This is a genomic window from Deinococcus carri, assembly GCF_039545055.1.
GTDB classification, from domain to species: Bacteria; Deinococcota; Deinococci; order Deinococcales; family Deinococcaceae; genus Deinococcus; species Deinococcus carri.
The window spans coordinates 1-55,412 of the sequence record NZ_BAABRP010000005.1; the positions used below are offsets into that span (position 1 = coordinate 1).

55 protein-coding genes (1 of these 55 running past the window's edge) are annotated in these 55,412 nt (G+C 69.7%); 42 read left to right on the top strand and 13 right to left on the bottom strand.

Translation table 11 applies throughout. From position 1 onward, the window contains the following. Positions 1 to 195 precede the first annotated feature (195 nt). Complete coding sequence (locus tag ABEA67_RS08405) at positions 196 to 1,575, top strand: MDR family MFS transporter (protein ID WP_345463750.1); 1,380 nt, start codon at positions 196 to 198, stop codon at positions 1,573 to 1,575. Positions 1,576 to 1,890: 315 nt separating this feature from the next. Here ABEA67_RS08405 and recQ read toward each other — a convergent pair whose 3' ends face one another. From recQ to ABEA67_RS08425, 4 genes are all read right to left on the bottom strand, one after another. After that, positions 1,891 to 4,164, bottom strand: coding sequence for a DNA helicase RecQ (gene recQ, locus ABEA67_RS08410; protein ID WP_345463753.1), 2,274 nt, complete (start codon positions 4,162 to 4,164; stop codon positions 1,891 to 1,893). Positions 4,165 to 4,250: 86 nt separating this feature from the next. Then, entirely contained in the window at positions 4,251 to 4,943 is a 693-nt protein-coding gene (locus ABEA67_RS08415) for a hypothetical protein (RefSeq protein ID WP_345463756.1), read from the bottom strand. 60 nt (positions 4,944 to 5,003) lie between these two features. Next, positions 5,004 to 6,017, bottom strand: coding sequence for an MDR family oxidoreductase (locus tag ABEA67_RS08420; protein ID WP_345463759.1), 1,014 nt, complete (start codon positions 6,015 to 6,017; stop codon positions 5,004 to 5,006). 121 nt (positions 6,018 to 6,138) lie between these two features. Continuing rightward, complete coding sequence (locus ABEA67_RS08425) at positions 6,139 to 6,585, bottom strand: hypothetical protein (RefSeq protein ID WP_345463762.1); 447 nt, start codon at positions 6,583 to 6,585, stop codon at positions 6,139 to 6,141. Between the two features lie 75 nt (positions 6,586 to 6,660). Here ABEA67_RS08425 and ABEA67_RS08430 point away from each other — a divergent pair, with 75 nt between their 5' ends. The 6 genes from ABEA67_RS08430 to infB all read left to right on the top strand — a co-directional run bounded on the left by ABEA67_RS08430 (position 6,661) and on the right by infB (position 13,104). Beyond that, complete coding sequence (locus tag ABEA67_RS08430; RefSeq protein WP_345463765.1) at positions 6,661 to 7,812, top strand: acyl-CoA dehydrogenase family protein; 1,152 nt, start codon at positions 6,661 to 6,663, stop codon at positions 7,810 to 7,812. A 43-nt stretch (positions 7,813 to 7,855) separates the two neighbouring features. Next, positions 7,856 to 8,995: an LCP family protein gene (locus tag ABEA67_RS08435; protein ID WP_345463768.1), complete on the top strand. Its 1,140-nt coding sequence runs from the start codon at positions 7,856 to 7,858 to the stop codon at positions 8,993 to 8,995. Between the two features lie 154 nt (positions 8,996 to 9,149). Then, complete coding sequence (gene rimP, locus ABEA67_RS08440; protein ID WP_345463771.1) at positions 9,150 to 9,635, top strand: ribosome maturation factor RimP; 486 nt, start codon at positions 9,150 to 9,152, stop codon at positions 9,633 to 9,635. 60 nt (positions 9,636 to 9,695) lie between these two features. Next, positions 9,696 to 10,883: a transcription termination factor NusA gene (gene nusA / locus ABEA67_RS08445; RefSeq protein ID WP_345463774.1), complete on the top strand. Its 1,188-nt coding sequence runs from the start codon at positions 9,696 to 9,698 to the stop codon at positions 10,881 to 10,883. 10 nt (positions 10,884 to 10,893) lie between these two features. Continuing rightward, positions 10,894 to 11,184 (top strand): YlxR family protein, encoded by a 291-nt coding sequence (locus ABEA67_RS08450; RefSeq protein ID WP_345463777.1) that lies wholly within the window; start codon positions 10,894 to 10,896, stop codon positions 11,182 to 11,184. 54 nt (positions 11,185 to 11,238) lie between these two features. Further along, positions 11,239 to 13,104 carry a translation initiation factor IF-2 gene (gene infB / locus ABEA67_RS08455; RefSeq protein ID WP_345463780.1) on the top strand — a complete coding sequence of 622 codons (1,866 nt, stop codon included), beginning with the start codon at positions 11,239 to 11,241 and terminating at the stop codon, positions 13,102 to 13,104. Between the two features lie 162 nt (positions 13,105 to 13,266). Here infB and ABEA67_RS08460 read toward each other — a convergent pair whose 3' ends face one another. Both ABEA67_RS08460 and ABEA67_RS08465 read right to left on the bottom strand, forming a co-directional pair. Continuing rightward, complete coding sequence (locus ABEA67_RS08460) at positions 13,267 to 14,520, bottom strand: hypothetical protein (RefSeq protein ID WP_345463783.1); 1,254 nt, start codon at positions 14,518 to 14,520, stop codon at positions 13,267 to 13,269. A 66-nt stretch (positions 14,521 to 14,586) separates the two neighbouring features. Further along, on the bottom strand, positions 14,587 to 15,102 hold the full coding sequence (locus ABEA67_RS08465) for a hypothetical protein (RefSeq protein WP_345463786.1): 516 nt from the start codon (positions 15,100 to 15,102) through the stop codon (positions 14,587 to 14,589). A 153-nt stretch (positions 15,103 to 15,255) separates the two neighbouring features. Between ABEA67_RS08465 and ABEA67_RS08470 the strand changes: the two genes are divergently transcribed. Both ABEA67_RS08470 and secD read left to right on the top strand, forming a co-directional pair. Next, a complete protein-coding gene (locus tag ABEA67_RS08470) occupies positions 15,256 to 15,618 on the top strand; it encodes a hypothetical protein (protein ID WP_345463789.1) in 363 nt (120 codons plus the stop codon). Between the two features lie 154 nt (positions 15,619 to 15,772). Continuing rightward, positions 15,773 to 18,058: a protein translocase subunit SecD gene (gene secD, locus ABEA67_RS08475; RefSeq protein ID WP_345463792.1), complete on the top strand. Its 2,286-nt coding sequence runs from the start codon at positions 15,773 to 15,775 to the stop codon at positions 18,056 to 18,058. Between the two features lie 75 nt (positions 18,059 to 18,133). On the opposite strand, the gene ABEA67_RS08480 is transcribed toward secD, so the two are convergent. Next, a complete protein-coding gene (locus ABEA67_RS08480) occupies positions 18,134 to 18,709 on the bottom strand; it encodes a hypothetical protein (RefSeq protein WP_345463795.1) in 576 nt (191 codons plus the stop codon). A gap of 266 nt (positions 18,710 to 18,975) precedes the next feature. Between ABEA67_RS08480 and ilvD the strand changes: the two genes are divergently transcribed. The 5 genes from ilvD to ABEA67_RS08505 all read left to right on the top strand — a co-directional run bounded on the left by ilvD (position 18,976) and on the right by ABEA67_RS08505 (position 23,884). Beyond that, on the top strand, positions 18,976 to 20,670 hold the full coding sequence (gene ilvD / locus ABEA67_RS08485; RefSeq protein ID WP_345463798.1) for a dihydroxy-acid dehydratase: 1,695 nt from the start codon (positions 18,976 to 18,978) through the stop codon (positions 20,668 to 20,670). Positions 20,671 to 20,737: 67 nt separating this feature from the next. Further along, positions 20,738 to 21,658 (top strand): restriction endonuclease, encoded by a 921-nt coding sequence (locus ABEA67_RS08490; RefSeq protein WP_345463801.1) that lies wholly within the window; start codon positions 20,738 to 20,740, stop codon positions 21,656 to 21,658. A gap of 45 nt (positions 21,659 to 21,703) precedes the next feature. Beyond that, a complete protein-coding gene (locus ABEA67_RS08495; protein ID WP_345463804.1) occupies positions 21,704 to 22,387 on the top strand; it encodes a cytochrome c biogenesis CcdA family protein in 684 nt (227 codons plus the stop codon). Further along, on the top strand, positions 22,372 to 23,091 hold the full coding sequence (locus ABEA67_RS08500; RefSeq protein ID WP_425557168.1) for an ABC transporter ATP-binding protein: 720 nt from the start codon (positions 22,372 to 22,374) through the stop codon (positions 23,089 to 23,091). Before ABEA67_RS08495 ends, ABEA67_RS08500 begins: the two co-directional genes overlap by 16 nt. 100 nt (positions 23,092 to 23,191) lie before the next feature. Continuing rightward, entirely contained in the window at positions 23,192 to 23,884 is a 693-nt protein-coding gene (locus ABEA67_RS08505) for a heme exporter protein CcmB (protein ID WP_345463807.1), read from the top strand. 76 nt (positions 23,885 to 23,960) lie between these two features. Here ABEA67_RS08505 and ABEA67_RS08510 read toward each other — a convergent pair whose 3' ends face one another. Next, positions 23,961 to 24,686: a hypothetical protein gene (locus ABEA67_RS08510; RefSeq protein ID WP_345463810.1), complete on the bottom strand. Its 726-nt coding sequence runs from the start codon at positions 24,684 to 24,686 to the stop codon at positions 23,961 to 23,963. A gap of 225 nt (positions 24,687 to 24,911) precedes the next feature. On the opposite strand from ABEA67_RS08510, the gene ccsA reads away from it, so the two are divergent. The 9 genes from ccsA (at position 24,912) to ABEA67_RS08555 (ending at position 31,562) form a co-directional block, all read left to right on the top strand. After that, positions 24,912 to 25,622: a cytochrome c biogenesis protein CcsA gene (gene ccsA, locus ABEA67_RS08515; RefSeq protein ID WP_345463813.1), complete on the top strand. Its 711-nt coding sequence runs from the start codon at positions 24,912 to 24,914 to the stop codon at positions 25,620 to 25,622. After that, complete coding sequence (ccmD, locus tag ABEA67_RS08520) at positions 25,615 to 25,734, top strand: heme exporter protein CcmD (RefSeq protein WP_345463816.1); 120 nt, start codon at positions 25,615 to 25,617, stop codon at positions 25,732 to 25,734. The genes ccsA and ccmD overlap by 8 nt, the downstream gene beginning before the upstream one ends. Next, the gene (ccmE, locus tag ABEA67_RS08525; protein ID WP_345463819.1) at positions 25,731 to 26,189 is read left to right on the top strand and encodes a cytochrome c maturation protein CcmE; all 459 of its coding nucleotides are present in this window, start codon (positions 25,731 to 25,733) and stop codon (positions 26,187 to 26,189) included. Before ccmD ends, ccmE begins: the two co-directional genes overlap by 4 nt. Before the next feature lie 126 nt (positions 26,190 to 26,315). Next, positions 26,316 to 28,307, top strand: coding sequence for a heme lyase CcmF/NrfE family subunit (locus ABEA67_RS08530; RefSeq protein ID WP_345463822.1), 1,992 nt, complete (start codon positions 26,316 to 26,318; stop codon positions 28,305 to 28,307). 20 nt (positions 28,308 to 28,327) lie between these two features. Further along, positions 28,328 to 28,903, top strand: a complete 576-nt coding sequence (locus tag ABEA67_RS08535; protein WP_345463825.1) for a TlpA family protein disulfide reductase — start codon at positions 28,328 to 28,330, stop codon at positions 28,901 to 28,903. Between the two features lie 11 nt (positions 28,904 to 28,914). After that, a complete protein-coding gene (locus tag ABEA67_RS08540; RefSeq protein WP_345463827.1) occupies positions 28,915 to 29,430 on the top strand; it encodes a cytochrome c-type biogenesis protein in 516 nt (171 codons plus the stop codon). Then, the gene (locus ABEA67_RS08545) at positions 29,427 to 30,467 is read left to right on the top strand and encodes a c-type cytochrome (RefSeq protein ID WP_345463830.1); all 1,041 of its coding nucleotides are present in this window, start codon (positions 29,427 to 29,429) and stop codon (positions 30,465 to 30,467) included. The genes ABEA67_RS08540 and ABEA67_RS08545 overlap by 4 nt, the downstream gene beginning before the upstream one ends. Then, positions 30,464 to 31,063 carry a Rieske 2Fe-2S domain-containing protein gene (locus ABEA67_RS08550; RefSeq protein WP_345463833.1) on the top strand — a complete coding sequence of 200 codons (600 nt, stop codon included), beginning with the start codon at positions 30,464 to 30,466 and terminating at the stop codon, positions 31,061 to 31,063. Before ABEA67_RS08545 ends, ABEA67_RS08550 begins: the two co-directional genes overlap by 4 nt. A 1-nt stretch (position 31,064) precedes the next feature. Then, the gene (locus tag ABEA67_RS08555; RefSeq protein WP_345463836.1) at positions 31,065 to 31,562 is read left to right on the top strand and encodes a GNAT family N-acetyltransferase; all 498 of its coding nucleotides are present in this window, start codon (positions 31,065 to 31,067) and stop codon (positions 31,560 to 31,562) included. Here ABEA67_RS08555 and ABEA67_RS08560 read toward each other — a convergent pair. Beyond that, entirely contained in the window at positions 31,529 to 32,650 is a 1,122-nt protein-coding gene (locus ABEA67_RS08560) for an LLM class flavin-dependent oxidoreductase (RefSeq protein ID WP_345463839.1), read from the bottom strand. The genes ABEA67_RS08555 and ABEA67_RS08560 overlap by 34 nt on opposite strands. A gap of 173 nt (positions 32,651 to 32,823) precedes the next feature. Here ABEA67_RS08560 and ABEA67_RS08565 point away from each other — a divergent pair, with 173 nt between their 5' ends. Together ABEA67_RS08565 and ABEA67_RS08570 are read left to right on the top strand one after the other, a co-directional pair. Then, the gene (locus ABEA67_RS08565) at positions 32,824 to 33,690 is read left to right on the top strand and encodes an HpcH/HpaI aldolase/citrate lyase family protein (RefSeq protein WP_345463842.1); all 867 of its coding nucleotides are present in this window, start codon (positions 32,824 to 32,826) and stop codon (positions 33,688 to 33,690) included. A gap of 113 nt (positions 33,691 to 33,803) precedes the next feature. Continuing rightward, complete coding sequence (locus tag ABEA67_RS08570; protein ID WP_345463845.1) at positions 33,804 to 34,289, top strand: MaoC family dehydratase; 486 nt, start codon at positions 33,804 to 33,806, stop codon at positions 34,287 to 34,289. A gap of 78 nt (positions 34,290 to 34,367) precedes the next feature. Here the strand turns inward: ABEA67_RS08570 and ABEA67_RS08575 are convergent, their stop codons facing one another. Both ABEA67_RS08575 and ABEA67_RS08580 read right to left on the bottom strand, forming a co-directional pair. Next, positions 34,368 to 35,339 (bottom strand): aldo/keto reductase, encoded by a 972-nt coding sequence (locus ABEA67_RS08575; RefSeq protein ID WP_345464281.1) that lies wholly within the window; start codon positions 35,337 to 35,339, stop codon positions 34,368 to 34,370. A gap of 54 nt (positions 35,340 to 35,393) precedes the next feature. After that, positions 35,394 to 35,987 carry a hypothetical protein gene (locus ABEA67_RS08580; protein ID WP_345463848.1) on the bottom strand — a complete coding sequence of 198 codons (594 nt, stop codon included), beginning with the start codon at positions 35,985 to 35,987 and terminating at the stop codon, positions 35,394 to 35,396. A 117-nt stretch (positions 35,988 to 36,104) separates the two neighbouring features. Here ABEA67_RS08580 and lysS point away from each other — a divergent pair, with 117 nt between their 5' ends. The 8 genes from lysS to ABEA67_RS08620 all read left to right on the top strand — a co-directional run bounded on the left by lysS (position 36,105) and on the right by ABEA67_RS08620 (position 43,547). Further along, positions 36,105 to 37,274 (top strand): homocitrate synthase, encoded by a 1,170-nt coding sequence (gene lysS / locus ABEA67_RS08585; protein WP_345463851.1) that lies wholly within the window; start codon positions 36,105 to 36,107, stop codon positions 37,272 to 37,274. A gap of 34 nt (positions 37,275 to 37,308) precedes the next feature. After that, entirely contained in the window at positions 37,309 to 37,686 is a 378-nt protein-coding gene (locus ABEA67_RS08590; protein WP_345463853.1) for a four helix bundle protein, read from the top strand. Continuing rightward, on the top strand, positions 37,683 to 38,501 hold the full coding sequence (locus ABEA67_RS08595; RefSeq protein WP_345463856.1) for a PhzF family phenazine biosynthesis protein: 819 nt from the start codon (positions 37,683 to 37,685) through the stop codon (positions 38,499 to 38,501). Before ABEA67_RS08590 ends, ABEA67_RS08595 begins: the two co-directional genes overlap by 4 nt. Further along, a complete protein-coding gene (locus ABEA67_RS08600) occupies positions 38,498 to 39,682 on the top strand; it encodes a benzoate/H(+) symporter BenE family transporter (protein WP_345463861.1) in 1,185 nt (394 codons plus the stop codon). Before ABEA67_RS08595 ends, ABEA67_RS08600 begins: the two co-directional genes overlap by 4 nt. A 67-nt stretch (positions 39,683 to 39,749) precedes the next feature. Then, positions 39,750 to 40,103, top strand: coding sequence for a hypothetical protein (locus ABEA67_RS08605; protein WP_345463864.1), 354 nt, complete (start codon positions 39,750 to 39,752; stop codon positions 40,101 to 40,103). Between the two features lie 210 nt (positions 40,104 to 40,313). Next, positions 40,314 to 41,498: a cysteine desulfurase-like protein gene (locus tag ABEA67_RS08610; protein WP_345463867.1), complete on the top strand. Its 1,185-nt coding sequence runs from the start codon at positions 40,314 to 40,316 to the stop codon at positions 41,496 to 41,498. A gap of 753 nt (positions 41,499 to 42,251) precedes the next feature. After that, the gene (locus ABEA67_RS08615) at positions 42,252 to 43,133 is read left to right on the top strand and encodes an alpha/beta hydrolase (protein ID WP_345463870.1); all 882 of its coding nucleotides are present in this window, start codon (positions 42,252 to 42,254) and stop codon (positions 43,131 to 43,133) included. Positions 43,134 to 43,148: 15 nt separating this feature from the next. Then, complete coding sequence (locus tag ABEA67_RS08620) at positions 43,149 to 43,547, top strand: hypothetical protein (protein ID WP_345463873.1); 399 nt, start codon at positions 43,149 to 43,151, stop codon at positions 43,545 to 43,547. Here ABEA67_RS08620 and recO read toward each other — a convergent pair. Beyond that, complete coding sequence (gene recO, locus ABEA67_RS08625; RefSeq protein ID WP_345463877.1) at positions 43,531 to 44,283, bottom strand: DNA repair protein RecO; 753 nt, start codon at positions 44,281 to 44,283, stop codon at positions 43,531 to 43,533. The two genes, ABEA67_RS08620 and recO, sit on opposite strands and share 17 nt — an antisense overlap. A gap of 323 nt (positions 44,284 to 44,606) precedes the next feature. On the opposite strand from recO, the gene ABEA67_RS08630 reads away from it, so the two are divergent. The 9 genes from ABEA67_RS08630 to ABEA67_RS08670 all read left to right on the top strand — a co-directional run bounded on the left by ABEA67_RS08630 (position 44,607) and on the right by ABEA67_RS08670 (position 54,095). Next, positions 44,607 to 45,011 (top strand): hypothetical protein, encoded by a 405-nt coding sequence (locus ABEA67_RS08630; protein ID WP_345463880.1) that lies wholly within the window; start codon positions 44,607 to 44,609, stop codon positions 45,009 to 45,011. Between the two features lie 170 nt (positions 45,012 to 45,181). Continuing rightward, a complete protein-coding gene (locus tag ABEA67_RS08635) occupies positions 45,182 to 46,672 on the top strand; it encodes a S41 family peptidase (RefSeq protein ID WP_345463883.1) in 1,491 nt (496 codons plus the stop codon). Between the two features lie 137 nt (positions 46,673 to 46,809). Then, positions 46,810 to 46,989: a hypothetical protein gene (locus tag ABEA67_RS08640; RefSeq protein ID WP_345463886.1), complete on the top strand. Its 180-nt coding sequence runs from the start codon at positions 46,810 to 46,812 to the stop codon at positions 46,987 to 46,989. A gap of 143 nt (positions 46,990 to 47,132) precedes the next feature. After that, positions 47,133 to 47,627: an MgtC/SapB family protein gene (locus tag ABEA67_RS08645; protein ID WP_345463889.1), complete on the top strand. Its 495-nt coding sequence runs from the start codon at positions 47,133 to 47,135 to the stop codon at positions 47,625 to 47,627. Between the two features lie 302 nt (positions 47,628 to 47,929). Further along, positions 47,930 to 48,583 carry a GntR family transcriptional regulator gene (locus tag ABEA67_RS08650; RefSeq protein ID WP_345463892.1) on the top strand — a complete coding sequence of 218 codons (654 nt, stop codon included), beginning with the start codon at positions 47,930 to 47,932 and terminating at the stop codon, positions 48,581 to 48,583. After that, the gene (locus ABEA67_RS08655) at positions 48,580 to 49,512 is read left to right on the top strand and encodes a proline dehydrogenase family protein (RefSeq protein ID WP_345463895.1); all 933 of its coding nucleotides are present in this window, start codon (positions 48,580 to 48,582) and stop codon (positions 49,510 to 49,512) included. The genes ABEA67_RS08650 and ABEA67_RS08655 overlap by 4 nt, the downstream gene beginning before the upstream one ends. A 4-nt stretch (positions 49,513 to 49,516) precedes the next feature. Continuing rightward, positions 49,517 to 50,392: an SDR family oxidoreductase gene (locus tag ABEA67_RS08660; protein ID WP_345463898.1), complete on the top strand. Its 876-nt coding sequence runs from the start codon at positions 49,517 to 49,519 to the stop codon at positions 50,390 to 50,392. Further along, entirely contained in the window at positions 50,385 to 51,956 is a 1,572-nt protein-coding gene (gene pruA, locus ABEA67_RS08665) for an L-glutamate gamma-semialdehyde dehydrogenase (RefSeq protein WP_345463900.1), read from the top strand. Before ABEA67_RS08660 ends, pruA begins: the two co-directional genes overlap by 8 nt. A gap of 390 nt (positions 51,957 to 52,346) precedes the next feature. Then, the gene (locus tag ABEA67_RS08670; protein WP_345463903.1) at positions 52,347 to 54,095 is read left to right on the top strand and encodes a S8 family serine peptidase; all 1,749 of its coding nucleotides are present in this window, start codon (positions 52,347 to 52,349) and stop codon (positions 54,093 to 54,095) included. 101 nt (positions 54,096 to 54,196) lie between these two features. On the opposite strand, the gene ABEA67_RS08675 is transcribed toward ABEA67_RS08670, so the two are convergent. After that, on the bottom strand, positions 54,197 to 55,412 hold the 3' portion of the coding sequence (locus ABEA67_RS08675) for a phytoene desaturase family protein (protein WP_345464284.1). Its footprint extends 176 nt past the window's final position; 1,216 of the gene's 1,392 nt are visible here — the last part of the coding sequence; the start codon falls outside the window, past its right edge; the stop codon is at positions 54,197 to 54,199.

The window sequence follows — 55,412 nt, forward strand, 5'->3', positions numbered from 1 at the left end:
TGCCGCCCGCAACACGGGGCTGGGCTGGCTGCTCACCGCGGGTCTGACCCTGCTGCTCACCGTGATGGGTGCCCGCAGTGCCGCCACCCACCGCGCTATCCCCGAAATTCCCGTCGAACGCCGATAACCCTTTCCCTTCAAGCGCCGCTTCCCTCACCGGGGGCGGCGCTTTTCTGTCTGCGGTAGCCTGCCCCCATGACCGAGCCGCCCACCCTCTCCCCCGCCGCGCAGCGTGCCCGGCAACTCGCCACCACCGGCCTGATTCTGGGCGTGTTTCTGGCCGCCCTCGAATCGAGCGTGGTGGCGACCGCCATGCCCAGCGTGATCGCGGACCTGGGAGGCCAGCGGCTGTACGCGCTGCCCTTTGCCGTGTACCTGCTCACCAGCACTGTCAGCAGCCCGCTGTGGGGCCGGGCCTCGGACGTGGTGGGACGGCGGCGGCTGTATCTGGTGGGCGTGGTGCTGTTTCTGGTGGGCAGTGCCCTGTGCGGCCTCGCGCAGAGCATGGGCTGGCTGGTGGCGGCGCGTGCCCTCCAGGGCCTGGGCGCGGGGGCGGTCCTGCCCCTCACGATGACCATCGTGGGCGAAACCTACCGGCTCAGCGAGCGCGGGCGGGTGCAAGCTTTTATCAGCGCCGTGTGGGGGCTGTCGGGGTTGCTGGGGCCGCTGCTGGGGGGCTGGCTGACCGACACGCTGTCGTGGCGCTGGACCTTCTATGCCAGCCTGCCGTTTGGTCTGGCGGCGCTGGCGATCGCGCTGCGGCACCTGCCCGAGACAGGCACGCCCCGCCCGGCGCGGCTCGATTGGGCGGGGGCGGCCCTCTTTACCGTGGGGAGCGGGCTGACAGTGTGGGGGCTGGAGGGTCGGGCGTGGGGACTGGTCGCGCTGGGCCTGCTGACGCTGCTTGCCGCCGTCGGGGTCGAGCGGCGGCACCCCGAACCGCTGCTGCCCATGGGGGCGCTGCGGCAGCGGACCACCGCCATCGCCTTCGCGGGCAACCTGCTGGGGGGCGCGGCCTATTTCGGGGTCATCGCGTACCTGCCCCTCTACGCGCAGGGGGTCGGCGGGCGCGGTGCGACGGGCGCGGGGGCGATCCTCACGCCGATGCTGGTGGGCTGGACGCTGGCGAGCATGCTGAGCGCCCCACTGCTGACCCGGGTGCCGCTGGCGCGGCTGGCACAACTGGGCTTCCTGGTGCTGACAGCAACGTTCGCGCTGCTGACCTTCACGGTCCACGCGCCACTGTGGGTCACGTCCGCGCTGGGCTTCGTGGTGGGGATGGGCATGGGCTTTGCGATGCTGAGCCTGCTGCTCTCGGCCCAGGAACAGGCCGCCCGCCCGGAACTGGGGGCCGTGACCAGCGGCGTGCTGTTCGCCCGGCAGATGGGCGGGGCGCTGGGGGTCGCGCTGATGGCCCTGCTGATCGGCGCGGGGGCCATCGCCTCGGGCGGCCCGGCCCTGGCGGAGGGGTTGCGCCGCGCCTACCTGCTGGCCGTCGGGCTGGTCGCGGCGGGCTTCGTGCTGAGCCTGACCTTGCGGCTGGGACAGCCCGCAGCAGCGCAGGCGGGGGATTGAGGGGGGCGCTCAGGAGTCGACTGTCTAACGGTCAGACCGTCGAACAGCCGGGCTGCCTGTTGCTCCCGGACTCTTTCGAAGGTCAGACCTCTTGACCGTTCGACCCAAGGAAGGTGCCCCTGCTGGAGCGGGCGCGGATGCCCTGCACGTCGAGGCCAGCGGGAACAGCCTTCAGCGGCTCCGGAACGCCGTGTGGCTTGCCAGAGCGTGCCCCAACACCCAGTTTTCCCGCCGCGGTGGTACGCCGCGTCCTCGGTGACGCCTGCCGCGTGACGCGTGATGAGGTCGAGGTTGCGGAGGGAGGTGCGGCCCAGTCTACCCGTCCAGCACCGTCAGCACGGCGTCGATGATTCGTTCGCCATACGCCTCGATGCGCTTCTCGCCCATCCCCGGCAGGCCGCGCAGGTCGTCCAGGGTGCGGGGCTGCCGGGCGGCCAGGGCTTCGAGGGTCGCGTTCGGGAAGATGACGAAGGCGCTGTGCCCCGTCTCGCGGCTGAGTTCCTTGCGAAGTTCGCGCAGGGCCTCTGCGACCTCGGGATTGGGTTGTGGGTTGTGGGGTGTGGGCTGTGGGGAGGACGGGAAGAGGGCGGCGGGTGGCGTTTCCGGCTGACGGCTGCTCGCTGAAGGCTGATGGCTGGCCTCTGGCAGCTGGACGCTCCCCCGCAGTAATCCCAGCACCGTCGCGTTCCCCGCTGCCCCCCGCGCGGCCTCCGTCTGCTGTTGGCTGACCGCTGAGGGCTGACGGCTGACCGCTTCCCGCACCACCTCCAGCACCTCCTGGCCGTACTGCTCCAGCTTGCGCCCGCCCACGCCGCTCACGCTGCCCAGGGTGGCGAGGCTGCCGGGGCGCAATTCCGCGATGGTTTTCAGAGTCGCGTCGTTGAAGATGACGTAGGGGGGCACGGCCTGCTCGCGGGCCTTCGCCAGCCGCCACTGACGCAGCGCCTCAAACAGTGGCTGGTCCTGGGCGTCCACCGGGGCGCGGCCCTGGCGGGGAGCGCGCTCCCGGTCGCGTCTGGAGGGCTTCAGCACCAGCGTTTCCTCACGCAGCTTCAGCGTTTCCTCGCCCTTCAGCAAGGGGCGGGCCTTGCCAGTGGCGCTGAGGCCGTGGTGGTCGCCCGCCGCGAGGTACCCCAGGCTGACCAGCTGGCGCAGCAGCCCCCGCCACGTCTTCTCGTCGTGCCCCTGCCCGACGCCGAAGGTGGGCAGCAGGTGGTGGCCCATCGCCCGCACCTTCTCGGTGTCGCGGCCCAGCAACACGTCGGTGAGGTGCGCCGCGCCGAAGCGGTTGCCGGTGCGGATGGCGGCGGAAAGGGCCATCTGCGCCTCGCGGGTAGCGTCGCGGACACGCGGCGGATTCAGGCACACGTCGCAGTTGCCGCACGGCTCCGGCAGCCTCTCGCCGAAGTAGCCCAGCAGGACCTGGCGGCGGCAGGTACTCGCCTCACAGTAGGTGAGCAGGGCATCGAGTTTGGCGGCCTCGACGCGCTTCACTTCCTCGGGGGCCAGGCTCTGCGCCAGCATCCGTTTCACGTTCACCACGTCGGCCAGGCCGTAGACCATCCAGGCGGTGCCCGGCAGCCCGTCGCGCCCGGCCCGGCCCGTCTCCTGGTAGTACCCCTCCATGCTCTTGGGCAGGTCGAGGTGCGCCACGAAGCGCACGTTGGGCTTGTCGATGCCCATCCCGAAGGCCACCGTCGCCACCACGACCAGCCCCTCCTCGTTCAGGAAGCGGTCCTGCGCCAGATTCCGCTCGCGCGGCGAGAGGCCCGCGTGGTAGGGCAGCGCGTCCACCCCCTGCGCCTGGAGCCACTTCGCCGTCTCCTCCACCGACTTGCGCGAGAGGCAGTACACGATGCCCGCGTCGCCCGCGTGCTCCGAGCGGATGAAGTCGAGAAGCTGGCTCTTGGGGCCTTCCTTTTGCGCCACGCGGTACTGAATGTTGGGGCGGTCGAAGGAGGAGATGAACCGCGGGGCGCCTTGCAGCCCCAGCACTCGCAAGATGTCGGCCCGCGTGCGGTCGTCGGCGGTGGCGGTCAGCGCGACGCGCGGCAGATGCGGGAAGCGTTCGGGCAGGACGTGCAGTTGCCCGTACTCGGGCCGGAAATCGTGCCCCCACTGCGAGACGCAGTGGGCCTCGTCGATGGCGAAGAGGGCGACCGGGGCGCGGTCCAGCAGGTCGAGGGTGCGGGGCAGCAGCAGCCGTTCGGGCGCGACGTACAGCAGGTCAAGGTCCCCGGCCAGCAGCGCGTCTTCCACCTCGCGCACCCCTTCCGGGCTGAGGGTAGAGTTCAGGAAGGCGGCCCGGACGCCCACCTGCCGCAGTGCATCCACCTGGTCCTTCATCAGCGCGATCAGGGGCGAGACCACGATGCCCACGCCGGGCCGCAGGAGCGAGGGCACCTGATAGCACAGGCTTTTGCCGCCGCCCGTCGGCATCAGCACCAGCGCATTGCCCCCCTCGGCCACCGTGCGGACGATGTCGGCCTGCACGCCGCGAAAGGCGTCGTAACCCCACACGGCCTTCAGGACTTCGCGGGCGCGCTGGTCGGTGGGGACGGGGGCAGAGGAGGGTGGGGCGGCGGTCATCCCCGGCAGGATAGCGCGTTACGCTAAGGGCGTAAAAGCCGGACATCCCAGTTCGCGGGTGTCCGGCTTCCCAAAAGGGAAAGGGGTCAGAAGCCGATCTGCGACTGAAGCTCCGCGGTGGTCCGCCATTCGGTCGTGCCCGTGCCCGCCGCCGAGTTGACGGCGGTGCCCTCGGCGCTGAGCTGCCCGAAAACACTCGCGCTGGCGGTGATGTTCAGGTCCACCACATTCCAGCCGCGCTGGGTGTTGACCGACACGGTGACGGGCAGGTTGCTGATGGCGGAGATGCCCAGCAGCGCCGCGCAGTTGACTGTGCCGCGCAGCTGGGTCGCGCCGTCGGCGTACAGCCACGCGCGGGCGTGCAGGCCCCGGCTCAGCGGGCCGGTTTTGCGGCCCTCGACCGCGCTCACCTGCCGCGTGCCGTTCATGTCCTGAACATTGAGAACCGCCACCACGTAACCGCGCGTACTCGGCGTGCTGCTGGTGACCGTGCCGGTGCAGCGCAGCCCGCTCATCACGTCGGCGGCGGTCATGGTCTTGCCACTCAGGGCCGCCTCGCCAGGCAGGGTCAGGGCAAACGTGCCGTCCGCGTTCACGGGGGCGCTGACATCCGCCAGGTCGGGCACGCTGACCGTCCCGCTGCCGCTCCAGGTCGTCACCTTGCCGTTGATGACGGCGACGGTCGGTTGATCGGAAGCCTGGGGCGGCGTGTTGTTGCCGCAGGCGGTCAGGGCGAGGGCGGCACCGGCAAACAGCACGAAACGGGGCAGGTTGTTCATGACGCGCTCAGTCTACTGTCATCCCCAGTCCGGAGGCCGCGAAATCCCACACATCCCCGCTCAGCCCCCCACCTCGATCACGGTCCGGCCCCGCACACGCCCCGCCAGAATCTCCCCGGCCAGGGCGGGCACGTCACTCAGCGGCCGCACCTGGGTCACGTCCGCGAGCCTGTCCGCGGGGAGGTCACGGGCCAGGCGTGCCCAGGCAGCGCGGCGGCGCTCGGCGGGGCAATTGACCGAATCGATGCCCAGCAGGTTCACCCCGCGCAGGATGAAGGGAAAGACGGTGGTGTCCAGGGCATTCCCGCCCGCCAGACCGCAGGCCGCGACCGCGCCGTGGGTGCGCGTGCTGGCGAGTGCCCCCGCCAGCGTGTCGGCCCCCACGCTGTCCACCACGCCCGCCCAGCGTTCCTTTTCCAGGGGGCGCTTCAGGGCGGGCAGTTCCTCACGGCCTATCACACTGGAAGCCCCCAGGGAGCGGAGGTAGGCTTCCTCCTCCTGCCGCCCGGTGCTGGCCGTGACCGCAAAGCCCGCCGCCGCGAGCAGAGCGACCGCCGTGCTGCCCACACCCCCCGCCGCGCCCGTCACCAGCACCTCGCCGCTGCCGGGAGTGACGCCGTGTTCCTCCAGCGCCATCACGGCGAGCATGGCGGTGAAGCCCGCCGTGCCCACGCTCATGGCCCACCGCGCGTCCGTGCCCTCCGGCAGCGGCACCAGCCACTCGGGGCGGACCCGCGCGTATTCGGCATAGCCCCCGTCCTGGCGCTCACCGATGCCCCAGCCGGTCAGCAGGACGGGCGTGCCGGGCGCGTAGGTGCCGCTGCGGTCCTCAACCACTGTTCCGGCCAGGTCGATGCCGGGGGTCATCGGGTACGACTTCAGCACGCCGGGGCGGCCCGCGACGGCCAGCCCATCCTTGTAGTTCAGGCTGGAGTGCGTGACCCGCACCAGCGCGTCGCCGGCGGGCAGGTCGGCCAGGGTCAGGGTCTGGAACTCGGACCGCGCGCCCGACTCGTCCTTGACGGCGCGCAGGGCACGAAACTCTTCGGGCAGGCGGGGGCCAGGCTGGGTCATGGGAAATCAGCGTACCGCAGTGCGCAGCGGTGAGCGATGAGCTTTGAGCTATGAACCACCACTCGGAAGCTTCCGCTTCTGGCGTCAGCCATCTTTTTCATAGCTCACGGCTCATCGCCTCTCAGCGCACGTCCTCGAACTCCGTCACCGCGTGGGCCAGGGCGTCCGTGGTGGTGGCCTGATAGCCCGCCCACACCAGCCAGAGGGCGTGCAGGGCACGTTGCGCGGCGAGCAGCGCGGCTTCCACCCCCGGTGTCTGCTCGTCTCCGGCGGCGGCCAGCGTGACCGTGAGGTGCAGCTTGGCATTCAGGTAGCGCGCCTGCTCGCCGCGGGTGCCGTCGTACACGTAGACGACCTCCTCCCAGTCGGGGCGAAGGTGCTCCCAGACCAGGCGCGTGACCGCGGCGTGGCTTCCCAGGCAGAGGGTCTGGGCGGGCGTGCCGTCCGGGGTGGACAGGCCCCGTTCCTGGCAGAGCTGGGCCGCCAGACCGCTCACATCGCGGTCCACACTCTCGCGGAAGCGGGCCTGAATCACGGCGCGGGCCGAATCTCTGGAAGCTCTGGACATAGTGAATAGATTATATTCTGTTTTGAGCGAATCCGAAACTGCCGCAGGACTGGGCGGCGCGCTAGCCTGCCGGACATGACGCCCGACCTCTCCCCCACCCTGCCTCCGGAGATGCAGGCCGTGACGGAACGCGCCGCCCAGTCCATCCGCGCCCACGCCGAGGCCTGCGAGGTCGCCGAGGACGTGACGCCGGAGGCGGCGGAGGCGCTGCGGGCGAGCGGCTACACCCGGCTGACGCTGCCGCGCGAGGCGGGCGGCCTGGGCGCGACGCTGGAGCAGTACGCGGCGGCGCAAACCACGCTGGGCGAGGCGAACGCCGGGCTGGCGCTGGTGCTGGCGATGCACACCCATGTGGTCGGGGCGGCCTTTCAGGGGCGGACGGTGCCGGAGGCGCTGCTGGCGGTGCTGGCGCGGGCCAGCGTGGAGGGCCAGCTGGTGAACTCGCTGGCGAGCGAGCCGGAACTGGGCAGCCCCTCGCGCGGGGGCCTGCCGCGCACAGCCGCCGTGCCGGGCGGGAATGGCTGGCGGGTCACCGGCCGCAAGACCTGGGCGACGGGTGCCCGCGCGCTGAGCCTGGCCCTGGTCACGGCGGCCACCCCGGACGGCGAGGTCCTGCGCCTGCTGGTGCCCATGCAGGCCCCCGGCGTGCAGGTCGAGCCGACCTGGACGGACGCCCTCGCGCTCAGAAGCAGCGGCAGCCACGACGTGACCTTCCGGGACGTTCACGTGCCCGCAGACCACACCGCCCCGCCCGCTCCCGGACACCCCGCGAGCAGCGCGTGGTTCTGGACCGCCATCGCCGCAACGTACCTGGGGGTCGGCTTCGCGGCCCTGCATGCCCTGGTCGGCTACGCGCGGGAGCGGGTGCCCACCGCCCTGGGCCGGCCGATTGCCACTCTGCCCCGCGTGCAGGAGAACGTGGGGCGCATCGCCGCCGAGCTGCACGCCGCCCGCGCCCTGTTGCTGGAGGCGGCCCGCGCCTGGGACACGGCCCCCACCGCGGCCTCCGTGCCCCTCCTCGCGGCGGCCAAGGCCCACGCCACCAACGCCGCCGTGAGTGCCACCGACCTGGCGGGGCGGACGGCGGGGGGGGCGGCCCTCACGCCCGCGCTGCCGCTGGCCCGGCTGCTGCGCGATGCCCGCGCGGGCCTGACGCACCCGCCCGCCGACGAGGTGAGCTACGGGAGCCTGGGGGCGGCGCTGCTGGGCGTGGAGGCGGGCCGCTGAGCGCGTGATTGTGCCTCATCCTGGGGCCAGCTACACTCGCTGGGTGCGCCGTGCCGTCCTTCTGATTCTGGTTGTTCTCGCGGGCCTGGTGGCCCTGCTGGCCCCCGCCTTTCCCGCTCTGACCCGCTACGGCGCACTGCCCCACAAGGCCGACGGCCCGGTGACGGTGCTGCTGGCCGGCGTGGACGTGGATTACGACGACAAGTCGGGCATGTGGCCGTGGCCAGCCAAACCTGAGCAGTACGACCAGCGCACCGACACCATCGTGCTGGCGCAGGTGCGGCCCGACGGCACGGCGAACCTGCTGAGCATTCCGCGCGACACCTGGGTGAACCTCCCCGGCTGGGGCTGGAGCAAGATCAACGCGGCCAACCCCCACGGCGGGCCGGAGCTGCTGGTGCGGTCGGTGGAGGACCTCACCGGGATTCGGGTGGACGCCTACAGCCTGCTCTCCCTGAACGCCCTGCGCGCGCTGACGGAAGCGGCGGGCGGCGTGACGCTGGACGTGCCGCAGCGCATGAAGTACGACGACAACGCCGGGAAGCTGCATATCGACCTCCAGCCGGGCCGCCAACACCTCAGCGGGCAGCAGGCGGAAGGCTTCCTGCGCTTTCGCCACGACGGTATGGGCGACATCGGGCGGGTGGCGCGGCAGCAGACCTACCTGACGGCGCTGGTGGGGCAGATAAAAAGCCCGCTGAACTGGTGGCGGCTGCCCGCGATGGTCGGCGCACTCGACCAGAATACCAAGTCCAACCTGACCCGGCAGGAGGTGGGGGCGCTGCTGGGCGCGGCGCTGGGGGGCGTGAAGGTCAACATGCACACCGTTCCCGGCAGCTTCGGCGGGGGCGGCACCTGGCTGCCCGACCGCGCGGCCCTGCGCGCGCTGGTGGCCGAAAACTTCCGCGACCCCAACGACCCGCGCGCCCTGACCGTCGCGGTGGTCAACCTCGCCGCGCCGGACGGCAGCGCCCGCCGCCTCAGGACCAGGCTGGAGGAATTGGGCTATCAGGACGTGCGAATCGCGGAAGAACCCCGCACGGATGGCGTGCCCACCACTGTCAGCGGTGCGGCGGCGGCCAGCGTGCTGCGCGACGTGGGTCACGGCGAGGTCACGCGGCAGGGCGGCGTGCCGGGGGCCGACGTGACCGTGCGCCTGGGCAGCGACACCCCGGCGAACTGAGCGGGGCGGCGCGCGGCTTTTGTAATGCCTGGCCCCGCCCACCGGCGCACTTGAGCTATACTGCTGGGGTAAATCCTCGAAGCGAGGTGGGTGCTCTGCCCCACCTTTTTTCGTGGAGGGGGTGGTTTGCAGGCCCGCGAAGGCGGCCCACAATATGAATAACAACGCAGCTCAAAACTTGACAGCTCAACCCTCGAACAGTCTCCAGCACCTCGCAGACAACGTGCTGCGGCCGCTGGGATTCGAGGTGCTGGACGTGCAGGTGCAGAACCCCGGACGGCGGCCCATCGTCGTGATTCGCATGGACCGCCTGGACGAACAACCCGTGACCGTCGAGGACCTGGAACAGGCCAGCCGCGTGGTCGGCGCGGAGTTCGACCGCGTGGACCCCATCGCGGGCGAGTACCGCCTGGAGCTGGAATCGCCCGGGGCCAAGCGCCCGCTGACCCGGGCGCGACACTTCGAGCGGATGCTGGGCCTCAAGGCGCGCGTGCGCGGCGAGGGACACGCCTTTACCGCGCCGATCAAGACGGTCGAGGGCGAGCAGGTGACGTTCGATGTCGAGGGCCAGGGCGACGTGACCCTCACCATCGGGACCTTCCAGGGCAACCTGGCCGAGTTCCCCGACCGGCACCGCTGAACACGGGCCAGGCCAACAGGGCCAGCACAACAGGCCAGCAAAACAGGAAGGAAGAGTGGGATGACCCAGGGTGAATTCAATTTCGCGGACGCGCTGCGTGAAGTGGCGCAGCAACGCAACATCAACGAGATGCAGCTGATCGAGGCTTTCGAGCAGTCGCTGGCGCAGGCCTACACCCGCAACGTGGAACCCGACCGGCGCGTCGAGGTCCACCTTGACCCCGTCAGCGGCGAACTTGAAGTGCTGATCGTGCGCGAGGTGGTCGAGAAGGCCGAGGACGAGAACCTCCAGATCTCGCTGGCCGACGCGCTCGAACTCGACCCCGGCGTCGAGATCGGCATGGAGATGGAGTTCCCGGTAGACCGCGAGAAGTTCTCGCGCATCGCGCTTCAGGCCGCCAAGCAGACGCTGACGCAGAAGATGCGCGAAACCGAGCGCAACGTGGTCTACAACGAGTACAAGGACCGCGAGGGCCAGGTGCTGACCGCCCAGGTCGTCCGCAGCGACAACAAGGGCAACTGGTTCGTGGAGCTGGGCGCGGGCGAGGCGATTTTGCCCCCCCGCGAGCAGATTCCCGGCGAGAAGCTGGTGCCCGGCAACCGCGTCAAGATCTACCTCAAGGAAGTCCGCAAGACGCCCAAGGGGCCGACCATCCTGGCGAGCCGCGCCGACGAGCGGCTGCTGGACTACCTGCTGCGGCAGGAAATCCCGGAAGTCGCCAACGGCATCGTGGAGATCAAGGCGATTGCCCGCGAGGCGGGGCAGCGCTCCAAGGTGGCCGTCTACAGCCACAACCCCAACGTGGACCCCATCGGGGCCTGCATCGGGCACCGCGGCAACCGCATCCAGGCCGTGACCGGCGAGCTGGGGCGCGAGCGCGTAGACGTGATCCTGTGGGACGCCAACACCCGCGACTTCATCCGCAACGCGCTCTCGCCCGCCAAGGTGGGCCTGATCGAGGTGCAGCCTGACAGCCGCGAGGCGACCGTGACGGTCACGCCCGACCAGCTTTCCCTCGCCATCGGCAAGGGTGGGCAGAACGTGCGGCTGGCCGCCAAGCTGACCGGCTTCAAGATCGACCTGCGCGAAACGGCGGCCGTCAGCGACCTCGACGCCGCCATGCAGCAGGCGATGCAGGAGGGGCAGCCGGGCGCGGGGCCGAGCAGCGCCGCCGCCTCAGCCTTCGACGCGCTGTTCAAGGACAGCCGCTCGGTGGCGACCGCCAGCCCGGACGACGAGCAGGAGTAACGCCGCGCCTATGCCGCTGTCCGCCCCCAGGCCCCGCCACGTTCCGGAACGCACCTGCGTCGCCTGCCGCCGCAAACGGCCCCAGGATGAACTGGTGCGCGTGACGCGGACTCCGGCAGGCTGGCGGGTGCTGCCGGGCCAGCGGACCGGGCGGGGGGCCTACCTGTGCGCCGACTTGCCCGAATGCTGGCAGGAAAAGCGGCTGCGGCGGGCCTTCCGGGGCGACGCTCCGGCGATCAGCGCCGAGCTGCGCACCCTGAACCTCTCTAACCCATCTATGGATCAGCCCATGACAACCTGATCTTTGCCGCCCCCACCCCCCAAGGTGGAGCGGCGGGCCTCACCGGAGGTGAGCATGTCGAAAGTTCGCATCTATACCCTCGCCAAGGACCTTGGCGTGGACAACGCAAAAATGCTGGAAATCCTCGACAGCCTGGGCGTGTCCTACAAGAGCGTGAGCAGCACCATCGAGGAAGACACGGTCGGCCTGATCAAGGAGATGCTGGCCGAGGAAGCCGCGTCCGGCACCGGCGCTGCCACCAGCACCGACACCACCGAGGCGGACGCCGCGCAGACCCCTACCCCTCAGAACATCTCCTCCCAGAACACCCCCACCCAGGCGGCCCCCGCGCCGGCCACGGCCCAGAGCGTGCCGCAGCCCGCCGTGACCGCTACCGCCGAACGTGAGCCGGAGGCCCCCGTGAACACACAACCGGAACTGCCGCACCGCGCCCCCGTCGTCACCATCATGGGCCACGTGGACCACGGCAAGACCAGCCTGCTGGACTACATCCGCAAGACGAAGGTCGCGGCCAAGGAGGCGGGCGGCATCACCCAGCACGTCGGGGCCTTTGAGGCGCGGACGAGCAAGGGCAAGATCGTCTTTATCGACACGCCCGGCCACGAGGCGTTCACGACCATCCGCGCGCGCGGCGCGAACGTGGCGGACATCGCCATCATCGTGATTGCCGCCGACGACTCGCTGATGCCCCAGACGCGCGAGGCCATCGCGCACGCGCAGGCGGCCAAGGTGCCCATGCTGGTGGCGGTCAACAAGATCGACCTGCCGCAGGCCGACCCCGAGCGCGTCAAGACCGACCTCACCACCCTGAACCTCGTGCCCGAGGAGTACGGCGGCGACACCATCGTGGTGCCCGTCAGCGCCCGCACGGGCGAGGGCGTGGAGGACCTGCTGGAGTACATCAGCCTGACCGCCGAACTCGAAGACCTGCGCGCCGACCCCAAGGGCAGCTTCAGCGGCGTGGTCATCGAGAGCCGCGTGGACCGTCAGGCGGGCGTGCTGGCGACCGTGATGGTGCAGGAAGGCACGCTGCACGTCGGGGACTTCCTGGTCGTGGGCGAGGGCTACGGCAAGATCAAGGCGATGACCGACTCCAATGGCGGGCGCATCAAGGAGGCCGGACCCAGCACGCCCGTGCAGGTTCTGGGCTTTTCCGAGGCCCCGGCCAGCGGTGAGAAGGTCGTCAGCGCCAAGAACGAACACGCGGCCCGCGAGGTGATCGCGCAGCGTGCCAGCGACCGCCGCGACGCCGAGAACGCCCGCACCCAGCGCAAGAAGACGCTGGAAGAGATGATGGGGCCGCTCGGGGAAACCCGCACGGTGAACCTGATCCTGCGTGCGGACACCCAGGGCAGCCTGGAAGCCATCCAGGGCATCCTCGCCAAGAAGGAAACCGAGGACGTCAAGCTGAACGTGCTGCTGGCGGGCATCGGGTCGCCCACCGAGGGCGACGTGCTGCTGGCCTCCACCGCCGAGGCGACCATCCTGTGCTTCAACGTGACGGCCTCGGGCGGCGTGAAAAAGGTGGCGGACACCAAGGGCATCGAACTGGGCACCTTCCGCATCATCTACGAGCTGATCGACGAGGTGGACCGCCTGATCAAGGGCAACCTCGAACCCGTCTTCGAGGAGCGTTACCTGGGCCGCGCCGAGGTCCGCATGGTGATTCGCCACCCCAAGAGCGGCAACATCGCCGGGTCCTACGTGACCGACGGCATGCTGCGCCGCAACGCGAAGGCCAAGGTCACGCGCGGCAAGCAGGTCGTGTACGAGGGCACCATCGTGGGCCTCAAGCGCTTCAAGGACGATGTCCGCGAGGTGCAGACCGGCTACGAGTGCGGTATCAACCTCGACTGGAACGACGTGCAGGAAGGCGACATCATCGAGGCCAGCGAGATGGTGGAAGTCGAGCAGGCGTAAGGAAGCGGGCAGCTTCCAGCAACCAGCAGCCAGCAAAAGAGAGGGGCGGTTCCCGTGTGGGGCCGCCCCTTTTTTGTTTTCCCTGCTCCACTGGGAGAGGGGAGCAGGGAAAACGACGAGCGGGCCGGGACCTTGCTGGCGGCTGGGCGCTAGCCGCGCGCCTCAGCGGTTGAAGGGCGTCTCGTTGACCCAGTGGAAGCCTCGGGTGGTCAGCCGCTGGGCGTCGGGGTCGGGGGCCAGTTCGAGGGTGAAGGGCGTGCCGCCTTCCTCGCCGCGCAGCAGGAGGTGGCCGGCGGGGGTGCGGGTAGAGCGGAAGGTGGTGGAACTGCCTCTCAGCGTCACGGTCAGCTCGGCGGCGGTGGGGTCGGCTTCATAAGTGCCCCGGAGGTCGTCGCCACTCACGCGGCGGACGCGCACGCCGGAGTAGGTCTGGCCCGACTGGGAATAAACCCGGTCACTCAGGGCCACCTTCTGCCAGCGGGTGTCGTCTTCCAGGCGGGCGGCGGCGGGGCGCGAATCGTTCAGCACGGTGTAGATGCCCGCCAGGTCCGAGGCGGCAGGCCAGGCAGCATACTGCCGCTGCATCTGGCTGACCGCGAAGGGCGGGTAGGCCAGGGCCGCCAGGGCGAGCAGGGCCGCGCCGCCCGCCCCCAGCCAGCGCCACAGGGGGCGGGCATGCGGCACGGGAAAGCGCACCGGGGCCGCCGGGCGGTTGAGCAGCAGCGCCCACAGCCGCGGCAGAAAGGGAATCAGCAGCAGCAGGCAGAACAGCAGCAGATGGGCCGAGAACAGCTTGACCGGCACGTCGTAGCTGAGGTTCAGCAGGAACACGTAGGCCATCACGCCCGCGCCCAGCAGCGCGCCCGGCAGGCTGGTCCGGCGAAACAGCAGCAGCGCCCCCGCGACCGCCTCGGCCAGCCCGCCCGCCACCTCGTACAGCGGGAAGGCCCCGACGGAGCGCCACAGCAGGCCCATCGGACTCATCTCGCCCAGAGGGGTCAGCAGGTCGGTCAAGTCGGGGGCGGGCATCTGGCTCAGCAGCACCTTGCTCCAGCCGTAGAACAGCAGAAAGAAGCCCGCATAGAAGCGCAGCGCCGTATGGGCGGACCAGAAGAGGCGCTCGGTGAGGTGCCCCCGCCGCTCCAGCAGGCTCCAGACCAGCGTGACCAGCAGCGCCGTCAGCAGGAAGAGGGCCGCCAGCACGTAATTTTCCAGCGTGTCGCCGCTGCCGTTCTGGGGCAGGCGCGGCGGCAGGGGCTGATGCACCACGGTCTGGGCGAACCACGCCGAGGCCGCTTGCCAGGGCAGGAACAGCCCGTTGGTGACCGTCAGCAGACCGTAGACCAGCGCAAAACGGAAACCCACCCGTTGCCGCAGGGGCGGACGGGCGGGCGCGGGTGAGGCGGGGAGGGCCATGCTTCCCGTTCTACCCCGCGAGAGGTGGCTGCTCATCCACAGTTGGGATGAAGGCCGCGGGAAGGGTCAGGTGCCGGAGGTGTCGCTGCCGAAAGTGCCGGTGCCCGCCCCGTTGCCGCTGCTGTCGCCGGGGCGGTCAAAGCCACGGGGGCCGTCCTGCCCGCCGCGGTGGTGCCCACGCGGGCCGTGCCCTCCGCGACCGCCGAAGCCGAGGGGATTCTGCTGGAGTCGCCCCTTCATCCCGGCGGCGCGGTCACTGGGGATGTCGCCGGCCCGCACCTCCTGGTCGATGGTGGCGCTGCCCGCGGCGACGGCCGCCGCCCGCAGGCGCTCCACGCTGATGCCGAGCTGCGCGGCGAGTTTCTGGAGAAAGACGCCTTCGTAATTGGTGCCGCTCTGGGAACGCTGCGGGGCAGTCTGTCCTGCTGGACCACCCGCGGTGCCCGGAGCCTGCTGCCCCGGCTGGGCGGGCTGCACCCGCTGGGGGGTGGCCGAGGTGCCCGCCGCGAACACCAGACCCGCCGTGAGGGGCAGGGCGGCGGCGAGGGCAATCAGGGGGGCGCGTTTGCTGTTGCGCTTCATGGGTCACGCTCCTGTGGGGAATGTCCGGCCCGACGGGGGCCGGCAGGAGCAGAGTGGCGGGAGGCGGTTAAGCGGGGGCTAAAACGCCTGTCCCGTCGCCCTCCGGTCAGGAAGGGCCTGCTATGCTGGGCTGCCTTTCCTTCCGGCCCCCCTATGTCTCAGCCCCAGCCCGCCCCTCCCCACCCCGACGCGACGCCGCTGTGGCGCGCGCACCTGCTGGCGTGGCCGGGCATGCTGACGCTGCTGTCGGTGCTGGCGGTGCTGCTGGGGCATCAGCCGCCGGTGACGGATCAGGGGGCGCGCCTGACCGCGGGCAATGTCGCCCCGGCGCTGCCGGAAGCGCGGCCCGCACCGCCGCCGTCCCCCGGCCCCGCGCTGCTCGCGGCCGCTCCCCCAGAAGCGGTCTGGCTGACGCCTCTGTCCGCCGAAGTGCCCGCCCCCGTTCCCCTGTGGACCGCGCCCACGTTGCCACGCACCCTCGCGCTGCTGGGGCGGCGGCAGACGGACGGCGGCTGAGGGAAGCTTTCAGCCGTCAGCGTTCAGCTCTGAATGAGCCGCAATCAGACCTTTTGTCAAAAAGACCCCCCTTGCGAGGAAGGGCTGGGAAGAGGGTGGCGAGCGCCAGCCTGCCCGCACGACACACCCCCACCCCAACTCCCGGAGTTCACCTGTGACCTACAACAATCCGAACCGCAACCGCCGTCCGCCGCCCAGGCGTGCGGCCCCGACCGCCAGCAAGCCGAACCTCTGGACCGGGCTGCTGCTGCTGCTGACGCTGCTCGCCAGCCTGCTGTACATCTGGCGGCCCTGGGAACACACCAAGACGCCCCTCTCGCTCTGGAACGACCAGTACCAGTTCATGACGCTGGGCCTGGACCTCAAGGGCGGCCTGCGCATCGAACTCGCGCCTGAGAGCGGCAACGCCACCCGCGACGAACTCGACCGGGTCAAGACCGTTATCGAGAACCGCATCAACGCCCTGGGCGTGGCCGAGCCGACCGTGACCGTGGCGGGCGGCAAGCGCGTGGTCGTGGAGATTCCCGGCGCGACCCCGCAGGTGCAGCAGCGAGCGCGCGAGATCATCCAGCGCACTGCCCGGCTGGAGTTCCGCGTCGTGAACCAGGGGGCGCGGCCCGATCCCACGCTGGCCCAGCAGAACCCACGCACCGGCGGCTACAAGCTCTCGGACCTGGGGCCGGTGCAGGCGACGGGTGAAGTGATCGCCAACGCGGCCGCCGCCACCGACCCGACGCGCGGCGGCTGGGTGGTCACCTTCCAGACCACGCCGAAGGGCGCGCAGACCTTCGGTGACTTTACCGGCCGGAACGTGGGGCGGCTGATGGCGGTCGTGCTCGACGATCAGATTCAGTCGGTGGCGACCATCCAGCAGCGCCTCTTCCGTGACGTGCAGATCAGCGGCAACTTCGACGCCGAGGAGGCCAGCCAGCTCGCGCTGGTGCTCAAGTCCGGCGCGCTGCCGATCAAGATCAAGACCGAAGCCGAGCGGGCCATCGGGCCGACGCTGGGGGCCGACGCCATCCGCAGCGGCGCGATTGCCGCGCTGGTGGGCATCGGGCTGGTGTTCGCCATGCTGTTTTTCTACTACGGCTTCTGGTTCGGGCTGGTGGCCGCGCTGGGCCTGCTGTTTTCCAGCATCCTGATCCTGGGGCTGCTGGGCGGCTTCGGGGCCACCCTCACGCTGCCGGGCATCGCGGGCTTGGTGCTCACCATCGGCGCGGCCGTGGACGGCAACGTGATCTCCTTCGAACGCATCAAGGAGGAGATGCACAAGGGCAAGGGCCTGAAGAACGCCATCGGCGCGGGCTACCAGCACTCGACCGCCGCGATTCTGGACGTGAACGCCTCGCACCTGCTCTCGGCACTGGCGCTGTACAACTACTCGACCGGCCCGGTCAAGGGCTTTGCCGTCACCCTGATCATCGGCGTGATCGCCTCCACCTTCTCGAACCTGGTGTTCGCCAAGTGGGGCCTTCAGGTGCTCGCGCAGCGCCATCCCAACGCCAGCGCGCCCACCCGCATCGGCAAGACGAACATCAACTTCATGCGGGCCGCGCCCATCGTGACCTCCGCCAGCGTGCTGCTGGCGCTGGCGGGGAGCCTGATCGTGGGCACCCGCGGCCTGAACTACGGGGTGGACTTCAGCCCCGGCACCACCCTCACGGTGCGGGCGAGCGGGCAGACGACCACCGAGCAGATGCGCGCCGCCGTGACGGGCGCGGGCGTCGCCAAGGTCACGCCGCAGAGCGCCACCATTCAGCGCAACGAGACGCCGGGCCTCAGCGGCGCGCAGTACACGGTCAAGGTGCCCGAACTCACCGCGCCCGAGGTGCAGACGCTCAGCGCCGCGATCAATAAGCTTCCGCAGGGTGAGGTGCAGGCCAGCGAGACGGTCGGTCCCGCCGTCGGCAAGGAACTCACCCAGAAGACCCTGTACGCCGTGCTGCTGGGCCTGGCCCTGATTCTGGTGTACGTGGCCTTCCGCTTCGACTTCATCCTGGGTCTGGGCAGCATCGTGGCGGCCCTCCACGACGTGGCGATTGCGATGGGCCTCTTCAGCCTGCTGGGCCTGGAATTCACGATTGCCAGCGTCGCGGCACTGCTGACCCTGATCGGCTACTCGCTGAACGACTCGATCATCGTCTCCGACCGTATCCGCGAGAACCTGCGCGAGATGCGCGGGCGGCCCTACCGCGAGATCGTGAACACCTCCATCAACCAGACGCTCTCGCGCACGGTCATGACCTCGGTCAGCACCATGCTGCCCCTGGTCAGCCTGCTGATCTTCGGCGGCCCGGTCCTGCGCGACTTCAGCCTGATCCTGCTGATCGGCATCCTGGTCGGTACCTACTCCTCGATCTACATCGTCGCGCCGATGGTGGTCTACCTGGAGGAGTGGAAGGACAAGCGGAAGGGGGCCGCGCCCGTCAAGGCGTGAGGTGAGGGGTTAGGGTTTAGGAATGAGGACGAGAGGGGGCAGCTTCCGGGTGGGGGCTGCCTCCTCCCTTTGGGGTCAGGGCTGGCGGAGGTCGCCGTTTGCGTTGAGGGTGGCAAGGACGGAAGAAGGTTCAGGGAGGCCGGGGGGCGGTCCGCCTTCCCCGTCCGCTGTGGTGAAGGCGATGGCAGCCACGCCCCAGCGGGAGCGGTCGGGCGTCTCCAGCAATTCGCCTGGGCCTGCCTGACCAAACGGCCTGACGAGAAACAGGGGGGTCCAGCGGTTGAGGGCTACTTCGCCTCCCCCCAGCGTCCGCATGGAGTAACCGCCCTGCGGAACGGGCAGGCATGTGCCCAGCGTCCCCACCCACACCTGCACCTCCCCTGCCTCGCAGCCGTTCGCAGCGGTGCCGACCGTCACGCGCAGCCTGCCCCGGCGGCGGGCTTCCTCGGGCAGGGGCGAGACGGAATAGCCACCGTCAGACAGGCCGTAAGCCACGCCCTGCGCGCCTGTAGGTACGGGCACGCTGAAGGCGGCCACACGGCCCAGCTGTTTTTCCTCGGCGGTCAGCGGGACGGCCCGCAGCGCCGCCGGGTCACGGGGGGCACAGGCCGCGAGCAGCAGCACAAGCGCAACGCCGAGGAACCATCTCATACGGGATTGCTCTGATTCCCGGACATCTGGAAAAGCGCCAGATGTTCCTGCCCGCCCTGAAAGCGTGTCCAGAGGCGGCTCTGGACACTGGGCGGTTCCATTGCCGCAACCACGTCCTTTTTGCCACTCGCTCTCCTGCGGAGCTGTGCCAGTCCGCTCGGATGATTCAAAGGAATCATCGCAATTTGGTATCACCCGCTTATCCTCGCACGGACCTGTCTGAGCCGCCCCACCCCCTCCCCGCTGGCTTTCCCCTACCTTGAGGCATGACCGACACCCGCACCAAGCGCAAGCTGAACTGGAACAGCCACCACGTCACGCAGGGCGACGAGCGTGCGCCGAACCGGGCCATGCTGCGGGCGGTGGGCTTTCAGGACGGCGACTTCGACAAGGCGATCATCGGCGTGGCACACGCGCAGAGCAACATCACGCCCTGCAACAACGGGCTGGGTGAACTGGCGGACCACATCACTGGCGCAATTCACGAGGGCGGCGCGATGCCCCAGATTTACGGCACCATCACGGTGTCCGACGGCATCAGCATGGGCACCGAGGGCATGAAGTGTTCGCTGGTCAGCCGCGAGGTGATCGCGGACTCCATCGAAACCGTCTCGCGCGGGCAGTCTCACGACGGCGTGATCGTGGTGGGCGGCTGTGACAAGAACATGCCCGGAGCGATGATCGGGATTGCCCGGTTGAACATCCCCGCCGTCTTCGTGTATGGCGGCACGATCAAGCCGGGGCACTACGAGGGCAAGGACCTCACCATCGTGTCCGTGTTCGAGGCGGTCGGGGCCTACGGCGCGGGCAAGATGAGCCGCGAGGACTTCGAGCAGATCGAGAAGCGCGCCTGTCCCGGCAACGGCTCCTGCGGGGGCATGTACACCGCCAACACCATGAGCAGCGCCTTCGAGGCGATGGGCATGAGCCTGCCGCACTCCTCCACCATGAGCGCCGTGGACGCCGAAAAGGCCGTCTCCGCCGCCGACAGCGCCCGCGCCCTCCTGCACCTCATCGAGCAGGACATCCGCCCACTGGACATCCTGACGAAGGAAGCCTTCGAGAACGCCATCACGGTCGTCATGGCGGTCGGCGGCTCGACCAACGCGGTGCTGCACCTGATGGCGATTGCCCACGCCTGCGACATTGACCTGACCCTGGAGGACTTCGAGCGCATCCGCGAGCGCACGCCCATCTTCTGTGACCTCAAGCCCAGCGGGAAGTACGTCGCCACCGACCTGCACGAGGTGGGCGGCATTCCCCGCGTTATGAAGATGCTGCTCTCGGCGGGCCTGCTGCACGGCGGCTGCCTCACGGTGACCGGGAAGACCGTGGCGGAGAATCTGGCGGACGAGCCGGACCAGCCCGACCCCGGCCAGGACGTGATCCTGCCCTTCGACCAGCCCCTTTACGAACAGGGGCACCTCGCCATCCTGCGCGGGAACCTTGCCCCGGAAGGCAGCGTCGCCAAGATCAGCGGCCTGAAGCAGATCAAGATCACCGGCCCCGCCCGCGTCTTCGACTCGGAAGAGGAATGCATGGCCGCCATCATGGGCGACCGGATTCGCGCCGGGGACGTGCTGGTCATCCGCTACGAGGGACCCCGGGGCGGCCCCGGCATGCGCGAGATGCTCTCGCCCACCAGCGCCATCATCGGCAAGGGCCTGGGCGACAGCGTGGGCCTGATCACCGACGGGCGCTTCTCGGGCGGCACCTACGGCCTGGTCGTGGGCCACGTCGCTCCCGAGGCGTACGTGGGTGGCCCCATCGCGCTGGTGCAGGAGGGCGACACCATCGAACTGAACGCCGAGACCTGCGAGCTGACCCTGCATGTGGACGAAGCGGAAATCGCCCGCCGCCGCGCCGCGTGGGTCGCGCCGGAACCGCGCTACAAGCGGGGCGTGCTGGCGAAATACGCGCGGGTGGTGAGCAGCGCGGCGCGGGGGGCGGTGACGGATTGAGGGGATGAGGGTTGAGGGGCCGCTGATCTGAGAGGGGGCGGCCCCTGCATCTGGAATAGGGTGAGACATGGCGGTGCCGGATTACCAGACGTTCATGCGACCCCTGTTGAAGCTGCTGGCGGACGGTACTACGCAGCGGATGCGTGACATCTATGCGGCCCTGGCGACTGAGTTTCAGTTGACGGAAAGTGAGATGGCGGAACTGCTCCCCAGCGGCAGGCAACCCACCTACATGAACCGGATCGGCTGGGCGAAGACCTATCTGCTGAAGGCAGGCGCATTGGAGAGTTCACAACGCGGCTGGGTTCAGGTGACGGAGCGTGGCCGGGAGCTGTTGCGAACGCAACCGGAAATCAACGCCCGGACCCTGACGGCATTCGCGGAGTTCCAAGAGTTTCAGGGGACAGGGGCCGTCCAAGCCCCCACCCAGGCCGCACCACTTCCAGATGCTGCCGCCTCCCCAAACACGCTCCTGTCGCCCGAAGAGCAACTCGCAGCCCTGTATGCGGAATTGAACAAGGCTCTGGCTGCCGAGTTGCTCTCACAGGTGCAGGAGCTGACGCCCGCGCAATTCGAGCGGCTGGTGGTCGAGGTTCTCCTGGCGATGGGCTATGGCGGCAGCATGCGGGATGCCGGACAGGCCCTCGGGCGCAGTGGCGACAACGGGATAGATGGCCTCATCAAGCAGGACCCGCTCGGCCTGGATCGCATCTACCTTCAGGCCAAGAAGTGGCAGAACCCTGTTCACAGTCCCGAAATCCGCACCTTCGCCGGAAGCCTGACTTATCACAAGGCATCAAAAGGTGTTTTCCTGACGACCTCAACGTTCAGTGACGGAGCCAGAACGACCGCCCAGCAAATCGGAAACATCATTTTGATTGACGGCCCGCAACTCGCCCAGTTGATGATCGAGTATGGCGTCGGCGTCGACATTCACTCCACCTACCATGTCAAGCGCGTGAACAGCGGGTTCTTCGAGGAACTCTGACCCCAGGGGACGCCCGCCCCCTCCCCCCTCCGCTAGACTCCCCGCATGTTCGCCCCCTCCGGTGCCCCGTCCGTCACGGTGGCTTTTCTCGCGGGCCTGATTTCCTTTCTCAGCCCGTGCGTGCTGCCGCTGGTGCCCAGTTACCTGGGTGTCATCGGCGGAGCGCGGGCACCGCTGCTGCGGGCGCTGGGCTTCATCCTGGGCTTTGGGCTGGTGTTTATCGCGCTGGGGGCGACGGCGAGCAGCCTGGGTGCCCTGCTCGCGCCGCACAAGATTCTGCTGGGGAGCTTGGCGGGGGTGCTCATCATCTTCTTCGGACTGGTGATGCTGGGCGTGGTGCGCCTGCCCTGGCTGATGCGCGACACGCGGGCGCTGGCGGATGCGGGCGGGTACGGTCCGGTCGCCCTCGGCGCGGCCTTCGCCTTCGGCTGGAGTCCCTGCCTCGGCCCGGCGCTGGGGAGCATCCTGGGGCTGGCGGCCAGCAGCGCAAGCCTGGGCACCGGCGTGGGCCTGCTCGCCGCCTACACGCTGGGGCTGGCCGTGCCATTCCTGCTGGCGGCCCTGCTGTGGCATCGCCTGAACCTGCGCCGCCTGAACCGCTACGCGGGCATTTTTGAAAAGGTCGGTGGTGCGGTGCTGGTGCTGGTCGGGCTGCTGATGGTGACCGGACAATTCACGCGGCTGGCGACATTTTTCTATGAGGTGATGCCCGCGTGGCTGAAGGTGTGAGTGCGCGGGACGCGGGACGCGGGACGCAGGAACAGACGGACCTCACCGCGCACCGCGTACCGCGTCCTGCGCCCCCCCACGCCCTCCAGCTCCGCGACCTCTGGCTCCGCCTGGGCCGTGAAGTCATCCTGCGCGGCGTGACGCTGGACGTGCCTGCCGGCGAGGGCATCACGCTGCTGGGCGAGAACGGGGCGGGCAAGACGACACTGCTGCGGCTGCTGGCGTCGGGGTTGCGGCCCACGCGGGGCGAGGGGCGGGTGCTGGGCTTCGACCTGCGGGACGGGCGGGCGGTACGCGACCTCATCCACCTGATGCCGGTGGACGCGGGGCTGTACCCCGACCTGACGGGCACGGAAAACCTCGACTTTGCACTGGGGATGCACGGGCAGCGGGGGGACGCGGCGGGGGCGCTGCGGCGGGTGGGGCTGGAACGGGCCGCCGCCCGCCGCACGCGGTTTCTCTCGGCGGGAATGCGAAAGCGCCTGGCCCTGGCGCGGGCGCACCTGCTCGCCCGGCCCGTCACGCTGGTGGACGAACCCTTCGCCAATCTGGACGACGCGGGGCGGCAACTCACGCTGGAGCTGCTGGGCGACCTTGCCGGGCAGGGCGTGACCCTGGTGGTCGCCGCCCACGAACCCGACCTCGCGCGGCAGGTGGCCCCACGGGCGCTGCGGCTGGCGGGCGGGAAGCTGGAGGAGGCGTGAGGGAGGCGGTACGCGGTACGCGGTACGCGGGAGCGGCTTGCCTCCCATCTTTTCACCGCGCACCGCGCACTGCGCCCCGCGTCCTGCCCGGAGGGCACCTATGAACGCCGCCCTCACCCTCGCCCTCAAGGACCTGCGCGTGGCCGGGCGGACCCGCGACACGCTGCTCGCCACCGCCTTCTTCGCGGGGCTGGTGCTGTTGGTGCTGGGTCTGGCTCTGGGGGGGGACACGTCTGCCCGCACGTCCGCGCAGACGGCAGGCGTGGCGGCGGGGGCCGTGTGGACGGCGCTCGCGCTCGCGGCGGCGGTGGGAGCGCAGCGGGCCTTCGCGCAGGAGCAGGAGGCGGGGGCGCTGGAGCAACTGCTGCTGTATCCGGGGGCGCATGGGGCGCTGTACGTAGGCAAGCTGCTGGGCGTGCTGGGGCCGCTGCTGCTGGTCGCGGCCTTCACGCTTCCGGCGGGCCTGGTCCTGTTTGGCGCGGCGGGCGCGGGGCGGGCGGTGCCCTGGGCGGCGCTGGCCCTCACCACGGTGCTGGGTGTGGTGGGCTTCGCGGCGGGGACGACCTTTTACGGCTCCATCACCGTGAACCTGCGGGCGCGGGAGGCGCTGCTTCCAGCCCTGGCCTTTCCCATTCTGGTCCCCGTCGTCATCGCCAGCGTGAAGGCCACCAGCCTGCTGCTAACCGGCGGCTGGTCGCCCGAAGTCACGACGTGGGTGGTGTTCCTGGCCGCGTTCGACCTGGGCACGGTGATTCTGGCGACGCTGCTGTTCGGATTCGCAGTGGAGGGGTAGAGGGGGCGCGGGAGGCAGTGCGCGGTACGCAGTGAGAGCCTTTTCCGGCGTACCACGCACCGCGCACCGCGTACCCCTACCCCCCCGCCACCAGCAGCACCGCCCGCCCGTCGTGGTCCCCGGTCGTCTCTGTCGGTGTGTCTAGCCGTGACCCCATGTCCACGTATCCGGCCCGCTTGTACACGCTGCGGCTGTTCAGCTTATCGGCCAGGTCCTCGCGCGCCACCTGGAAGGAGCGGTAGGGGTGGCCGGGGCGCGGCAGCAGGCGCACGCCCTCCAGGCTGAAGGCCCCGGTAAAGGCATAGCCCTGCGCCAGCGGCACCGGGCCGAAGATGCGCCCGTGGTTGTTGGGAATCCAGAAGGGGCCGTCGCTGAACGCCTCGCCCTCCCCGGTGGGCAGCATGGGGTAGAGCTTGCCCCCGACCTCGCCCCAGTAGCCGGTGCTGTGGCCGCCCTTCGGGCCGTACCCGGCGGCAGTCATGGCGGTCAACAGGCGCTCGCGGGCCTCCTCCGGCGTGCGGGCGGCGCGGTCCACAAACAGCACGTTGACGGGTTCGCGCAGGGTGCGCCCGCCCAGCTTCTCTCCCAGCCAGGTGGCGGGGACGAGGTCTTTCGTGATCATCCAGCGGCCCACCGTGCCCACGTCGGGCACCGAGACGGGGGCGTCGGCGGGCTGGTATGTCGCCGGGTCGGGCAGAGGGGCAGCGGGAGCAGGGGCCGAGGCCGTGGGCGCGCAGGCGGCCAGCAGCGCGGCGGACAGGGCGGCGAGGGCCAGCAGGGACAGGACGCGGGAACGCTTCATGGGTGAACCTCCGGGAAAAGGTGGGCTGGGCTTCTAAGACTGGGCTTCTGAACTGGACCTCTACCGTACCAGCCTTCAGTCTCCCCACAACCGACAACCCACTGCTCCGGGGACACTCGCACTTGCCCCCTCCTCCCCCAGACGGGATGCTGCGGACACGAAGGATTCCTGCGCCTGCGCGTCTCACGGTGACCGCACAGAATGCAGGTCAGAATGGGGACTGACATGAGACAAGACCGCGTGACGACACTGCTAGGAGCCGCGACCCTGCTGGCCCTGGGGACAGCGGTGGTGCTGGGCCTGCGTGCGCCGCTGGACGTGAATCAGGGGTCACTGGTGCGCTTGATGTTCGTGCATGTGCCGAGCGCGTGGCTGAGCTACCTGGCCTACGGCGGCACCGGCCTCTTCGGGCTGCTGTATCTGCTGACGCGGCAGCGGCGCTGGGACCGGCTGGCGATGGGCAGTGCCGAAATCGGCGTGCTGTTTACCCTCTCCACCATCGTGGGCGGGATGCTGTGGGCCAAGCCGACCTGGGGCGCGTACTGGGTGTGGGATGCCCGGCTGACCACCACTGCGCTGAGTCTGGTCGTGTACGGCGGTTATCTCCTGATTCGCGGCCTGATAGACGACCCCGAGCGCCGGGCGCGGGTGGCGGCGGTCATCGGCCTGGTGGGCACCTTGTATGTCCCCATCAACTACATGGCGGTGGAATGGTGGCGCGGTGTGCACCAGACGCAGACGCTGCGCCTGCTGGGCAAACCGAGTTTCGAGGCGGCCCCGATTTACGGCTGGGTGCTGCTGGCGGGGACCGTCGCCTTTACCCTGCTGTACGTCTACCTGCTGCGCGTGCGCGGCATCCTGGCCGCCCGCGAGGAAGCCCGCGAGGAACGTGAACTGATGGAAGACCTCGCCCCGCTGGAGGTGGCGCGTGGATAAGTACGCCGGATACGTGGTCGTGGTGTACGTGGTGACGTTCGTGCTGCTGGGCGCGTACCTCGCCTGGATGTGGCTGAAGTTGCGGACACTGCGCGAGGAGGACCGCGAATGACGCCCGCCGCGCCCCTCCCGCGGGCCAGACGGCGCAGGCGCAATCCGCTGCCCATCGTGCTGGGCGTGGTGGCGCTGGTGGCGCTGACCGCCTTTATCGCCTTCGGGAACCTGGGCAAGAGCCTGGAATACTTCGTGACTCCCACCGAGTACACGCAGCAGCGTGCCGAACTGGAAGGCCGTCCCCTCCGTATCGGCGGGCTGGTCAAGGCCGTGCAGTACAACCCGCAGACACTGGACCTGCGGTTCAACGTGACCGATGGCGGCGCGACGTTCCCGGTGCAGTACCGCGGTGCCGTCAGCGACCTGTTCAAGGAAAACCAGGGCGTGGTCGTGCGCGGCGAGTTCCAGGGCAACACCTTCCACGCCTCCGAACTGGTCGTGAAGCACAGCGAGGAATACCACGTGCCCCAGACGCAGGCCGAACTCAAGGACCTGCTGAAGCAGAGTGAGTGATGAGGCATGAGCCATGAGTGATGCGTTGTTCCCGCGTGGGCAGGCGCTTACCCCGTCTCTGCCCCAATCCCTGCTCCGAACCTGCCCCCCCTCATCCCTCATCACCCATCCCTCATCCCTTTCCCTATGCTGAACCTGATCTCCTTCCAGGCGAGCGCGCTCGGCGCACTGGGCCAGCTCGCGCTACTGGCGGCCCTGGCCTTCACGCTGGGCGGGACGTGGCTGGCGGCGGTGGGTGGACTCCGGGCCGACACGCGGGCGACCGAGGCGGCGCGGCGGGCGGTGTGGGCCGTCTTCGCGCTGATGAGCCTCGCCATCCTGACGCTGATGGCAGCGCTGCTGCGCGACGACTTCAGCGTGCGGTACGTGGCCGAACATTCCATGCGGACCTCCCCGACCTGGGTGAAGGTGACGAGTCTGTGGGGGGCGCTGCAAGGCTCGATTCTGCTGTGGGCGTGGCTGCTGGCCGCCTACGCCTTCGTCCTGAGTCTGACCGTGCGGCGGGACGCGCTGCGGCCCTGGTCGCTCGGCGCGATGTTCGTCAGCCTGCTGTTTTTCGTGGGCGTGTGCGCGAGTATCGCCAGCCCCTTCATCCCGCTCGCGCAGATTCCTGCCGACGGTCTGGGGCCGAATCCCGCGCTGCAAAACCACTGGATGATGGCCGTTCACCCGGTGCTGCTGTACCTGGGCTTCGTGGGGCTGAGCGTGCCCTTTGCTTACGCGGTCGCCGCCCTCGTCACGGGCCGCTTATCTGACCACTGGGTCGTGGTCACGCGGCGCTGGACGCTGGTGGCGTGGGCCTTTCTCACCGCCGCCATTGTGGCAGGGGGCTGGTGGAGCTACGAGACGCTGGGCTGGGGCGGCTACTGGGCCTGGGACCCGGTGGAGAATGCGTCCTTCATTCCCTGGCTGCTGGTCACGGCCTTCCTGCATAGCGTCCAGATTCAGGAGCGGCGGGGGCTGATGCGCTCGTGGAACGTGTGGCTGGTTGTGCTGGCCTATGCGAGCACCGTGCTGGGCACCTTCCTGAACCGCTCGGGCATCGTGCAGAGCGTCCACGCCTTCGCGGGGGGGCCGGTGGGGCCGGTGTTCCTGGGCTTCCTGGCCTTCCTGCTGGTCGTGGGCATCGCGCTCGCCGCCTGGCGTGCCCCGCACCTGCGCGACGAGGCCGACCCGCCCGCCCCGGTCAGCCGCGAGGGGGCCTTTCTGGCGGGGAACTGGCTGTTTCTGGTGTTCGCGGTGATGGTGCTGGTGGGCACGCTCTTTCCGACCCTCGTGGAGGCGGTGCAGGGACGGCGGGACGCTTCGGTGGGTCCGGCCTTCTACAACGCCTTCGCCATTCCGCTGGGGCTGGGCCTGCTGCTGCTGATGGGCGGGGGGCCGCTGCTGCCCTGGCGGCGGGCGGACGGGCAGAGCTTCTGGCGCGCGCTGCGGCCCCTGCTGCTGGCGGGGCTGGGGGCGGCGCTGGTGGCAGGGCTGCTGGGCGTGCGGGCCTGGGGCGTGCTGGGAACGATGGCTCTCAGCGCCTACAATCTCGTCGGCCTGGGGCTGTTGACGGCGCGGGCGGTGAAGCAAAGGGGCGGGGGGCTGGCTGGGCTGGTGCGCGAGCAGCCCCGGCGGTACGGGGCCTACCTCGCCCATGTCGGGCTGATTGTGGTGGCGCTGGGCATCGCCTTCTCGGGGACGTACAAGCGGGACGCACAGGCCACGCTGAATGTCGGGGCGGCCCCCGTGAAGCTGCTGAACGAGACACTGGCCCTGCAAGGCACCCGCAAGGACGCCAGGCCTTACGGGCAGTCGGCAGTGGCGCGGGTCCTCATCGACGGGCAGCCCTTCGAGGCTCGCATGAACACCTATGTGCAGGCAGGCGGCACGGCCTTCCCCGCGCCCGCCGTGCGCTACGGCCTGCTGGGCGACACGTATCTGGTAGTGACGGCCTTCGACCCGCAGGGCAAGTGGGCCAGCGTGCGCCTGATCGAGAGTCCGCTGGTGTCGTGGATCTGGTGGGGCACCCTAATCGTGGTGCTGGGGGCGGGGCTGACGCTTCTTTCCCCTCTTTCCCCCCGGCGGGCGACGGCGCGCGTGCCGACCCTGCGGACGGCCCCGGCGACCGACTGAAGTTCCAAGCGAGATGACCTATGACTGAGATGCCTTCCCCTCCCAACACCGCTGCCCCGGCCCCGCTGTGGCGGCGTCTGCTGCCCCCTCTGATCGCCGCCGCGCTCGTCGCGGTGCTGGGGGCCGCCCTGCTGAATCCCTCCCGGAATGCGACCGATGGCGGGCCGCTCATCGGGAAGCCCGCCCCCGAGTTCACCCTGCAAAGCCTCGACGGCACGCGGGTCAGCCTCGCAACGCTGAAAGGCCGCCCGGTCGTGCTGAACTTCTGGGCCTCATGGTGCGGGCCGTGCCGCGAGGAAGCGCCGCTGTTCCGCGAACTCAGCACCAGGCAGAGCGGACAGGGCCTCGCGGTGGTGGGCATCCTCTTCAACGAGACGAAGGAGCAGAACGCCCGCGACTTCATCCAGGAATATGCCCTGGCCTATCCCACGCTGAAAGACCCCGGCATCGACACCGGCGTCAACTACGGCGTGTCGGGCGTTCCCGAAACCGTCTTCATCGACAAGGACGGCATTGTGCGCCACATGGACCGGGGCGGCCTGACGCGCGAGCGGCTGAATGTGGGGCTGACGAAAATTGGGGTGCCGGCGCTGTGAGGGGGGACGCGGTGCGCGGTGCGCGGGAGGCGGGAAGGGCGCTGGCCTGCTGCCTTCTGCTCGCCGTCTCGCCTGCCCTGGCGGCTGCCCCCAGCCTCACCCCCCAGCAGCAGGCGCAGGCGGTAGCGGTGGAGCGGAATCTGCGCTGCCCGCTGTGCGATACGGGGGAATCCATCGCGGAGTCGCGGAGTGACATCAGCGCGAAGATGCGCGAGTCGGTGCGCGAGCAGGTGGCGGCGGGGCGGAGCGAGGGGCAAATCTACGACTACTTCGCGCAGCGGTACGGCAATTTCGTGCTGCTCGACCCGCCGAAGACCGGCCGCAACCTGCTGCTGTGGGGGGCACCCCTCGCGGCGCTGGCCCTGGGAGGCGCGGCGCTGTGGGGCTTCCTGGGCCGCCGTCGCCCGGCGGGTGAGGCCGCCCCCGCTGCCAGCCCGACCCCCGACGAGCCGTTCGACACCTACCTCGCGGAGGTGCGGCGCAACACGGGGCAGGAACGGACGCGGCGGGACGGAGACAGGGCATGATTCTGAGCCTGACGCTGCTGGCCCTGATTCTGCTGGTATCGCTGTGGCTGGTGCTGGAGCCGCTGCGGGCCTCGGCCCCCAGCGACCCCGACGCGGCGGAACGGGAACGTCTGACCACCGAGCGCGACCGCCTGTACGCCGAACTCGCCACGCTGGAGGACGAGAAGCGCCGCCCCGACCTGGAACGCCGCGCGGCGCTGACCCTGCGGGCGCTGGACGCGCTGCCGCCCGCGCCGCGCCGGGGGGGCCGCACGCGCACGCTGGCGCTGGCGGGCGTGGCCGTCGCGGTGCTGGTCACGGTGGCGGGGGCACTCACCTTCGTGCCGCGCTGGCAGCTCGCGTCGCTGAATCCGGGCGAGGCGCGGAACGTCCAGAACGTGCTGGCCCTGCCCGACCTGCGCCGCAAGGCCGAGGCGACGGGGGGCAAGGCCGCGTACATCGCCTGGGGTCAGGCCGCCTTCGACAGCGGGCAGTACGACCAGGCCGTCACCGCCTACGGCAACGCGCTGAAGCTCGACCCCCGGCAGCCGGAGGCGCTGCGCCGCCTGGGCATCCTGCTGCTGACGCGCCCCGAGCAGACCGGGCAGACGGTGAAGCCGGAAGAAGCGCAGCAGGCCTTCCTCCTTATCCGCACGGCGGCGCAACTCGCCCCGCAGGAGGCGGAATCGCAACTGCTGCTGGGCTTCGCGCTGGCCCGCTTCGGGCAGGACGCGGACGCCCTGACGGCGCTGGAACGCTACCGGACGCTGGACCCGGCGGGCCGCGACGCCGACGAACTCATCACCGCCATCCGCGCCCGCCAGAACGAGACGGACCCCGGCCTGCGGGTCTACGCCGCGAGCTGCGCGAGCTGCCACGGCCCGACGGGAGGCGGCGGCCTCGGCCCCAGCCTGCGCGTGTCCACGCTGACGCGGGAAGCCATGCGGGGCATCATCCTGCACGGCCAGGGCGCGATGCCCGCCTTTCCCGACCTGAAGCCTACCGACCTGAATGCCCTGCTGGACGTGCTGGAACGCTGGCACAAGGCAGGCCAGTGAGCCTCAGCCACCGCAAGCTCAGCCGCCGCGCCCTGCTCGAACGCTGGTGGGTGCTGCCAGTGGCGGGCACGCTGGGGGCCTTCGGGTATATGGGCTGGTACGCCTCGCGCGTGACCTTCGGGAAACGGAAGGTGGGAGAGCCGGACTTCCAGCCGGGCGAGGCCGTGCGGGTGGCGGGCTTCGGGGCCTTCCGGCCGGGGGTCTGGACGGCGGTGCCCTTCACCTACGCGGGGCGACCCTGCCTGGCCCTGAGCGTGCCCCAGCCCGTGCCGGGCGGTCTGACCCTCGGGGGGCCGAATCAGGACAGTCCGGGGAGCTTCGTGGCCTACTCGCGGGTCTGCACCCATCTGGGCTGCTCCGTGAATCTGGTCCGCGACCCGGAGGTGCTGGCCTTCGCGTACAACTACCGGCCGCCGAGCGACGCGCGGCACCCCCAACTGGGCTGCCCCTGTCACTTCAGCGTGTTCGACCCCCTCCAGGCAGGCGAGGCGGTGTTCGGCAAGGCGAACGCACCCCTCCCCCGTGTGCGGTTGGAGGCACGGGGCGACGGCCTGTACGCGACGGGCATCGAGCCTGCGCCAGCGGCGGGAGGGTGATGTGGTGGGCCTGACCTACACGCGCGGCGACCTGGCCGCCGCCTCGGCCGTCCTGACGGCCACGGCCTCCCGGCTGGCCGAACGGGGCGAGGCCCTCTGGCCGCTGGCGAGCCTCACACCCGAGCGGCTGGCCCAGCACTACCCGGCGGAAGGCTGGCGCGTGGCCTGGCAGGGCGGTCAGGCGGTCGGCACCTTCGTGCTGCTGGACCGTGACGCCCTCTTCTGGCCGGAGGACCCCCCCGGCGAGGCGCTGTACCTGCACAAGCTCGGCATCCACCCGGACGCGCAGGGCCAGGGCCTCGCCCACCGGCTGCTGACGGAGGCCGCACGGGAAACCCGTGAGGCCGGGTGTGCCTTCCTGCGCCTGGACACGGCCGCCAGCCGCCCGAAACTCCGCGCGCTGTACGAGTCGGCGGGCTTCCGGGCGGTGGACGAGCGCGAGGTGAAGGGCTTCCGGGTGGTGCGCTACGAGTTGCCAGTGGCCGACTCCGCACCCTGAAGCCCCGCTGTCCCCGCATTGCGCCTCGCCACCTCCGCGCGGACGGCGGGGGCGACCTCGGTGCCGAAGAGTTCGATGGCTTTCATCATCTGGGCGTGGGGCAGGGTACCCACGCTCATCTGCATCAGGAACCGCTGGTGGCCGAACAGGTCGTGCTGGAAGAGGATTTTCTCGGCGACCTGCTGCGGGTCGCCCACGAACAGCGCGCCGCGCAGCGAGCGGTCCCCCTCGAAATGGGCACGGGTCATCGGCGGCCAGCCACGCTCACGCCCGAGCTGGTTCATGACCTCCGCGTGAACGGGATAGGCCAGGTCGGCGGCCTGCTGCGAGGTGGGCGCGATGAAGCCGTGCGAGTTGATGCCCAGCGGCAGGTGGGGATGCCCGGCGGCACGGGCGGCCTCCCGGAAGAGGTCGGCGAAGGGCACGAAGCGCTCCGGCATCCCGCCGATGATGGCGAGCGCCATCGGCAGGCCGAGCATTCCCGCCCGCCGCGCCGAGGAAGGCGTGCCGCCCACCGCGAGCCAGATGGGAAGATGTTCTTGCAGGTGGCGCGGATAGACCCCCTCGCCACGGAGCGGAGGACGGGTGCGGCCCTGCCAGAAGACGTGTTCGTGGTCGCGTGCCCTCAGCAGCAGGTCCAGCTTCTCGGCAAACAGGGCGTCGTAGTCGGCGGGTGCCCCGCCCAGGAACAGCGGAAAGGACTCCGCGAAGGACCCACGCCCGGCCATGATTTCCGCCCGCCCACCGGAAAGCAGGTCCAGCGTGGCGAACTGCTGGTACACCCGGACGGGGTCCTCGGTGCCCAGCACCGTCACCGCACTCGTGAGGCGGATGTTGCGCGTGCGCGTGGCGGCAGCGGCCAGCACGATGGCGGGGGCCGACACGAGGTAGTCGGGCCGGTGGTGTTCCCCCACGCCGAACACGTCCAGGCCCACCTGGTCGGCCAGTTCCATCTCCTCCAGCAGGTCTTTCATTCTCTGCTCGGGGCTGACGGTGAGACCAGTAGCCGGGTCGGGCGTGCGTTCCGCGAAGGTGTAGAGGCCGAGTTCGAAGGGGCGGGGTTCGGGGGAAGGGGTCGGGGCCGTCATGGGTTCTCCTGGGTGCAATGAGAGTGTCTTGCTGTTCCCCGTTCACTCTGAAGGGCGGACGCACCAGCGTTGTCTCCCTTTCTGCTGGGGAACTTTAGAGATGCGCTGCCCCTTCCCTCCCGTATGCTGGGCGGCGTGCTGACGAACGCTTGTTTGACCGGTGGGGCCGCCGCATGAGCGCCGGGATGTTCCGCCCGCGCAGTGTGCTGTTTGCGCCGGGCAACCGCGCCGACCTGATTGCCAAGCTGCCCCGCGCCCAGCCCGACGCGGTCGTGATTGACCTCGAAGATGCCGTGCCGGGCACCGAGGAGGCCAAGGCCGCCGCCCGCCCCATCGCCCGCGACGCCGCCCGCGACCTGATTGCCGCCGCGCCCCACCTGGCCGTGTTCGTGCGGGTGAACGCGCCGCACTCGCCCTTCTTCGCGGACGACCTGGCCGTGCTGACGCCGGAACTCGCGGGGGTGGTGGTGCCCAAGCTGGAGTCGGCGGCGGACGTGGGGCGGGTCGCGGAGGCACTGGCGGCGCGGGGGCTGGACCTGCCCATTCTGGCGGGGCTGGAAACGGGCGCGGGGGTGTGGAACGCCCGCGAAATCATGGTGCCGCCCGTCGCCTGGGCCTACTTCGGGGCGGAGGACTACACGACCGACCTGGGGGGCACGCGCACCCCGGGCAATCTGGAGGTGCTGTACGCCCGCTCGCACGTCGCGCTCGCCGCGCGGCTGGCGGGAGTCCACGCGCTTGACATCGTGGTCACGCGTCTGAACGACGAGGCCGCCTTCCGCGAGGACGCCGAGCAGGGCCGCGCCATCGGCTACGGCGGGAAGCTGTGCATTCACCCCGCGCAGGTGCCCCTGGCCCACACCATCTTCGGCCCCACCGACGCCGATGCCGGGCGCGCCCGCCGCCTGCTGGCCGCCGCCCATGAGGCCGCACAGGAGGGCCGGGGAGCCTTCTCCTTCGAGGGGCAGATGGTGGACGAGCCGATGCTGGCGAAGGCGCGGGCCATCCTGCACGCGAGAGGCGAACAGGCAGAAGGGTAACGTCCCACCCAGCCTCTCTACGAGTCCCCGCAAGGAGCGAGGAGAAAAAGAGCGTGCCTCCCCCTCCCCTCACCCCCAACCCCTAACGCCTTACCCCTCCCCAGGAGGCCCCCATGAACGACGACCTCAACCGCCCGCAGGGCCGCTACTTCGAGGAACTCACGCCCGGCACGGTCATCCGCCACCGCGTCACGCGGACCATCACCGAGGCCGACAACGTGTTTTTCACGACGATGACGATGAACCCGCAACCGCTGCACCTCGACCGCGAGTACGCCGCTGCGACCGAGTTCGGCCAGCCGCTGGTGAACAGCATGCTGACCCTCAGCCTGCTGGTGGGCCTCAGCGTGCCGGAGCTGACGCTGGGCACCCTGGTCGCCAACCTGGGCCTGACGGACGTGGTGTTCCCGAAGCCCGTCTTTCACGGCGACACCATCCGCGCCGAGTCGGAGGTGCTGGAAGTCCGCGAGAGCAAATCCCGCCCGAGCGCGGGCCTGGTCACGGTCGAACACCGTGCGGTCAACCAGCGCGGCGAGGTGGTGGCGCGCTGCAAGCGGACGGCGTTGATGCAGAAGAAGCCGTCAGCCATCAGCCGTTAGCGGTCAGCAGAGGAGGAAGCCTCAGCGGGTGCTGGGGCTTTTTGCCGTTCGCTGACGGCTGAAAGCCACCGCTCCCCCTCACGCCGGGTCGTACCAGTTGCGCTCCCAGCGGTGGGCGTGCAGCTTCCGCACCTGTTCCTCGGGGAGGCCCTGGCCGTCGGCGAGGGCGGCGTTGCGTTCCACGTTGCGGACCGAGCGCATCCCCACGATGACGGTGCTGACGGCGGGGTGGCTCAGGACGAAGCGCAGGGCCGTTTCGGGGAGCTGCGCGGTGGTGATGCCGAGGTCAGTCTCGATGGCGCGCAGGTGGTCCTGGAGTTCGGCCTTGCGGTCGCCGCCGAAGTAGCCGCTGCGCCAGTCGCCGTCCGGAAAGGTCGTGCCGGGGGTGATGTTGCCGGTCAGGCTTCCCTCGTCGAGCGCCACGCGGACAATCACGCCCACGCCGTTCGCGTGGCAGGCGTCCAGCAGGCGGTCCTGGGGCGACTGGTCGAACACGTTGTAGATGACCTGCACCGTCTCCACCACGCCCTGCTCGACGGCGCGAATGCCATTTTCGGGCTGGTGGTCGTTGATGGAGATGCCGAAGTGACGAATTCTGCCGTCGCGTCTCAGTTGCGCTACGGCGTCCTGCCAGTCGCCCTGGCCCAGCCAGGAGTCGTTCCAGACGTGAAACTGCTGCACGTCCACACTGTCCAGACCCAGGTTCGCCAGACTGCGCTCGGTGCAGTCGATCACGTACTCGCCGGGAAAGGCCTGATCGGCGGTGGTCGCGGGGGCCGCGGGCCACTGGCGGTTTTTGGGCGGAATCTTGGTGGCGACGATCACGCCCGGCCGTTCCCGCGCGACCTGCCCGACAAGCTGCTCGCTGTGCCCCTCACCGTAGGCCAGCGCCGTGTCGATGAAGTTGCCGCCCAGGTCGAGGTAACGGCGCAGGGCTGCGAGGCTCTCGTCGTCCCGGGCACCCAGCCACTGCACTCCGCTGATGCCCCAGGCCCCATACCCGATCTCGCTGACGTAGAGGCCCGTGCGGCCCAGGGGACGTTTGTGCATGGTCATAGTGACGACGCTACGCCCCGGCAGGCGGCCGCAACATGAGGAAGAGGTTCAGCGAACAGTGAGCACCCCCGGATAGCCTTCCCGCCACCCGGCCTCGTCACGCGCACCCAGGTCATCCGGGTTGAGCCACCTGAGCGGCACGAAGCCCAGGCGGGCCGGGACCGTGGCGGCCAGGACTTCAGCGTCTCCCTCTTCTCCTTCCAGCGCCGCGAGGAGCCACTTCGCGAGGTCGGACGTCAGGTCTCCCGCCTCCCGCGCCGCTGCCACGCTCTGGCGGCTGCGCTCCAGGGCAACCCCGGGGCCGGGAGAGCCGTCGGGAAACAGGCCCTCCTCGTCCAACAGCTCGTCCAGGCCGAGGGGGTCTTCACTGAGCGCGGTGAAATCGAGGCTCAACCAGCAGTCGCCCGCGCGGTAGCCCCGCACGACCAGGGTGCCCCCGTCTTCCCCGTACTGGTACGCCCACACCTGAGGGGCTGCCGCTATCAGCGTCTCCCAGTCGGCCCAGGGCACCAGCAGCACGCTGGCCTGCCCACCTTCGCCGTCGGGGACGGGCAGGACCACACCCATTCCTGCCGTCTTCAGCAGGAGAGCCGCAGAAGCAGGGGGCTGAGGAACCCACAGGACCGCCGTGAACTCCGACATGCCCTGATTCTAGGAGGCGAGGAGACAGAGCGGAGATTTTTACACTCGCCATCCTTCTATACGTTTTACTTGACATTTGTTAGGCGAATGGACAGAATGCCTTCCAAGAGGCTCCCCATGACCCCAGATTCCCCCACTCCCCTGATCCCGGCCCGCTCCTGGGCCATCATCGACTCGACGCTGCGGGAGGGCGAGCAGTTCGCACGCGGGAACTTCAAAACGGGGGACAAGATTGAGATTGCGCGGCTCCTCGACGCCTTCGGGGCGGAGTTCATCGAGGTGACGACGCCGATGGTGGGCGCACAGACGGAGGCCGACATCCGCCAACTGACCTCGCTGGGCCTGAATGCCCGAATTCTAACCCACGTGCGCTGTCACCTGGAGGACGTGCAGCGGGCGGTGGACCTGGGCGTGGACGGGCTGGACCTGCTGTTCGGCACCAGTTCCTTCCTGCGCGAGTTTTCCCACGGCAAGAGCATCGCCCAGATCATCGACACGGCCTCGCAGGTGATCGGCTGGATCAAGCAGAATCATCCCGGCCTCCAGATTCGCTTCAGCGCCGAGGACACCTTCCGCTCGGAGGAGGCGGACCTGATGGCCGTGTACCGCGCCGTCTCCGACCTGGGCGTTCACCGCGTCGGGCTGGCGGACACGGTGGGCGTCGCCACGCCCAGGCAGGTCTACACGCTGGTCCGCGAGGTCCGCAAGGTGATTCACGACGAGTGCGGCATCGAGTTCCACGGCCACAACGACACGGGCTGCGCCGTCTCCAACGCCTATGAGGCCATCGAGGCGGGGGCCACCCACATCGACACGACCATCCTGGGGATAGGCGAGCGCAACGGCATCACGCCTCTGGGGGGCTTCCTGGCACGGATGTTCACCTTCGACCCGCAGGGCCTGATGGACAAGTACAACCTGGAACTGCTGCCCGAACTCGACCGCCTGATCGCGCGGCTGGTGGACCTCCCCATTCCCTGGAACAACTACCTGACCGGCGAGTTCGCCTACAACCACAAGGCCGGGATGCACCTCAAGGCCATCTACCTGAACCCCGGTGCCTACGAGGCCATTCCGCCCGGCGTGTTCGGGGTGGGCCGCCGCATCCAGGCGGCGAGCAAGGTGACGGGCAAGCACGCCATTGCCTACAAGGCCCGCGAACTGGGCCTGCACTACGGCGAGGACGCCCTGCGCCGCGTGACCGACCACATCAAGGCCCTGGCCGAGGAGGGCGAGCTGGACGACACGCATCTGGAGCAGGTACTGCGGGAGTGGGTGCGGGCGTAAGGACAGTGATGAGCGATGAGGGTTGAGGGATGAGGTGACGCACGCGCGGTTTGAGGACCTCATTGCGTGGCAGAAGGCGCGGGTACTGGCGCGGGAGATTTACCGGGTGACGCGGCAGGGGCGGTTTGCCGCCGACCGGGGGCTGAGCGGGCAGATACAGCGGGCCGCCGTGTCCATCATGTCCAACCTCGCGGAAGGGTACGAGCGGGGCCGAGCGAGCGAGTTTCATCAGTTCACGAGCATCGCCAAGGCCTCCTGTGCCGAGGTCCGCTCCCAGTTGTATGTCGCGCTGGACGTGGGCTACCTGACGCCAGATGAGTTCGGCTCCCTGATGGATCTCGCCGAAGAGGTCGGTCGTCTAACAGGCGGCCTCCGCGCCTCCCTGGAAAGAAAGCTACGCTCGGGAGCATGACGCCCCCCCCTCATCCCTCATCGCTCATCCCTCATCCCTACTCCGTCTTCACCCCTGGCGGCAAGACCGTCGCCGTCTTCCCCAACGCTTCCGGCGACCTCCAGGCCAGGGCTGCCGCTGCCGGGGCACCGCTGAGCGTCTTCGTGGAGGCAGCGGACATGACGGGCGTTTCGCTGCGGGTGTTCACGCCGACCCAGGAGAAGGGCAGTTCGGATTCCGGGGCGCTGGCGGCCCTCGCCTTCCTGCAAACACAGGGCGGGCTGCTGGATGTGATGGATGTGCGGATGGGCGGCGAGGTCACGCCCGCGCAACTGTGCGGCGGCGAGTGGCTGCTGCGGCAGGGAGACGTTCGGGTGACCCAGGCTCCGGCAGCGGACCTCTCCCCCCTCGGCCTTGAGGTGAGGAGCGTTCAGGTCGCCTCGGCGGGCCGCCCGACTCTGGTGGTGGAGGTCGCGGACCTCGCGGCGCTGGAAGCCTTTATGCCGGATGCGGAAGCGGTCGCGGCCGTGAACCGAGCGACGGGCACGACGGGGCTGGTGCTCTATACGCCAGGCGGCCCCGACCGGGCGGAGGTCAGTTTCCGCGCCTTCGGCCCGCTGAGGGGCTTTCTGGAGGATGGGGCGAGCAGCAACATGTTCGCCTGCCTGGTGGGCGTGCTGGGGGCAGGGGGACAGCTCCCCACCGACACGAATATGCTGCGGGGCGCGCAGCGGAGGCCGGGTGCCCCTTCGCGTCTGACGGCACAGTTCACGGCGGCACCGGACGGCGCGGCCGACGTGTGGGTGGGCGGCCGGGCGGAGCGGCTCAGCCCGTGACGGCCCTGACCGACCTGCGGCGGGACGCTTCCGCCTCGGCGGTCACGGCGGGCTTCGTGGCGGTGGTGGTCGGCGCGGCGAGCAGCATCGGGCTGCTGGTGGGGGCGGCGCGGGACTTCGGGCTGACGCAGGGGCAGACCGTGAGCTGGGTGCTGAGCTGCTACCTCGCCATCAGCGTGTCGGGCTTTGCGCTGACGTGGCGGCACCGCGCCCCGGTCAAGATGGCCTGGACCACACCGGGCCTCGCGCTGGTCGCGTCGCTGGCCGCCTCGCACGGCATGCACTACGCCGAGGTGCTGGGGGCCTATGTGCTGAGCGCGGGGCTGATGACGGGGCTGGGCATCACGGGGGCCTTCGAGCGGGTCACGGCGCGGATTCCCGCATCGCTGGCGAATGCGCTGCTGGCCGGGGTGCTGCTGCCGTTCGTGCTGGGGGCGTTCCGGGTGCTGCCGCAAGCGCCGCTGCCGGTGGGCGGGATGCTGCTGGTGTTTCTGGCGGGGCGTGCCCGCTTCCCGCGCTGGGCGGTTCCGGCGGCGCTGCTGGCGGGGGCGGGGCTGTCGCTGGCGGCAGGCGCGGTAGGGCCGCTGACGGGCGGCGGCCTGGGCACCCTGGTCTGGACCACACCCGAATTCAGCCTGCGCGGCGTGCTGACGCTGGCGCTGCCGCTGACGGTGCTGAACCTCGCCTCGCAGCAGCTGCCGGGCGTGGCGGTGCTGCGGGCCTGCGGCTTTGCGCGGGTGCCGACCTCGCCGCTGGTCACGTGGTCGGGGGTCGCCAGCCTGCTTTCCGCGCCATTCGGGGCGCACACCACCACCCTCGCGGCCATCACGGCGGCCATTGCGGCGGGCGAGGAATCGCACAGTGACCCCGAGCGGCGCTGGGTCGCGGGCCTCAGCGCGGCCTTCTTCTACCTGATGCTGGGCGTGTTCGCGGGGTGGGTGGTGGGGGCGGTGGGGGCGGTGCCTGCGCCCGTGGTGGCGGCCATTGCGGGGTTGGCCCTCGTCTCGACCACTCTAGCGAGCGTCACGGCGGCGCTGGCCGACGAGCGGGGGCGCGAGGCCGCCTTTCTCACGCTGGCGGTCACGGCGAGCGGCGTGACGTTCCTGGGCGTGGGGAGCGCGGTGTGGGGCCTGCTACTGGGCGGTGGGCTGGGCTGGGTGCTGGGGCGGCGGCGCGCCTGATTGCCGCTGGAAGCTGGCATGGGCTTTCTGTGCCGCCTCCCGGCCAGGCCGTCCCGTAGGCTGAGGCATGCGGAACCTCTGGGGAAGGCGGGGGCACGCCCTCATCGATTACGGCACGGCCCCCGCGCTGGCCTACGCCGCACGCCGGGCGGGCCTGGGCCGCCGGCCCCTGCGCTGCGCCGACACGTTCGTGGGGCTGATTCTGCTGGCCGTCACGACCACGCGCACGCCCCTCGGGGTGGTGCGGGCCGTGCCGTTCAGGTGGCATGGACGGCTGGAACTGGCAAGCGTGTTCGCGCAGCTCGCCCTGCCGTGGCTGGCGGGCTTCGCGGGGGACAGGCGCGCACGCAGGTTCTTCCTGGGCTTTGCCGCGTACAACTTCCTGGTGTGGTGGACGACGGACTGGGCGGCTCAGGAGTGATGCCAAATTGCGTTGATTCCAAGGAATCAACCGAGCGAAGCGAGAAGCAAAAAGGACGGGGTTGCGGAGATGGAACCGCCCAGTGTCCAGAGCCGCCTCTGGACACGCTTTCAGGGCGGGCAGGAACATCTGGTGGTTTTCCAGATGTTCTGGAATCGAAGCAACCCCGTATGACACGGGCCGCCGCAGCCGTCCTCTAGACTGCTCCCCATGAACCTCGACGCCATCCGGGCGCAGTTTCCGCCCCTGGCTGCTGGCCGCGCGTACCTCGACAACGCGGCGGGCGGTCTGCTGCCCGCGCGGGCCATCGCCGCCATCACGGACCACCTCACCCGCTTCGGGGCCACCAACGCGATGCCGGGGCACCTGCCGGGGCGCGACGTGCTGGCCCTGAAGCACCGGGCGCGGGAGGCCACCGCCCTCTTCCTCAACGCGAACGCGGAAGACGTGGCCCTGGGGCCGAGCGCCACGGCCCTGGCCTTCCGGCTGGCGGCGGCCTTCGCGCGGCTGTGGGGGCCGGGCGACGAGGTGATTCTCAGCGGCCTGGAACACGAGGCGAACGCCAGCCCCTGGCGCGAGCTGGAGCGCGTGGGCGTGAAGGTCCACGTCTGGCACGCCCGGCAACCCGAAATGCACCTGCACCCGGACGACCTCGCGGCGCTGCTCTCGCCCCGCACGCGGCTGGTGGCAGTGACGGCGGCGAGCAATGCCTTGGGCGTGAGGGTGGATATTCCGGCCGTGGCGGCGCAGGTGCGGGCAGTGGGAGCCTGGACGGTGGTGGACGCCGTTCACGCCGCGCCGCACGCCTTCCCTGACGTGCAGGCCTGGGGCGCGGACTTCGTGACCTTCAGCCCCTACAAGGTCTGGGGGCCGCACCTGGGGGCACTGTGGGTGTCGCCGGTACACCGCCCGCACCTGCCCTGGCCGCGCCTGAGCTTTGTGCCCGAGGGCGATATCACGGGTCTGGAACACGGCACGCCGCAGTTCGAGCTGCTGGCGGGGTGGCTGGGCACGCTCGACTACCTGCGGGAGCTGGGCGGGCACGAAACGCTGAGCCGCGCGGCGCTGGAGGCCGCCTCCGCCCGCATCGCGGAACTGGAGCAGCCTGTCGCGGAACGCCTGCTGTCCGGCCTGCTGAACACCCCCGGCGTCACCGTCTATGGACCCCACGCCATGCCGGGCCGCGTCGGCACCGTCGCCTTCCGCGTGGAGGGCGAGGCCCCGGAACTTACCGCCTCCCGGCTCTCGGCGGAGGGGGTGGACGTGGCGGCGGGGCATTTCTATGCGGTGCAGCCCCTCACGGACCTGAGCCTCTACCCGCAGGGCGTGGTGCGGGCCAGCATCGCGCACTACACCAGCATGGAGGACGTGGAGCGGCTGCTGGCGGGCCTCTGAAACCCAGACCCAGGGTTGCTCTGACCAATGGTGCGGACAGTTTCATAACCTTCTGGACCTTTTCAGCGTTGGGACGGCGTTGCCGTCCACCCCCCTCCCCAACCCCTCCCCCGCAAGGGGAGAGGGGCTTTTTGCGCCCCGCACGCCATTCTCGAATACATCTCTCCCAAGAGGATGCAAAACTGTCCGCACCATTGCTGACAGCCTGTTCGAAAAGGTTCCTGATGGAAGGCGAAGTGCGCTGGGAGGTCGTGCCCGTTCCCCCCTCTCCTGCGGAGCTGTACCAGCCCCAGCCTCCCCCCTTGAACGCTTGATGTGCGACAGCGGGTTAGGGTAAGGCCAGAAGGTCAAGGTGGGCACCCAGCGGACAACCCCAGGCGGCATCAAGCCAGAGCAAGAGGTGATGGGCGGCGATTGTGGCACTCAGGCGCAGCCACCAAGTCTATCAGGCAGTGACTATCAGTCAGTACAGTGTGGTCAGGACGGTCGCGGCATCAAGAACTGGCGTCACAACCTGGCACCTATTGATACCGGCCGCTGTTCTTTCCCTGTACATCAAGCGTTCAAGGGGAGACAGCTCCTGTCCCCGGCTCCCACTCCGGGGAACTGTCAGTGAAGCTGGACGAACACGTCCAGACCCGGACTTTGCGGTGGCCCTGCCCCTTTGGCCGTCCCTTCAACGTCAAGGCATCCTCAAGACCGACTGTGCCTCCTGCACGGCGGGCCGCCGTACCCGGCCGCTAGCCTGCCCGCATGTCCCGTCTTTCCCGCAACCGCACTCTGCTGCTCGGCCTGGGTGCACTGGTCCTGGGCACCACCCTGACCGCCTGCTCGGGCGCGGGCGCACAGGACACCCTGAACCGCGCCATCAGCACCCGTGGCCTGAACGTGGCGACCGACCAGCGGTACGGCCCCCACGAGCGCAACGTGCTGGACGTGTATGCCCCGGCCGACGCGCGGAATGCCCCGGTCGTGCTGTTCGTCCACGGCGGTTCCTGGCAGGGGGGGGACAAGGCCGGGCACAAGTTCGTCGGGGAGAGCCTGGCGCGAGCCGGGTACGTGACGGGCGTGATGAACTACCGCCTCGCGCCGGAAAACCGTTACCCGACCTATGTGCAGGACACCGCCGCCGCCCTGAAGTGGCTGCGCGACCACGCCAAGAGCTTCGGCGGGGACCCCGACGACCTGTTCGTGACGGGGCACTCGGCGGGGGCCTTCAACGCGGTGGAGGCGGTGGACAATGCCCGCTGGCTGCGCGAGGCGGGCGTACCCATCAGCGCGGTGCGGGGCGTGATTGGCATCGCGGGGCCGTACTCCTACGACTTCCGGCAGTACCAGAGCCGCGTGGCCTTTCCTGAGGGCAGCACCCCCGACGAGGTGATGCCCGACCGCCACGTGCGCCCGGACGCGCCGCCGCACCTGCTGCTGGTCGCCGCCAACGACACCACGGTCCACCCGCAAAACGGCCTGAACATGGAAGCGGCCCTGAAGCGGGCGGGCGTGCCTGTCATCCTGACCGTGATCCCGCGCGTCAACCACATCACCATCGCCGCGGCGCTGGCCCGGCCCCTGACCTTTCTGGGGGGGACGCGGCAGGCGGTCACCGACTTTATCGAGGCGCACCGGCTGAAGTGAGGCTAAGCTGAGGGAGTGCGCCCTCAACAGCTGCCCCACCCTTGGAAAGGGCTGCTGGTCGCCGTCCTGGGTTTCCTGACTGTTTGGGCGCTGTGGCCGCTGATCTGGCTGGGCCTGAGCTTTCCGCGCCTCAGCGGGCAGGAACCCGACACGCCCGCTCTTTTCGCAGCGGCTCCCCGCGTTTTCCTCACCGGAGCGGTGGTGAAGGTCAGTGGCCCGGCGGGGGCGGTGCCTGGGCGTTATCTGCTGCGTTCTCAGGAACGGCTGGACGACCATCTGGCTGCCCAGGGCTGGACCTTTACCGACCAGATGGGCGCAGGGCGCTTCTACCAGCAACCGGGACACCGCCTGACAGCCACGTGCCGCCTCTATACCCGTCACTTCAGCGTGTGTCAGGTCAGCGCGCCGGAATGACAGCCTGTTCCCCAGCCGCACCCGTCGGCACCAGTTGCCGCCAGCTCTGCACATTCCCCACCTGCACGGTCACGAAGCGCTCCAGCGCACGCCACAGGGCCGGGCGCTGGTCGTGGGGCACCGGACTCTCCATGCTGGCGCGCACGCTGCGGCGCACCACGCTTCGCAGGAAGTCCAGGCTTTCCGGGGGGTAGGCGGGCAGGCTGGCGCAGGCCGCGCAAAGAAGCTGGCCGCCCAGCGGGTCGGGATGTTCCGGATTCGCGGTGCCGCAACGGGCGCAGCGGGCCGTCTGCATCACGAAGCCCGCCAGGCCCAGCAGCTTGTAGCTCATGACCAGGGCCACCCACTCGGGGTCGGGCTGATGCGAGACGCCGCGCAGGGCACCCGCGAACAGCTCGAAGGCCTGCTCGCTGAACTCGCCCTCCTGAAACAGGGCGTCGGCGAGTTCGGCCATCAGGTGCGCGAAGGCGTAGCGCTCCGGCTCGGCCAGCCGGGGCAGCGCCCCCTCCAGCACCGCCTGCTGCACCGTCGCCAGGTCGGCCTGGGGCGTCTGGTACACCTGCACGGCCACATGGTGAAAGAGGTTCAGGCGGCTGGACAGGGCACCCCGCACGCCCCCGCGCGCAATCGCCTTGACCTTGCCCTGCGGCGTCAGCAGCGTCACGATGATGTCCCCGGCGGGCGTCACGCGCCGCCGAAGCACGATGCCGCTGCGGTTGGCACTGCGCGACCTCATAGAAACCGCCTCACGAGGTCAGTCTAGGGCGGCCACGCTGGAAAGAGGGGGCGGTGCGGCACGGTTGCGGGGGAGCGGTCAGCCTTCAGCTCTCAGCCGTCAGCGAAAGGAAGGCCACGGGAGCTTGGGCTGAACGCCAGGGCGGTGCCCAGAAAGGTTCGGCAACCTTTCTGGGCCGAACGAAGTGAGAAACCGTGATAAGGGCGGCGCGCAGTGGAGTTGCTGCCCAGGACGCGCGGCAACGTAACGGCGTGCCGCCCTAACGCTCACGGCTGAAAGCTCCCCCACCTTCACCCACCTCGCCCCCCCGGTACACTCGCCCCATGAGTGACTCCCGCCCCAAGAATCACAGCGCCCGCGACATGCTGCGGGAACTGTTTCCGGAATCGTACCGGGAACTGTTCGGCGAGAGCGGCGCGGCGGAAAGCCCCCTCACGCTGGGGCTGTACGCGGTGGCCGACGGCCGGCTGGCGCTGGTGCATGGCGACCAGCTCGCCGAATTCACGCCGCTGGACCCCAGGGGGCACAACGCCCTGCACTGCGACCTGTGCCACTACACCCGCTCGCGCAGCGAGGCCGCCATCTACCGGGTGGTGGTGGGCGCACGCCGGACCCGCTACGTGACCCTGTGCCTGGGCACCGAAGCCTGCCAGAAGCGGGCAGGCACGCAGGCCCTGGCGCACCTGGCCGGGCGCATCTTTCCTATTGAACGGCTGTACGTGGACTGATACCGACTCCGATGGAATCACTTCGTCAACGATTCCATCGGAGTCGCGCGAGAAGGAGCAAAACGGGTTCCGTCTGAGCGGGGAGCCTGTCCCTGAACCGTGGACGGCAACGCCAGGCCTGCCCTACGTTGGGTGGCCGCCCCGTACCCAGCGGCTATGCTGGGCCGGATATGAAAATTCAGCTCTCCCTGGCGGTTCTTGGCCTGACGGCCCTGCTCTCGGCTTGCAGCACGGACACGACGACCAAGACGCCGCAGCCGACCACCAATGCCGAAATCCCCAACGTGCCTCGCACGGTGACGCCGGACAGGTACGGCTGCCCGGCGGGCGACAGCGCGCAGCGGCCCATCTCGGCGCTGCTGGGGGCAGGGATGCAGGGCGACAACTACCTGCCCCGGCTGCGGCCCCAGACCGACCTGCCCGACACCATGCAGGACATGCTCTACAGCGTCAAGAGCCTGATGAACGTGTACTACTACGGCTTCTCGGCGGTGGACCTCGACAGGGTGCACGATCAGGCGTACCAGGACACCAAGAAACTCTTCCCCAAAGCCCTCGCCAGCTACTTCGTGCCGTATGCCAACGACGCCAGGATCGACCCGCTGATGTCGGCCTATATCGACAACTTCAAGGACGAACACACCTTCTACCGCAACTACTCGCAGGCCGACGCCTACCGCCGCGCCATCAACAACCAGCCGACCGCCACGCCGGTGTTCGGCCTGAACTACGCCCCGGTGCCCGGCAAGGATGGCGCGGTCCTGACCGACACCCGGGTGGGCGGTCCCGCCTTCACGGCCGGGCTGCGCCGCGGCGACGTGCTGCTGAGCGTGGACGGCACGCCCCTGAAGCGCGCCGGGGCCAGCGACAGCGACGCCCAGGCCGCCTACAGCAAGATCATCAGTGCGGCGGCGGCCAAGCAGGCGGACGTGACCTTCGTGGTGCGGCGGGGCAGCGAGGAGCGCAGCGTGACCCTCAAGGCGGCGCTGCTGAACGGCGCGGCCCAGCCCTGGGGCGAGATGCGTACGGGCGAGGGCGGCAAGAAGCACTACTACCTGCGGATTCCCACCTTCAGCGGGCAGGGCATCGCCCAGCGCGTCCATGACCTGATGCGTGAAGCGCAGGCCCAGGGCGCGACGGACGTGATCATCGACCTGCGCAACAACGGCGGCGGCTACCTGCGCGAGTACGTCGGCGCGGTGGCGGCCTTCTCGCCCGCGACGGCAGGGGAACAGGTGCGCTACAGCGACGGCAGCGGCTCCAGCTTCAGCTTCGACAGCAAGGGCGTGGAGTTCAGCGCCTCCTGCTATGACCCCGAACTCACGCTGCCCCTCAAGGACACCACCACGTTTACCGGCAAGACCGCCGTGCTGCTGAACGAGAACAGCGCCAGCGCCAGCGAGATGTTCAGCCAGAACATCCGCGCGGGCAAGAACACCGTCCTGATCGGTGAACCCACCTACGGCATCAGCAACACCGTGACGGGCAGCTTCGACCTTCCCGCCCAGCGCAACATGAGCGTCACCATGGGCCGGGTGCTGCTGAACGGCAAGTACGCCGACGAGCAGGTCAAGCCCGACGTGGCTGTGAAAGACGACCTCGCCCTGCTGGCCGACGGCCGGGATGTGGGCCTGGAAGCCGCCTTCTCGCAACTGAAGTAAAGCGGCTCACGGGCAGGGGGTGGATGGGGCTGTCCCGTCCACCCCCTTCATGTGCAACCCGGCAACCCGTCGCGGCGTGGCGAGAATGCCCTCGCTGCCACTTCCCTATAACGCGCTGGATAACACGCTGGGGCCGCTTGCAGCGCTTGCAGACGGAACCGGAGCGGCTGTGGGTGAGCTGGAATCCGGACGGGTGGTGGCTGCGGCCTGAGGTCGTGGGGCTGGGGGTGATGGTGCTGCTGGGGCCGGTCGCGCTCCGCCTGATGCTGCTGTTGGGGCACGGGAGGCATTCGGGGAGTTCATGGCCGCGGGCCTAACCGTTGCCACCGCCCTCGCCTCCCTGCAACGGGCGCTGCGCCGGAACAGGCGGGCGATGCTGGCAATACTGGGTGTGCGCCAGGTGCCTGCACACCCGGCCTGGACATTGATCCTCACCCGGCTGGCCTTCTAGCCTGAGCGGGTGGAGACCTTCTGGACCGAATTGAAGCTGATGCAGGGCCTGCTCGCCGCCTTCGTGCTGAGCGGCCTGATCGGCTGGGAGCGCGAGGGGCGGGGGCACAACGCCGGGCTACGGACCCACATTCTGGTGGGGGTGAGTGCCGCCCTGTTCGTGGTGCTGGCCGACACGCTGATCCTGCGCTTCGCGGACGACTCGGCGCAGGTCCGCTTTGACCTGGTGGGCGTGCTGGGGGCGGTGGTCAGCGGAGTGAGCTTTCTGGGGGCCGGGGCCATCTTCTCCGACCGGCGGGGCGAGGGGGCCAGGGGACTCACTACCGCGGCGGGCCTGCTCGCCACGGCGGGCGTCGGCGTGGCCTGTGGCCTGCACCTGTACGTGCTGGCGACCGGGGCCACACTGCTCTTTCTGTTCACGCTGGGCTGGCTTGGCCGCCTGCTCGGGGAGAAGAACCGCGAGGAGGCCGGGGGGCTGCCAGGGGCCGACCGGGAACGTTCCTGAAGCGGCCTACGCCCACCAGGGCAATCGCAAGCTCGCAACGTTCGCACAGGCCGATTCAACCCCTCTGCAAGCAGCTCTGTGAGCCACCTCTGCTTCGCCGCTTTACAAGTCCCCCTCAAAGGGAGGCAACAGATTTAGCGTCCTGGCAGGCAAGCAGAGTCCCTGGCTCCCGCTGAGGGGAGCTATCAGCAAAGCTGACTGAGGGATTGACCGGGCGAGCCTCCCCAAACCGGACTTTGGGGTTGCCCTGCTGTACCCGCCACCCTTTGCAGACTCGCCAATATTGTATACAATATCCAAACATGGCCTCCTTCGAGCGACCCACTCTGGTGCGTGACGGTGTGTATGGACACCTGCGCCGCGCCGTGCTGGACGGAGAGATCGCCCCCGGCGAGCGGCTGGGCGAGGCGGAGCTGGGTGAGCGGCTGGGCGTGAGCCGGACGCCGATCCGGGAGGCCCTGATGCGGCTGACCCAGGAAGGCCTGCTGGTCGCAGAGGCGAACAAGGGCGTGCGTGTCCGCACGGTGACCGCCGCAGAGGCGCGCGACACCTACGTGGTGCGCGAGGAACTCGACGGGCTGGCCGCCGCCCTCGCCGCCCAGGCACACACCGGGGCTGACGAGGGGGCGCTGCGGGCGGCCCTGGCCGCGCTGAACGCCGCTCGGGGAGGCGACTACCGCGAGCAGACCCGGCTGGACCTCGCCTTTCACCAGGCGGTGACGCTGGCCGCGCACAACGCCGCGCTGGCCGATCTGGCGCAGGTGCTTTCGCTGCGGGTGGCCCTGATCAAGCACCAGACCCGCACCTACAACGCCCACCCCGACACCGCCGCGCAACATGCCGCCATCCTCCAGGCCATCCTCGCGCGCGATGCGGACGCCGCCCGCGAGGCCGCCCGCACGCACGTCCGCACCTTCGCCGCCCTCGTCATGCAGAACCTCGGAGAGTCCAAATGATTGACCAGATGTACCGCAAGGCCGTCCTGACCGTCTCGGGACAGAAGTTCGTGGAAGACCTCGTGCGCTCGCGCGCCTGGAGCGTGGCGCAGCGTTTCGTGGCCGGTGAGGATATTCCCGCCGCCCTCCAGGCGGTGCGGGAACTGGAAAAAGACGGCATCCTGGGCAACCTCGACCTGCTGGGCGAGTTCATCGACTCGCCGGAGCAGTGCAACGCCTTCGCGGAGCGGGTGCTGCAACTGCTGGACGCGGCGAACGCCGCTGGAATCCGGCCCTACGTCAGCGTGAAGCTGTCCAGCGTCGGCCAGGGGCAGCTTGTCAACGGCGAGGATCTGGGCCTGACCAACGCCCGCCGCATCGTGGGCAAGGCCAAGCAGTACGGCGGGTTCGTGTGCCTGGACATGGAGGATCACCCGCGCGTGGACATCACCCTCGCGCAGTTCCGCACGCTGGTGGGCGAGTTCGGCAACGACACGGTGGGAACGGTGCTCCAGAGCTACCTCTACCGCACGGCGGACGACCTGGCTGGCCTGGGCGACCTGCACCCCAACCTCCGCATCGTGAAGGGCGCGTACCTGGAACCCGAATCCGTCGCCATGCCCGACAAGGCCGACGTGGATGCCAGCTACCGCCGCCTGGTCTATGCCCAGATGAAGGCAGGCAATTACGTGAACGTCGCCACCCACGACGAGAGCATCATCGAGGACGTGAAGCACTTCGTGCTGGCGCACGGCATTCGCAAGGACCAGTTCGAGTTCCAGATGCTCTACGGCATCCGCCGCGACCTGCAAAAGGAACTGGCGGCGCAGGGCTACCGCGTCCGCGCCTACATCCCTTACGGGCGCGACTGGTACGCCTACTTCAGCCGCCGGATTGCCGAGAGGCCCGCGAACGTGCTGTTCGTGCTGCGCGGGATGCTCAAGGGATGACGCCGTGACGCTGATCGGCGTGACGGGTGCGCCGGGCAACGTGGGCACGCCGCTGGTGCAGGCGCTGCTGGCCCGCGGCGCGCATGTGCGGGTGCTGGCCCGCCGCCCCGACCACGCCCGCGCCACCCTCGGGGAGCAGCCGGGGCTGGAGTTCGGGCACCTCGAATTTGGTGACCGGCGCACCTACGTCGCGGCCTTTCAGGGGGTGGAGCGTCTGTTCGTGACGCGGCCCCCGCAACTCAGCCGGGTCACGCGCGACATGGTGCCCGCGCTGGACGTGGCGCTGGGGGCAGGTGTGCGGCAGATGGTCCTGCTCTCGCTGCAAGGCGCGGAACACAACCCGCTCGTGCCGCACGCGCAGCTCGAAAAGTACCTGTTGGGCACCGGGGCCGACTTCACCCTGCTGCGCCCCGGCTTCTTCATGCAGAACCTGACCACCATGCACCTGCCCGAACTGCGCGGGGGCGAGGTGTTCGTTCCGGCGGGCCGGGGCCGCACCAGCTTCATAGACGTGCGCGACATCGCGGAGGTGGGGGCCGTGGTCCTCACGGAGCCGGGGCACGCGGGGCAGGCGTACGAACTGACGGGCGCGGAGGCCCTCAGCTATGCCGAGGTCGCCGCGAAGTTCAGCGCCGCCACGGGCCGCCTCATCCGCTACACCGACCCCAGCCCGCTCGCCTTCTACCGCCGCCTGCGGGAGCGTGGCGTCAGCACCGGGCAACTGCTGATCATGGAAGCCATCTACGCCACGGCCCGCTTCGGCCTCGCCGCCCGCGTCACGCCCGACACCGCCCGCCTGCTGGGGCGTCCGCCCCGCTCCTTTGACCAGTTCGCCCACGACGCCGCCCCCCTTCTGACCCAGGAGACTCCCCATGCTTAAAGTTCAGGACTACCGCCCCCAACCCTTCATCGACTTCACCCAGCCCGAGAACGTGGCCGCGTACCAGGCCGCCCTGCAGAAGGTCCGCGCCGAGCTGGTAGGCAAGCACTATCCCCTCGTCATCAACGGCGAGCGGGTGGACACGGCGGAGCGGCTGACCTCGGTCAACCCCTGCGACACCTCGGAGGTCATCGGCACGACCGCGAAGGCCACCATCGAGGACGCGCAGCGGGCCCTCGACGGCGCGTGGCAGGCCTTCGAGACGTGGAAGACGTGGGACATGGACGCCCGCGCCCGGATTCTGCTGAAGGCCGCCGCGATCCTGAAGCGCCGCCGCCTGGAAGCCTGCGCGCTGATGACGCTGGAGGTCGGCAAGAGCTACGCCGAGGCCGACGTGGAAGTGGCCGAGGCGATCGACTTCCTGGAGTACTACGGCCGCAACGCGACGAAGTACGCGGGCTTCGGGGCCGCCGAGACCACGTGGTTCGAGGGTGAGGAAAACGGGCTGATGTACCTGCCGCTGGGTGTGGGCATCAGCATCTCGCCCTGGAACTTCCCCTGCGCGATTTTCCTGGGGATGCTGGCCGCGCCGCTGGTGGTCGGCAACTGCGTGATCGCCAAGCCCGCCGAGGACTCGGGCCTGATCGCGGGCTTCGTGGTGGACATCCTGATCGAGGCGGGCCTGCCCGCCGGGGTGCTGCAATTCCTGCCCGGCGTGGGGTCGGAGGTGGGCGAGTACCTCACCACGCACGCGAGGACGCGCTTCATCACCTTTACCGGCAGCCGTGCGGTGGGCCTGCACATCAACGAGGTCGCCGCCAAGACCCAGCCCGGCCAGAAGTGGATCAAGAAGGTCGTGCTGGAACTGGGAGGCAAGGACGCCCTGATCGTGGACGAGACGGCGGACCTGGACAACGCCGTGACCGCCGCGACCCAGAGCGCCTTCGGCTTCAACGGCCAGAAGTGCAGCGCCATGAGCCGCCTGATCGTGGTGGACGAGGTGTACGACGCGGTCGTGAGCGCCTTTGTCGAGCGGGCGCGCGGCCTCAAGGTGGGCACGGGCGAGGAGAACGCCAACGTGACGGCCGTCGTGAACGAGGAGAGCTTCGAGAAGATCAGCAGCTACCTCACCCTGGGCAAGAGTGAGGGCGAGGTGCTGCTGGGCGGCGAGGCCCCCGGCGAGTACGGCGGCAAGAAGGGCTACTACGTCCAGCCCACCATCATCGGGGACGTGCAGCGGGACGCCCGCATCGCCCAGGAGGAAATCTTCGGCCCGGTGGTGGCGGTGCTGCGCGCCCGCGATTGGCAGGACGCGCTGGCGATTGCCAACTCGACCGAGTACGGCCTGACGGGCGGCGTGTGCAGCAACAAGCGCGAGCGGCTGGAGCAGGCCCGTGCCGAGTTCGAGGTCGGCAACCTGTACCTCAACCGCAAGATCACCGGGGCTATCGTGGGCGTGCAGCCCTTCGGCGGGTACAACATGAGCGGCACCGACTCCAAGGCAGGCGGCCCGGACTACCTCGCCAACTTCCTGCAACTCAAGGCCGTGACCGAGCGCTGGTAAACGCTGTCCCGGTAAGAGAGACAAGGGAGGGCAGGACGGATCGGAGGCGATCCATCCTGCCCTCCCTGTCATCACACTTCCAGGCCCGCTTCGAGAGCCAGGAACAGCCCAACGATACCGAGCACAGGATGCCACTCGAAGCGCAGAAATGGACCTTTTCTATCATTTGAAAGGCACGGACCGGGCGCAGGAAAGAGGCTCGGGGACGTGTGATGAAGCTGAACATGGACCGGGTTCAAATTGGTCTAAACAGGGCATGAACGGCCTCTGAGACCCGCTTTAGCATTCCGTCCAAGCCCAATTTCGTTCAGTCCTTTCGCCCCACGGGGCGGGGTCCGGCTCCTTCAGGTCGGCCTGTCCCAGCGGCTTTCCGTGTTCCCGGAGGTTCCTATGAAGCACACCCGCACCCTGCTCGCCGCGACCCTGGCCCTCACGCTCGCCGCCTGTGGACAGCAGGCTCAGGTCACGGCCCCTGCCGCCAGCACCCCGGACCAGACCGCCACGAATGGCGACGCCTACCTGGTGGGCTTCAAGGAAAGCGCGCTGGGTGCCCAGGGCCTCAGTGCCCAGCAGCTTGCCGCGCAGGCCCAGGTGCAGGCGCAGGCCATCACGGCGGCGGGGGGCACGCTCACCAGCCAGTGGGCCGAGATCAGCGCCGCGGCCGTGCGCCTCGGCCCCGACGCGCTGGCCCGCCTGAAGAACAACCCGCTGGTCGAATACGTGGAACCCGACCTGAAGCGCCACGCGATGGGGATGCGCAGCGGCACCACCGACGCGAACGCCGGACGCGGCAGCCTGACGGCCCAGGGCCTCAGCGCGCAGACCACGCCGGTCTACACCGCCAGCGGCGAAACCACCTGGGGGGACAGCGCCCTCAAGGTGCCCAGCCTGCGCACGGGCGGCTACACCGGGGCGGGCGTGGCCGTCTGCGTCACGGACACCGGCATCGACGGGAACCACCCGGAGTTCGCGCGCAAGCTCAAGGGCTTCAAGAACTTCGTGACGACCGAGACGAACCGCAATGACCCCTACGCCCTCAACGACGTGTCGCACCACGGCACACACGTGTCCGGCACCATCTTCGCGCAGTACGGGGCGGGAACTGGGGCGACCGGCACGCAGGCGGGCATGGACCCGAACGGCGTGGGCGGCGTGGCGAGCGGCGTGAACCTGTACATGGCGCGCGTGCTGGGCGACGACGGCTCCGGCAGCTCCAGCGGCATCATCAACGGCGTGAACTGGTGCGCCGCGCAACTCAGGAGCCAGGGCGGCACCGAGAACAAGGTCGTGATCAGCATGTCCCTGGGTGGGGGCCGCGCCAGCCAGACCGAGCAGCGGGCCTACACCAACGTCTACAACAAGGGCGCGCTGGTGATCGCCGCGACCGGGAACGACGGGGCCGCCGTGTCCTACCCCGCCGCCTACACCAACGTGGTCGGTATCGGCGCGATTGACGACGCCGAGGCCAAGGCCGACTTCAGCAACTTCGGCCCGCAGGTGGACCTGGTCGGCCCCGGCGTTCACGTGCTGAGCAGCGTGCCGCTGGGTCAGGGCACCCGCGCCAGTGCCAGCGGCGGCGGCGTGACCTTCAGCGACGTGCAGGCCGCCGACCTCAGCGGCAAGGCCACCTTCAGCGGCAACATCGTGGCGGCGGGCGGCACGAACGAGCTGTGCGGCACCGGCACGCGCAACGCGGCCCTCAGCGGCAACATCGCCCTGATTGCGCGCGGCACCTGCTCCTTCGAGGAAAAGACCGCCAACGCCGTCGCCAGCGGGGCCAAGGCCGTCATGATCTACAACAATGCGGCTGGCCCCCTGGGCATGAGCCTCACCAACAGCTACAACGTGCCTGTCGTGGGCATCACCCAGGCTGACGGCCAGGCCCTCCTGGGCAAGCTGCCCACCACGGGTACGGTCAGCGTCTCCGGGGCCGACTACGAGTACTTCGACGGCACCAGCATGGCGACCCCGCACGTGAGCGCCGCCGCCGCCGTGGTGTGGGCCGCCAAGCCCAGCCTGACGAACACGCAGCTCCTGAACCTGCTCACCAGCACCGCCAAGGACCTGGGCGCGGCCGGCAAGGACGACAACTTCGGCTACGGTCTGGTAAACCCCCTCAAGGCAATCACCGGACAGTAAAGCGCTCAGCAAAGGCCCGCCCTCCGATTTGGGGGGCGGGTGCTTTTTGGGATGCTCTGCGCGACGAGCTGTGAACTGGTCGCTTGCCATCTTTTCCAAGTTCAGCGCAGACGGCCCAGAACTTCCCCCAGCAATGTATCGACCATCAACGCTCCGCCCAGAATGGCCGGAATCCCGCCCCCCGGATGCACGCCGGTCCCGACCTGCCACAGCCGGGGATGCAGGCGGTAGGGCTGGGGATGCAGCGGGCCGCCGCGCCACGCGGGCAGGGCCGCGCCGTAGATGGCCCCGCCGGGATGCCCACCCGCCGCGTAGTGCCGGGGGGAGAGGGCCGTCACGTCCCGCGCGGTCGCCAGCAGGCCGGGCACGCCCAGCGTCCGCTCCACCCGTTCCACCTGCGCCCGGACCCAGGGATGTGCCGGCCCGAGGTCGAGGGCCGTGGGAGGTGCGGTCAGCAGCACCGCCAGGCGCGGGCCGTCCGCGTGGACGAGGGCCAGGGTGTCGGGCGGCAAGGCCCCGGCCCGCATGGCCGCGCGAAAGGTCCCGAAGTCGGCCGGCGGCAGGACCGAGGTCGCGGGCAGCGGGGCCGGGGCAGGCAGCGCGGCATACAGGGCCACGCCGCTCACCGTGCGGCGGGCGACCGGCGAGGGCACCACCTGACCCCGCAGCGCCGCGAGGCGCACCGGGTCCAGCGCACTCACCAGCAGGTCATGGCGGCGGACCTCTCCCCCGTTCAGCGTGAGGCGGGCCGCTGCGGCGTCCACCCGGACGACCCGCGCCTCCTCGTGGACCTGCACACCGCGTGCGGCCCCCAGCGCGAGCAGCGTGTCGAGCAACTGGCCCATGCCCCGCGCGGGCCGCGCCACGCTGCCCGCGACAAGGGCAGGAATCAGGGCGTACAGGGCGGGCGCGTCACTGGGAGCCAGCCCTGCATTCAGCGCGTGGGTGCGGACGGCGTGGGCCAGAGCGGGGGGCAGCCGCCGGGCGCGCACCCAGCCCTCGGCGGTGAGGTGGCCTCCAGTCGCCCGGAACAGCGCCGCACTCGCCCGCCGGAAGGCCGGGTCGGTAAGGCGTGGCGGCGTGGTGAGCAGTGTGCCGAGGTGGGGGGCCAGCACGTCCGCCGCCGCACCGTAGGCCGCCCAGGCCGCGTGCAGCGGATGGCCCTCCGGCACAGGCAGCGGCACCGCGCCGAACGGCGTGTGATGCACGCCCAGTCCGCCCGGCAGCGGGCGCAGGTCCAGCGGGTCCGCCTCGCCCAGTCCAGCTTCGGACAGCCGGGCCAGGAAGGCACGCCACACCCCCGGAAAGGTGAAGAGA

Bases quoted from the DNA above. Each gene is read 5' to 3' on its own strand.
- ABEA67_RS08405 (WP_345463750.1), top strand. From the start codon at position 196: ATGACCGAGCCGCCCACCCTCTCCCCCGCCGCGCAGCGTGCCCGGCAA.
- recQ (WP_345463753.1), bottom strand. From the start codon at position 4,164: ATGACCGCCGCCCCACCCTCCTCTGCCCCCGTCCCCACCGACCAGCGC.
- ABEA67_RS08415 (WP_345463756.1), bottom strand. From the start codon at position 4,943: ATGAACAACCTGCCCCGTTTCGTGCTGTTTGCCGGTGCCGCCCTCGCC.
- ABEA67_RS08420 (WP_345463759.1), bottom strand. From the start codon at position 6,017: ATGACCCAGCCTGGCCCCCGCCTGCCCGAAGAGTTTCGTGCCCTGCGC.
- ABEA67_RS08425 (WP_345463762.1), bottom strand. From the start codon at position 6,585: ATGTCCAGAGCTTCCAGAGATTCGGCCCGCGCCGTGATTCAGGCCCGC.
- ABEA67_RS08430 (WP_345463765.1), top strand. From the start codon at position 6,661: ATGACGCCCGACCTCTCCCCCACCCTGCCTCCGGAGATGCAGGCCGTG.
- rimP (WP_345463771.1), top strand. From the start codon at position 9,150: ATGAATAACAACGCAGCTCAAAACTTGACAGCTCAACCCTCGAACAGT.
- nusA (WP_345463774.1), top strand. From the start codon at position 9,696: ATGACCCAGGGTGAATTCAATTTCGCGGACGCGCTGCGTGAAGTGGCG.
- ABEA67_RS08450 (WP_345463777.1), top strand. From the start codon at position 10,894: ATGCCGCTGTCCGCCCCCAGGCCCCGCCACGTTCCGGAACGCACCTGC.
- infB (WP_345463780.1), top strand. From the start codon at position 11,239: ATGTCGAAAGTTCGCATCTATACCCTCGCCAAGGACCTTGGCGTGGAC.
- ABEA67_RS08460 (WP_345463783.1), bottom strand. From the start codon at position 14,520: ATGGCCCTCCCCGCCTCACCCGCGCCCGCCCGTCCGCCCCTGCGGCAA.
- ABEA67_RS08465 (WP_345463786.1), bottom strand. From the start codon at position 15,102: ATGAAGCGCAACAGCAAACGCGCCCCCCTGATTGCCCTCGCCGCCGCC.
- ABEA67_RS08470 (WP_345463789.1), top strand. From the start codon at position 15,256: ATGTCTCAGCCCCAGCCCGCCCCTCCCCACCCCGACGCGACGCCGCTG.
- ABEA67_RS08480 (WP_345463795.1), bottom strand. From the start codon at position 18,709: ATGAGATGGTTCCTCGGCGTTGCGCTTGTGCTGCTGCTCGCGGCCTGT.
- ilvD (WP_345463798.1), top strand. From the start codon at position 18,976: ATGACCGACACCCGCACCAAGCGCAAGCTGAACTGGAACAGCCACCAC.
- ABEA67_RS08490 (WP_345463801.1), top strand. From the start codon at position 20,738: ATGGCGGTGCCGGATTACCAGACGTTCATGCGACCCCTGTTGAAGCTG.
- ABEA67_RS08495 (WP_345463804.1), top strand. From the start codon at position 21,704: ATGTTCGCCCCCTCCGGTGCCCCGTCCGTCACGGTGGCTTTTCTCGCG.
- ABEA67_RS08505 (WP_345463807.1), top strand. From the start codon at position 23,192: ATGAACGCCGCCCTCACCCTCGCCCTCAAGGACCTGCGCGTGGCCGGG.
- ABEA67_RS08510 (WP_345463810.1), bottom strand. From the start codon at position 24,686: ATGAAGCGTTCCCGCGTCCTGTCCCTGCTGGCCCTCGCCGCCCTGTCC.
- ccsA (WP_345463813.1), top strand. From the start codon at position 24,912: ATGAGACAAGACCGCGTGACGACACTGCTAGGAGCCGCGACCCTGCTG.
- ccmE (WP_345463819.1), top strand. From the start codon at position 25,731: ATGACGCCCGCCGCGCCCCTCCCGCGGGCCAGACGGCGCAGGCGCAAT.
- ABEA67_RS08530 (WP_345463822.1), top strand. From the start codon at position 26,316: ATGCTGAACCTGATCTCCTTCCAGGCGAGCGCGCTCGGCGCACTGGGC.
- ABEA67_RS08535 (WP_345463825.1), top strand. From the start codon at position 28,328: ATGACTGAGATGCCTTCCCCTCCCAACACCGCTGCCCCGGCCCCGCTG.
- ABEA67_RS08545 (WP_345463830.1), top strand. From the start codon at position 29,427: ATGATTCTGAGCCTGACGCTGCTGGCCCTGATTCTGCTGGTATCGCTG.
- ABEA67_RS08560 (WP_345463839.1), bottom strand. From the start codon at position 32,650: ATGACGGCCCCGACCCCTTCCCCCGAACCCCGCCCCTTCGAACTCGGC.
- ABEA67_RS08565 (WP_345463842.1), top strand. From the start codon at position 32,824: ATGAGCGCCGGGATGTTCCGCCCGCGCAGTGTGCTGTTTGCGCCGGGC.
- ABEA67_RS08570 (WP_345463845.1), top strand. From the start codon at position 33,804: ATGAACGACGACCTCAACCGCCCGCAGGGCCGCTACTTCGAGGAACTC.
- ABEA67_RS08575 (WP_345464281.1), bottom strand. From the start codon at position 35,339: ATGCACAAACGTCCCCTGGGCCGCACGGGCCTCTACGTCAGCGAGATC.
- ABEA67_RS08580 (WP_345463848.1), bottom strand. From the start codon at position 35,987: ATGTCGGAGTTCACGGCGGTCCTGTGGGTTCCTCAGCCCCCTGCTTCT.
- lysS (WP_345463851.1), top strand. From the start codon at position 36,105: ATGACCCCAGATTCCCCCACTCCCCTGATCCCGGCCCGCTCCTGGGCC.
- ABEA67_RS08595 (WP_345463856.1), top strand. From the start codon at position 37,683: ATGACGCCCCCCCCTCATCCCTCATCGCTCATCCCTCATCCCTACTCC.
- ABEA67_RS08605 (WP_345463864.1), top strand. From the start codon at position 39,750: ATGCGGAACCTCTGGGGAAGGCGGGGGCACGCCCTCATCGATTACGGC.
- ABEA67_RS08610 (WP_345463867.1), top strand. From the start codon at position 40,314: ATGAACCTCGACGCCATCCGGGCGCAGTTTCCGCCCCTGGCTGCTGGC.
- ABEA67_RS08615 (WP_345463870.1), top strand. From the start codon at position 42,252: ATGTCCCGTCTTTCCCGCAACCGCACTCTGCTGCTCGGCCTGGGTGCA.
- recO (WP_345463877.1), bottom strand. From the start codon at position 44,283: ATGAGGTCGCGCAGTGCCAACCGCAGCGGCATCGTGCTTCGGCGGCGC.
- ABEA67_RS08630 (WP_345463880.1), top strand. From the start codon at position 44,607: ATGAGTGACTCCCGCCCCAAGAATCACAGCGCCCGCGACATGCTGCGG.
- ABEA67_RS08635 (WP_345463883.1), top strand. From the start codon at position 45,182: ATGAAAATTCAGCTCTCCCTGGCGGTTCTTGGCCTGACGGCCCTGCTC.
- ABEA67_RS08650 (WP_345463892.1), top strand. From the start codon at position 47,930: ATGGCCTCCTTCGAGCGACCCACTCTGGTGCGTGACGGTGTGTATGGA.
- ABEA67_RS08655 (WP_345463895.1), top strand. From the start codon at position 48,580: ATGATTGACCAGATGTACCGCAAGGCCGTCCTGACCGTCTCGGGACAG.
- pruA (WP_345463900.1), top strand. From the start codon at position 50,385: ATGCTTAAAGTTCAGGACTACCGCCCCCAACCCTTCATCGACTTCACC.
- ABEA67_RS08670 (WP_345463903.1), top strand. From the start codon at position 52,347: ATGAAGCACACCCGCACCCTGCTCGCCGCGACCCTGGCCCTCACGCTC.